Here is a 55154-nt window from a genome sequence, read left to right as displayed (position 1 = left end):
GAAGGGCGAGATGGTGCGCGGCTCCGGCGACGAGGGTGGCCGCTGCGAGTGCCGAGCGGGCGGCGTCGGTCAGCGGCGAACCGTCCCACCCGATCACGGTGACGCGGTCGGCCATGGTGGGTGTCTCCTGGCTGGTCTGTGCTCATCGCAGGTCGGGGCCCACTGAGCGTACCCCCTGCGGCGGCGTGTCAGCCCCGGCACCCGGGCAGCGCGGCGGTCAGTGCCGCTGGGGCCAGCCGGGGTAGGGCGCGTAGCCACCGGCTTCGGCCGACTGGTCGAAGGCGCCCTCGAAGGCACCGTCGAGGTCTTCGGGGAGCAGGCTCCAGACGATCAGGTCGGTACGGATGTCCGCCCAGCCTCCTTGGGCCTCGGTCCGGGAGGGGCCCCAGTTCTCGGTGCGGGTACGGGCTATCCACGCGTTGCGCAGCACGCCCTCACTGATGCAGCCGAGCTTCTGGGCGACCTGCTGCGCCGCGGTGTTGTCGGCCGCCGTGCGGATCTCCAGGCGCTCGAACTTCTGGTCCTGGAAGAGCCATTGGGCGACGGCCGTCAGCGACTCGGAGGCGTAGCCCTCGCCGCGGGCCCAGGAGGCGGTGGCGTACGCGACGTGGACGGAGAGCACCCGCCAGTCGGCGCCGTGCAGCTCGACCAGTCCGACCAGGCGCTCGGTGAGCATTTCGGTGACGGCGAAGACGATGCCGTCACCCGAGGTGCGCCGGGCCGGGGCGCGGCGGGCGACGAAGTTCCGGGCCTCGGCCTCGGTGTAGGGCACCGGCGCCGCCATCCAGGCGGTGATCTGGTCGTCGGCCATCATCTCGGTGAGCGCGGGGACGTCCGCTTCCTCGAACGGGCGCAGCACGAGCCGGTCCGTGCTGATCGAGATGTCCGGGAAGGTCGAGGTCATGCGCCGCTCCTACACGTCGGGGTGCACAGCATGCAGCATCGGCACCGGGATGTGCAGCGCCGGGCCCTCCCTCGCGGGTGCGGCCCGGCGCTGATCAGAGACTTGTCGACACGGGGACTTTCCCCGGATCAGGTCGTGGGTTTCACGATCCCACAGGACCGAAGACCGGCTCGATGGCCCCCTGGTATTTGTCCTCGATGAACTCCTTCACCTGCTCGGAGTTGAGGAGCTTGGCCAGCTTCTTGATCCGCGGGTCGTCCTGGTTGCCGTCCTTGACCGCGAGGAAGTTGGCGTAGGGGTTGCCCTCGGCCTCCTCCGCGACCAGGGCGTCCTTGGCCGGGTTGAGGCCGGCGTCGACGGCGTAGTTGCCGTTGACGACGGCGGCGTCCACGTCGTCGAGCGCGCGCGGCACCGCCGCGGCCTCCAACTCCTTGAACTTCAGGCCCTTGGTGTCGGCGATGTCGCCGAGGGTGGCCTCCTGACCGGCACCCGGCTTCAGCTCGATCAGGCCGTGCTCGTCCAGCAGGTGGAGGGAGCGGCCCTCGTTGGTGCTGTCGTTGGGGACGGCGACGGTGTCACCGGACCCGATGCCCTTGAGGCTCTTCTCCTTCTTGGAGTAGAGGCCCAGCGGCTCCAGCTCGACGTTGACGACCGGCTCGATGTGGGTGTGCTGCTTCTTGTTGAAGTCGTCGAGGTAGGGCTTGTGCTGGAAGAAGTTGGCGTCGACCTCGCCGCTCTCGGTGGCCGTGTTCGGCACCACGTAGTCGTTGAACTTGCGGATGTCGAGCTTGAGCCCCTCCTTCTCGGCGAGGTTCTTCTCGACGTACTCCAGGATCTCCGCGTGCGGGGTGGGCGAGGCGGCGATCGTGAGCGTCTGCTTGTCCTCGCCACCCTGCCCGATGCCGTAGCCGATCAGCGCCAGCGGGACGACGACAGCCGCGGCGACGCCGACGGTGCGGCCACGGCCCAGCCGGGCCGGCCACCTGCCCGCTGCTCCCTCGCCGCCCGCGCCGCCCCGGCCCGCGGTGAGCAGCCGTACGACGGCGTCACCGATCAGCTGCACGGCGGTGACGATGACGATCAGTGCGACGACCGTGGCGACCATGACGCTGGTCTCGAAGCGCTGGTAGCCGTACTGCACGGCCACCGATCCGAGACCGCCGCCACCGACGGTGCCGGCCATCGCCGAGTAGCCGATCAGCACGATCACGGTCGTGGTCAGTCCCGCCACCAGGGAGGGCAGCGCCTGTGGGAGCAGCGCCTTGAAGACGACGGTGGGGGTGCCGCCGCCCATCGCCTGCACGGCCTCGACCAGCCCCCGGTCGACCTCGCGGACCGCGGTCTCCACCAGCCGGGCGAAGAACGGGATGGCGCCGATGGCCAGCGGCACGATGGCGGCGGTCGAGCCGACGGACTGGCCGACGACCAGGCGGGTGAAGGGGATCAGCGCGATCAGCAGGATGATGAAGGGCAGCGACCTGCCGACGTTCACGACGGCGCCGACGACCTTGTTGACGGGGGCGTTGTGCAACATCCCGCCCTTGTCGGTCAGGACGAGCAGCACCCCGAGGGGCAGGCCGCCGAGCAGCGCGACGAGCGCGGACCAGCCGACCATGTAGAGGGTGTCCCAGAACCCCTGGGTCAGCAGCGGCTGTATTTCCGACCAGGTCACTTGGCGCCCTCCTTGACGAGACCGGCGGCGCTGTCGGCGGCGTCGGTTCCCCCGGTGTCCGGCGCGTCGTCCCGTGCGACGGCGGCCACGTCCACGGTCAGGCCCTGCTCGCGCAGGAAGCCGATCGGCACCACGTTGTCCTCGAAGCTGCCGGGCAGCTCGATCCGCATCCGGCCGACCTGCTTGCCCGCGACGGTGTCCATGGCGGCGCCCAGGATGGAGATGTCGACGTTGTAGGTCCGCGACAGCTTGGAGATCACCGGTTCGGTCGTCGTCTCCCCGTGGAAGGTGACGTCGACGACGGTGCGGCCGGGAGCCGAGGGCACCCCGCCGACCGGGAAGAGCTCGCGGGCCAGCTCGGAGCCGGGCGTGGCCAGCAGTTCGGGCACGGTGCCGGACTCGGTGATACGGCCGTTCTTCATCAGCGCGGCGGAGTCGCAGACGGCCTTGACCACGTCCATCTCGTGCGTGATCAGCAGCACGGTCAGCCCCAGCTGTTCCTTGAGGTCGCGCAGCAGCTGGAGGACGGAGCGGGTGGTCTCCGGGTCGAGCGCGGAGGTCGCCTCGTCGGAGAGCAGCACCTTCGGGTCGCCCGCGAGGGCCCGCGCGATGCCGACCCGCTGCTTCTGGCCGCCGGAGAGCTGCGCGGGGTACGCCTTGGCCTTGTCGGCGAGGCCGACCAGGTCGAGCAGTTCATGCGCCTTGCGGGTGCGCTCCTGGCCGGAGTGGCCGAGGATCTCCAGCGGCAGTTCGACGTTGCCGAGCACGGAGCGCGAGGACAGCAGGTTGAAGTGCTGGAAGACCATGCCGATCCGGCCGCGTGCCGCCCGCAGCTCCTTGCCCGCCCGCTTGCCGTTGCCGGCGAGGGCGGTGAGTTCCTGGCCGTCGACGGTGACGGTGCCGGAGGTGGGGCGCTCCAGGAGGTTGACGCAGCGGATGAGCGAGGACTTCCCGGCGCCGCTCTGGCCGACGACGCCGAAGACCTCGCCTTCATGGACGTGGAGGTCGACGCCGTCCAGTGCGGTGACCTCGCGGTCCCGCGTGCGGTAGACCTTTGTGAGGTCCTTTGTCGTGATCACAGAAACATCCGTGGTGTCGGTGGGATGAGCGCTTACGGTGCCGTCGAGGCAGGCGCGGCGCGTTCCGCGGCGGTGCGGGCAGAGTCGATCCACGGCTGCGGTGTTCGCTCACGCGTGGGTGCGTTCTCCCCCGGGTCCCTTGGGCATCCCCGGCCGAAGCCGGGGGCTGCGCCGGGAGGGCTCCAGCGGCGGAGGGGCTCTGTTCGCGGTGCTCGGTGCGCGGGCTCGTGACTCGCTTCGGGGCGCGAGTCGCCTCGGTCAGCTCAGGCGGGGGCCCTCAGCGGGCACACATTCGCCGCGCGGTCCGCGACGGCCAGGCGCGCACAGGCATACAACGAGCACCGGGCGTCCAGGTCGCCTCGGTCGCAAGCATGCGGCAGCTCGTCGTGTTCATGGGGCTCAGTAAATCAGATGAGGCGGACGGTACGGAGAACCCTGTCCGCATTCCGGACAGCGAAATGGACAGCACCGCGGCGCGCCACGGTCCGCTCAGTCCGCTGCGACGACCGTCACACCCGAGGCGTCGACCTGGGCCGTCACCGACCCCAGATGCTCCACCACCACATCGGCACGCAGCTGGTCGCGCCGATGGGTTGTGGCCAAGCCCACGGTGCGCATACCGGCGCTGCGGCCCGCCTCCAGTCCCGCGGGGGCGTCCTCGAAGACCACACACCGTGCCGGGTCGGCGCCCAGCTTCTCGGCCGCCAGCAGATACGGCTCCGGGCCGGGCTTGCCGCGGGTGATGTCGTCGGCGGCGATGACCAGCGGCGCCTCGATACCCACGGCACGCAGTCGGGCCTCGGCCAGCTCGCGGGTGGCCGAGGTCACCACGGCCCAGCTTCCCTCCGGGAGCGAGGCCAGCAGTTCGGCGGTACCGGGCAGCGGGACGACACCGCCCCGCGGCACGTCCTCGACCTCCAGCCGCTCGATCCGGGCCAGCGCCTCGGGTATCAGCTCGGCGGGCAGCAGGTCGCCGACGATGTCGGCGGCCGGCCGGCCGTGCAGCTCGACGGCGGCGAAGTCCTCGTCGCTGATCCCGTACTCCCGCGCCCACCTCGTCCAGCAGCTCAGCACGGAGTCCATGGAGGAGAGCAGGGTGCCGTCGTTGTCGAACAGCAAGGTCACGGGGGCTTCGAACTTCATGCCGGGCAGCGTACGTGGGCCCCCGGGGGCGCGCGTCGGCGGGCCCGGGCGCCCTTTTAGACTCCTTCACATGCTCACCCCGCTCACCGTCACGCTCGCCGTGGCCGCGCTCGTGCTGGCCGCGTGGTGCGGCTGGGCGGCCTACCGCGACCAGCCCACCAAGGACTGGCACTTCATCGGCATGGCCGTGGTGACCGTGCTGGCGCTGGCGCAGCTGGTGGTCGGCATCGTGCAGGCGGCCCGAGGCCAGACCGCGGCCGAGGGCTCACTGATCTTCTTCTCCTACCTGGTCGGCGTCGTCGCCTGCCTGCCGGTGGTGGGACTGATCTCACTGACGGAACGCACCAAGTGGGGCTCACTGACGGTGGTCGCCGGCGCCGTGGTGCTGGCCGTGCTCCAGGTGCGGCTCCACGACATCTGGGGAGGCGGCACGGGTGGCTGAGCCCACGCACTCGGAAACCGTCCCCGCGCCCCGGCGCGCGGGCATCAACACCGGCCCCGGCAAGCTCCTGGTGACGCTGTACGGGATCTTCACGGTGGGCGCGGCGTCGCGTTCCATCGTCCAGCTGTCCACCCGCTTCCACGAGGCGCCGCTGGCCTACATCCTCTCGGCGATCGCCGCGGTGGTGTACGCGTTCATCACGCTCTCGCTCGTCCGAGGCGGTGAGGGCGCTCGGAAGGCCGCCCTCACCTGCTGCGCGCTGGAGCTGTTCGGTGTCCTCACGGTGGGCACCTGGACCTTGGTCGAGCCCTCCGCCTTCCCGGACGCCACCGTCTGGTCGGACTACGGGATGGGCTACCTCTTCATCCCGGTCGCCCTGCCCCTGACCGGTCTGTGGTGGCTGCGGGCCAACCGCGCCCCGTAAGGGGCGCGGGTCTGTGCTGATATGCGGCTCCGCCGCATGGGCGCGACCAGCCTGGGGGCACCTCGGCCGAAGGCTGGGGGAACACCCGTAGCCTGCGACGCACAGCCAGGGGCAGCCCGGGAGCGGACCTAAGCGCTGGTCGCGTACTCGGTGGCGTCCTTGGCCAGCGCGACCAGGGTCACCCGGCGGTCGCGCTCGGTGCCCACGGGGGTGTAGCCCAGCCGCCGGTAGAGCCGCAGGTTGCCCTCGCTGCGGCTGCCGGTCACCAGGTGGTAGCGCTTGGGCGCGAACCGGTCGGCGAGACGGGACTCGACGGCGGCGAGCAGCCGGCCGCCCAGCCCGTGCCGCTGGAGGCGGGGGTGCACACACAGCCGGCCGATCCGCGCGGTGCCCTCGGCGTCGACCATGCCGCGCACGGTGCCGACGACCTCCTCGCCCAGCCGGGCCACGACCACGCAGCCCTCGGCCAGTTCGGTCCGCAGCTCGTCCAGCGTCTGGACGAGGGGCTCGATGCGGTAGTCGCCGTACAGCTCCGCCTCGCTCTGGAAGCAGAGGTACTGCAGCTTCAGTATCTGTTCGGCGTCGCGCTCGTCCGCCGCAGAGATGGTCACGCTCATGCCCATGTGCGCATGCCTCCCCAAATTGTGTGCGCACGGGCACGGGAGAGTGAGGGTGCCGTGTCCGTGCAGTCTGCCCTGGTGACGCCGGTTGCCTCTCGCACCCTTCCCCTGAGGCCGGGTGGTGGAACCTTTGCCGCGAGCATTCTGCGCAGGCATTCCAGACAGCGGGAACGCAGCGGGCCCAGCGCCCCCTGTGACATTCCCAACTCACGGGCGATTTGCGGGTATGTGGGCTCTTCCCGGGACAGCAGTGCCCGCAGCAGGGCGGGGCAGCGCCCCGGCAGCAGGGAGACGGCCGCGGCCAGTTCGCGGTGCCGCTCGGCGGCCAGCAGCGGCGCCTCGGTGTCGCTGGCCGGGTCACCGGTGCCGTCGGTCGCGGTGACCCGCCGCTGCCGGGGTACGCGGGGCGCGGGCTCCGTGGCCAGCGGCACCTCGCGCCGACTGCCGGCTGCCGCGCGGGCCTCGGCGCGTACGGCGGCGCCCAGCCAGGCGGCGGGCTCGGCGGGCGGTCCGCCGCCCTCCCCCAGCCGCTCCAGCCAGCGCAGCCAGACGCCCTGCCGCAGATCCTCGGCGTCCACCCCGCAGCGGGCGGCGGCCTCGGCGGCGCACTCGGCGTACAGCAGCGCCCGCAGGCCCGGATCCGCCAGGGAGGGTTCGTCCATACGCCACTGCACGCGCGCCGCCCGCCCGCGGTTGCGGTACGGGCGGCGCGTCACTCGTGCGGGGGGCGGCGGATATCGGTCAGCGGTCGTCGCGGAAGTCCGCCGCCGCCAGCAGCGCCGTGTCGCAGTTGTCCGAGAAGAGGCCGTCGATGCCCGTGGCGAAGTAGCGCTTGAAGGCGCCGAACGCGTCGCCGTACGCGTTCGGGTCGTCGCCCACGCGGAAGTCCGCGGGCAGGAAGGTGTTCTCGTTGCGCATGGTGTACGGGTGCAGCACCAGCTTCCGCGCATGCGCGTCCCGCACCAGGGTCGTCTCCTCACCGAGGGAGCCGTCCGGCTTCCGGGGGATGATCAGGTCGAGGGTGGGCCCGATGCCCTGCGCGAAGCCTGAGATCCACTTCAGCCCCTCGGGCTCGACCAGATCGGCGACGGTGCGCGGATCGCCCGCTTCCACGAAGTCCCACGGCCGCGAGGTGGGGCCGGACAGCAGGACGACGAGGGGGCAGTCCACCAGCTTGCTCAGCTTCTGGATGCTGCTGGGCTCGAAGGACTGCAGGAAATTGGGCGCGTGCGCCTTGTGCCGGCCGTACCGGCGCAGCAGCTTGGCCAGCGGCTTCTCCAGCCCGAGGCCCAGCTTGCGGAAGTAGGTGGGGTGTTTTGTCTCGATATGGAGCCATACCGGACGGCCTCGCCGCCTGCCCTGCTTCTCGGCCCACTCCAGGACCTCGGCGAAGCTGGGCACCTCCCAGCGGCCGTTGTAGAGGGTGTTGTGCTGACGCTGCTGCGGGATGCGCTCCTTGGCGCGCAGCGTCTTGAGCTCCTTGAGGGTGAAGTCCTCGGTGAACCAGCCGGTGAGCTTCTTGCCGTCCACCGCCTTGGTGGTCCTGCGGGACGCGAACTCGGGGTGGTCGGCCACGTCGGTGGTGGCGGTGATGTCGTTCTCGTGCCGGCACACGAGGTGGCCGTCCTTGGTGGGCACGAGGTCCTGCTCGATGATGTCGGCGCCCATGTCGAGGGCGAGCTGGTAGGAGCCCAGGGTGTGCTCGGGGCGGTAGCCGCTGGCCCCGCGGTGCGCGACGACGGCCGGCGTGGGCAGGCCCCGGTGACCCCTCCCGCGCCCGTCGGTGCGGACCGACGAGCGCTCCGCGGCCTGCGCGGTGCCCCCGCCGAGCGCGACCGCGCCCGTGCCCGCCGCGCCCAGCACCGCCGCCGCTCCGAGCACGGTTCTGCGGCCCGGCTGCTGCTCCTGTCCCATGCGCTCTCCCCTTCTCCGGTGGCGCCGAAGTCCGGCCCCTGCCACACGTCGGGCCGATCGTAGGACCGGCGGGGCGGCGCCGGGGAGACGTGCGTGCGAACACGGCGGAAACACGGGTGAGTCGACGACGAGGAACGGAGCAATACGGAGGTAAACCGCGTCAATTCCCCGTAACGGTGCAAGCAACCCGGTGTACCGGGTACCCGTAGCTGCGAGTATCGTCCTCATCTGCGCGTCCGTGCGCATCGACCGGGTGCACGGCCATATTCGACTTGGGCGGAGGGTCCGTTGTCCCGTTTCCGGCTGATCAAGGCAGTGCTCGGCCCGCTTCTTCGCGTGCTGTTCCGGCCGCAGGTCGAAGGGGCCGAACGTATCCCTGGCTCGGGTCCCGTGATCCTGGCGGGCAACCACCTCACCTTCATCGACTCGATGGTGCTGCCGCTGGTCACCACCCGGCAGGTCTTCTTCATCGGCAAGGACGAGTACGTCACCGGCAAGAGCCTCAAGGGCCGGCTGATGGCGTGGTTCTTCACCGGCGTCGGCATGATCCCCGTCGACCGGGACGGCGGACGCGGTGGCGTCGCCGCGCTGATGACCGGCCGCCGGGTGCTGGAGGAGGGCAACCTCTTCGCCATCTACCCCGAGGGCACCCGCTCCCCCGACGGCCGGCTCTACCGCGGCCGTACGGGCATCGCCCGGCTCGCCCTGATGACAGGCGCCCCGGTGGTGCCGTTCGCGATGATCGGCACGGACGAGGTGCAGCCGGGCGGCAAGGGGCTTCCCAGGATCGGTGGCGGCCGGCGGATCACGGTGCGCTTCGGCGAGCCGCTGGACTTCTCCCGGTACGAGGGCATGGACCGCGACCGCTATGTGCTCCGCGCGGTGACCGACGAGGTCATGAGCGATGTGATGCGCCTGTCCGGTCAGGAGTACGTGGACGTCTACGCCACGAAGGCGAAGGCGGCCTGAGGAACGCCGCGTCCGACGCCCCTACAGGCGCTGCCCGCGCAGCAGCCGCCAGGCCAGTGCCGCGGCGGCCAGCAGCACGAGGGCTCCGGCACCGGCGCCGTACCGCAGGCCCTCCGTGAAGCTGTCGCGCGCGGCGGCCAGCAACTCCCCGCCCGGCGCCGACGGCAGGGCGTGCGCCGTCTGCACGGCCTCGCCCAGCGACTGCCGGGCGTGCTCCGCGGAGCCCTCCGGAACGCCTGAGGGGGTCTCGAAGGAGCGGTAGAGGCCCGTCACGACCGACCCCAGCAGGGCGATGCCCAGCGCGGCCCCCAACTCGTAGGCGGTCTCCGAGACCGCGGAGGCGGCGCCGGCCTGCTCCTTCGGCACGGTCGAGAGGATCACATCGGCGGTCACCGTGAAGGCCAGTCCCGCACCCACGCCCACGACCAGCAGCACGCTGCCCAGCAGCAGATAGCTGGTCGTCGTCTGCAGCCACACGCAGGCGCCCAGGGCCAGCCCCACGGCGGCGAGCCCGCCGGAGACCGCGCCCCGCACGGAGGTGCGGCGGGCGACCCGCCCCGCGAGCAGTCCGGCGACGATCGAGCCGATCGCGGCGGGCAGTTCGGCGAGGCCGGCCTGCAACGGGGTGCGCTCCTGCACCATCTGGAGGAACTGGGAGAGGAAGAAGACCAGTCCGGACAGCCCGAGGATGGTCAGCAGGTCGGCGAGGACGGCGCCGCTGAAACCGCGATGGGCGAACAGCCGCATGTCCAGCAGTGGAGCGGGCAGCCGCAGTTGCCGCCGTACGAAGGCGTACAGCGCCGTCAGGCCGACGACGGCCGCCGCCGCGGCGTCCCAGCGGAAACCGTAGGCCGCGGCTTCCTTGACGGCGTAGACGACGGCGATGAGGCCGACCATCGACAGGCCGACGCTCGGCAGATCCCACGGGCCCGGCGCCGGGTTCTTGGACTCGGGCAGCAGCTTGCTGCCGAGCAGCACCAGCACGGCCATCACCGGAACGTTGATCAGGAAGACCGATCCCCACCAGTAGTGCTCCAGCAGGAACCCGCCGACGACGGGGCCGACGGCGGTGCCCGCGGCCGTCATGGCGCCCCAGACACCGACCGCCAGGCTGCGCTCCCGCGGGTCGGGGAAGATGTTGCGGATCAGCGCGAGGGTGGCGGGCATCAAGGTGGCGCCCGCCACGCCCATCAGTGCCCGCCACAGGATCATCGCCTCGGCGCTGTGCGCGTAGGCGGTCAGCACCGACAGGGCGCCGAACGCCGCCGAGCCGACCAGCAGCAGCTTCTTGCGGCCGATCCGGTCGCCGAGGCTGCCCATGGAGACCAGCAGCCCGGCGATGACGAAGGAGTAGACGTCGCCGATCCACAGCAGCTGGGTGCCGGAGGGCCGCAGGTCCTCGCTGAGGAAGGGCGCCGCCAGGCCGAGGACGGTGACGTCGATGCCGACCAGCAGCACGGCCAGCACCAGCACCCCGAGGGCGAGCCAGCGCAGCCGGGTGGGGGTGGGGGCGACGGTCTGGCTGCTCATTCCTCACTGCTCCGGCGTACGCCACCGAGCAGCAGCTCGGCGGTCATCCGTACCGAGTCGCGGGCCGCGACCCTGCCGTCCTGGACCGCCCAGGCCGATGCGGTGATCAGCGCGTAGAGGGCCTCGGTCAGCCAGGCCGGGGACAGGTCTATTCGAAAGGCGCCCTCGCGCTGGCCGCGCTGGAAGAGGGCGCTGATGCGCTCGTCGATCCGGGTCCAGCCCGGGTGCTGTTCGCCGGGTTCGAACAGCTGGTTCTCGGTGACGAGGAAGCCGAGGAAGCCGGCGAGCGGTTCGGTCTCGGTGATCAGGCGCCGAACCGCGTCGGCGGCGTCACCTTCCTGGGTGCGGGCCGCGTCCAGCGCCGCGTCGAGGTGGCGCAGGCCGAGCTGTTCGAGCGCGCGGACGAGCGCTTCACGGCCGGCGAAGTGCCGGTGCAGCGTCGCCCGGCTGATGCCCGCCGCCTTGGCGATGTCGTCCATCGAGGAGGTCGGCCGCCGCGTCAGCACATCGGCGGCGGTGCTCAGCAGCTCTTCCCGGTCCAGGCTCATGAGACAATCGTACCGCAGATGAGACATGCATGTCTCACGCGCGAGTAATGACGCCCCGCCGCACCGGGCGACGGGGCGCATCATCGAGGGGCCGGGCGGACGCTCAGCGCCAGGCGCAGCTCCCCTGCGTCGCACCGCGCTCCAGGGCGCGCTCGGCTTCGTCCTCCCGGAGCACACGGGTGCGCTTCTTCGTTCCCTGACCGGTGCACACCGCTGTACGGTCCGCGTAACCGGCCATGTCCAGCAGTATCTGGTCCCAGTGGCGGTACTGCACGTCGTGTCCGCTGTCGTCGTAGCTGCGCGTCACCGGCTTTTGGGGCAGCGCCTCCTTCCAGCGGGCCTGGGTCGCGGGCGACACCTCGGACGGCGGTGTCCTTCGTGCCGGTGTAGACGTAGGCGGGCGCCTTGACGTGTGACAGGTCGGGGCCGGGGCGCCGGCAGTACAGCTTCTGCTCGTGCACCTGTGCCGAGGGGTCGCCCAACTGGCCGCGCAGATAGTACGAGCGGGCCCCGTCCTCCTCCGCCGTGTCCGTGAAGCCGGGGATGCGACGCACGGGGCTGTCCTCAGGAAACGCCCACCACTTGCGCGGGTCGCGGATCTGCTCCCGGAAGTACGCCTTGAGCTCCTTGTCGCTCTTGCCGCAGTACGAGGGCTTGTCGCCGTAGGGCGGAAGCGCCGCCGCCAGGTGGAGGGAGGAGACCCGCTCGGGCGCGGCGGCGGCGAAGTGCGCGGCGTAGGGGCCGCCACCGGAGATCGCGACGACGGGCGCCTTGCGGACGCCGAGCTTGTCGAGGACGGCACGCACGTCCGAGGTGTAGTCCGCGAACCCCAGGCCCGGATCGAACTCGGTGTCACCGAACCCGTTGCGTTCGACGGAGACCAGCCGCAGCCCCAGCTTCTGCCGGGTCGTGCGCAGGAACTCCGTCATCCCCGAAACGCGGGCCGTGGTCCCCGTGCCGCCCAGGAAGAGGACGGGGGTGCCGCCCTTCTCACCGGTGTCGCTGTAGTGCACGGTGCGGCCCGCGTGCCGCAGTTGGTGCATCGGCGGGCCGAGCGGGTCGAACGCGTCCTGGACGACGGGCTTCGGCTTCTTGGTGGCTTCCGCCTGCGATGCTCCGGCGGTGAACCCGATCCCGCCCGCGACTGCTGCGACGGAAAGGGTGAGGGCCACTGCGGCTGTCGATACTTTTTTCACTTCTCGGTCTCCCGGGTCTCAATGTACGCAGGACCACCTGCCCCGGAACCGGTGGCTCATGCAACGAAATCCGCACCTCGGCCGACCCGCTGCCGTGGTGACCTGCTGCTTCACTCCCAGGGCAGCTCCGAGCGGCGCCGCCAGTACACGTCCGGCTCCTCCACCAGGTCGGACAGCAGGGCCAGTTGGGCCTCGTCCAGCTCGACCGCCGTGGCCAGCAGGTTGGCGTGCAGCGCCCCGACGGTGGCCGCGCCCGAAAGGACGACACCCGCCCAGGGCTGCCGCAGTACCGCGGCCAGCGCCACCGCGTCCGGCGTGGTGCCCGCCGCCTGCGCCACCAGGTGCAGATCGCGGGGCTCCTGACCCCCCGCCAGCCGTCCGTTGGCCATCGCCTCCTTGACGATCACCGTCAGTCCCGCCTCGTGCGCCTCGGCCAGCGCCCCGGCCGCCGAGGTCTCCAGCAGGTTGTAGGTGCTCTGCACGGTGCGGAAGAGCCGCTCGCCGTCCACGGTGACCGCCAGCGCCGCGCGGATGGCGTCGGCCTGTGCGGGGCCGCTGGTACTGAAGCCGACCGTGACGCCCTCGCCGGCCAGCCGGGCCAGCCGCTCGTGCAGCGCGCTGTCGGTCAGTGCGGGGCTGTCCGGGGTGACGGAGTGGATCTGGTAGAGGTCGAGCCGCTCACCGAGCAGTTCCCGGCTCTCGGCCAGCTGCCGCTCGAACGCCGCCAGGGAGTGGTCCTTGACCTCGTGCACCTCGGCGTCCGTGCGCCACTCCCCCACATAGGTGTAGCCCCACTTGCTGCCGACGACGACGTCGTCGATCTCGGGGTGCTCACTCAGCCAGGCCGCCAGGAACTCCTCGGCCCGCCCGTAGGAGCGCGCCACGTCGAAGTAGCGCACGCCCTGCGCGTAGGCGGCGTCCAGGAGTTCGTGCGTCCGGGTGCGCATCGCCTCGGGGGTGCGCTCGGTGGGCAGCTCCGCCTCCCTGCCGAGGGTGAGGTACGCGGGGCGGCCGACGGCGGCAAGCCCGAGACCGAGGTGGACCGTCGGCGTGGTGGCAGAAGCGAGACGGGTGAAAGGCATCGGCATCTCCCGGCCATGGTGCGTGCGGCGGTGCGGCTCTTGTGCCGCACCACCGTACTCGCCGGGCGCCACCTGGTACCCGTACCTCGGCGTGAGGGCCGGCGGTGTCGACCAGGCCCGGCGCCCCTGAGGGCGTGAGGGCCGGCGTCAGCGCTTGGCGTCCGCCCACTCGCGCTGCCGGTCCAGATCGGCGCGGAAGTCGGCCAGCTGCGCGGCCACGGCGGAGGGCGCTGTGCCGCCCTTGCCGTCCCGGGCCGCCAGCGCGCCCGGTACGTTCAGCACCTCGCGGACCTCCGGGGTGAGGTGCGGGGAGAGCGCGGCGAACTGCTCGTCGGTGAGCTGGTCCAGTTCGATGCCCGCACGCTCGCACTCCTGCACACAGGCACCCGCCACCTCGTGCGCGACCCGGAACGGAACCCCCCGCTTGACCAGCCACTCGGCCACATCGGTGGCCAGCGAGAAGCCGGCGGGCGCCAACTCGGCCATCCGGTCGCCGTGCACGGTCAGCGTCGCCATCATGCCGGTGAACGCGGGCAGCAGCAGTTCCAGTTGGTCGATGGAGTCGAAGACCGGCTCCTTGTCCTCCTGGAGGTCCCGGTTGTAGGCGAGCGGCAGCGCCTTGAGCGTCGCCATGAGCCCCGTCAGATTGCCGATCAGCCGGCCGGACTTGCCGCGTGCCAGCTCGGCGATGTCCGGGTTCTTCTTCTGCGGCATGATCGAGGAGCCGGTCGAGAAGGCGTCGTCCAGGGTGACGAAGGAGAACTCCTTCGTGTTCCAGATGATGACCTCCTCGGCGATCTTGGAGATGTCGACACCGATCATCGCGGTGACGAACGCGAACTCCGCGACGAAGTCGCGCGAGGCCGTCCCGTCGATGGAGTTGGCCGCGCTGCCGCCCTCGAAGCCCAGATCGGCGGCGACGGCCTCCGGGTCCAGGCCGAGCGACGACCCGGCCAGCGCTCCGGACCCGTAGGGGGAGACCGCCGTACGCGCGTCCCACTGCCGCAGCCGCTCCGCGTCCCGTGCCAGCGCCTGGGCGTGCGCCAGGACGTGGTGCGAGAACAGCACGGGCTGTGCGTGCTGGAGGTGGGTGCGGCCGGGCATCGCCACGTCGGAGTGCGCCTCGGCGAGGCCGACGAGCGCGCCCTGGAGGTCGGCCAGCAGCCCGCCGATGACGCGGGCGTGGTCCCGCAGATACATCCGGAAGAGGGTGGCCACCTGGTCGTTGCGGGACCTGCCCGCGCGCAGCTTGCCACCGAGGTCCTTGCCCAGCCGCTCCAGCAGGCCGCGCTCCAGCGCGGTGTGCACGTCCTCGTCGGCGATCGTGCCCTGGAAGTCACCGGAGGCGACGTCCCGCTCCAGGGCGTCGAGCCCGGCGATCATCTGCCGCAGCTCGTCCTCGGTGAGCAGACCCGCCTTGTGCAGGACCCGGGCGTGCGCTCGCGAGCCCGCGATGTCGTACGGCGCCAGGCGCCAGTCGAAGTGGACCGATGCGGAAAGCTTTTCGAGGGCCTCGGCCGGGCCGTCGGCGAAGCGTCCGCCCCACAGGCGGACGTCCCCGCTGTCACTGCTGTTGTGGCTGCTCACTGGATTGCGTGCCTGTTCGTCTGGTGGTGGAGATGCCCCTGCCACGTCCCGGACGCCGTCCGGTCGGAGTCGGGGGCCCGAGCCTACGTGTGCTGGTCGGCCTCGTCGGCATCTTCTTCCCCGTACGGGCATACACTGAATGGCATAAGTATGCGTTCGACTGCATGATTCGTCAATTCACCGAGCAGCCGGCCCTGCCCGGCAGTGCGCCCCTGCCACCCACCAGCGCTGTCGACATGGCGACGCGCCGGCGCCGGCCCTCCCCTACGAGGCGCGGCCCTCCAGCTCCTCGGCCAGCACCCGGGTGTGACCGATCGACGGGTCCTTGACGGCGGTCAGCAGGGTGAGCACCCCGGCGCCGGACGCGGCCCGCAAGAGGTCGTCGATCGCCTGCTCCCCCTCCCGGGTGGCGAGTTCGCCGCGGTAGCGCTCGGCGAACTCCTCGAAGCGTTCCGGGTCGTGCCCGTACCACTTGCGCAGCTCCGTGCTGGGCGCGACCTCCTTGCGCCAGGCGTCCAGCGCGGCGTCCTGCTTCGAGAGCCCGCGCGGCCAGACGCGGTCCACCAGGACGCGGGCACCGTCCGTGGCGGGGTCCGGGGCCTCGTAGACGCGCCGGACCCGAATACTGAGCTTCTTCTCGGCAGCCATGAGGCCAGCGTGCGGCCGGTGCCGCGACCTTCGCATGTTGACGGCGTTCACATTGCTCGTTAGCGTACCGCCATGGCCGACTTCCCGAGTCTCGCGCGGCAGACGTGGCACCAGTTGGAACCCGTCTACGCATCCGTCTACTTCTCCCCCGAGGTCACCGCCCAGGCCGACGCCCTCGGCTACGACACCACCGAGCGCTGGCCCGCCTACTTCGCCCTGCGCGCGGCTCCGCTCGGAGCGGCGACGGCCCAGTTGGTGACGGCGACCTTCTACAGCTTCAGCCCGCACGCGGTCGCCAAGCACGTTCCCGGCATCTGGCGGACCGCCTCGCCCCAGGCGGTCCTGGCCGCACGCACCCGGGGCGTGGACGCCACGCTGCGCGCCATGCTCGGCGACCGGATCGCGGACCCCCGTCTCGCCGAGGCCGCCGAACTGGCCCGCACCGCCGCCGAGGCCGCCGCTCTCGCCGGGCGCCCGCTGGCAGCCGCCAACGCCGCGCTGGACTGGCCCACCGAACCGCACCTGGTGCTGTGGCAGGCGGCCAACATCCTGCGGGAACACCGCGGTGACGGCCATCTGGTGGCCTTGCAGGCCGCCGGGCTGGACGGCTGCGAGGCGCTGGTGTCCTTCGCGGGAATCGGCGCGGCCCCGGTCGCGAACTTCGCCTCCCGCGGCTGGAGCGAGCAGGAGTGGGCGGCGGCCCACGACCGGCTGAGGGAACGCGGCCTGCTCGACGCCGAGGGCGGCGCCACCGAACGCGGGCTCGAGGTGCGGGACGAGGTGGAGCGCGTCACCGACGAACTGGCCGCGGCGCCGTACCGCGCCCTCGGCGAGGACGGCTGCGCCCGGCTGGCCGAGCTGAACCGTCCGGCGTTCACCGCCGTGATCGAATCCGGGCTGCTGCCCACGCAGTCCACGCTGGGCATCCTCACGGTGCGGGCCCCCGGACCCAGATGAGCGGGACCGCCGCACGCCGCCCCGGCGAGCGCCCGCCGGGGCGGCGTGCGGCGGCCACATCGCGAGACGGCCTTGCCAACCGGCCCTACCAGGGCGTTTTCTCTCCGGGTGCGAACCGAACACCAGAACACTTCGCCGGGCGCCCCCGACTCCCCGGGGGCCGCAGCCGAGCAGCGCGGAGCCCGCCGCGCGGTGACCCTCTTCCCCCTCCTGGTGCTGCTCGCGGGCGCGCTCGGACTGCTGAGCCCCGGCAGCTTCACGGGAGGGGCCGAAGCGGTGCCGTATCTGCTCGGCGTCGTGATGTTCTGCATGGGACTGACCATGACGGTGCCGGACTTCCGGGGCATCGTGCGGCGGCCCTGGGCGGTCGCGCTCGGGCTCGCTGCGCAGTACCTCGTGATGCCGTCACTGGGCTGGCTGATCGCCCAGGCGCTGGACCTCTCCCCGCAGCTGGCCGCCGGTGTGATCCTCGTCGGCTGCTCGCCGGGCGGCACGGCGTCGAACGTCGTCACCTATCTGGCCCGCGGTGACGTCGCCCTCTCGGTCTCCGTCACCTCGGTCTCCACGCTGGTCGCACCGCTGCTGACGCCGCCGCTCACGCTGTTCCTCGCGGGCGAGTTCCTGCCGGTGGACACCGGTTCGATGTTCGGCGACATCCTCAAGACGGTGCTGCTGCCGGTGCTGGGCGGACTGCTGGTGCGACTGGTCGCCGGGCGGCATGTGGAGCGGGCACTGCCGGTCCTGCCCTGGCTGTCCGCGGTCACCATCGCGGCCATCGTCACCATCGTGGTGGCCGGCAGCGCGGACACCATCAAGTCGGCGGCCGCCCTGGTCTTCCTGGCGGTGGCACTCCACAACGGCCTGGGTCTGGCGATCGGTTACACCGTGGGGCGGCTGACCCGGCTCGGCGAACCGGCCGGCCGCGCCATGGCATTCGAGGTCGGTATGCAGAACTCGGGTCTTGCCGCCTCCCTGGCCACGGCGCACTTCAGCCCGCTCGCGGCACTGCCCGCCGCCGTCTTCTCGGTGTGGCACAACGTCTCGGGAGCGATGGCCGCCGCGTGGTTCGGTCACCGCGACCGGGCCGCCGCCCCCGAGGACGCCGGTGGAACCGGGAGCCCGAAGGACTCCGGCGGCTAAGCGGCCGGGTCCAGCCGGTAGATCTCCCCGCTCAGCGCCAGCGCGTAGAGCTCCTGGTCACCGCCCTCGGCGAAGGAGACGACCTCCCCTCCGTCGACGCCGAGGTCGGTCTCGCCGGTGACCTTTCCGTCCTTCATCTCCAGGGCGCGGACAGCGCCTTCGCAGTAGTCGGAGAACAGGTACTTGCCCCGCAGGTCGGGGAGGGCGTCGCCGCGGTAGACGTGGCCCCCGGTCACCGAGCAGCGTGCCGGGCCGCGGTCGTACTCGAAGACCGGCGGCACATGGTTCGCCGGCTCCTGACCTGCCACCGGCAGCGTGCCCTCCATCCGGGCCCAGCCGTAGTTCTCGCCGCCCGCGCTGTCGGCGGGCGCCCAGTCGATCTCCTCGCGCCGGTTCTGGCCGACGTCGCCGATCAGCAGATCACCGGTGGCCGAGTCGAAGGAGAACCGCCACGGGTTGCGCAGCCCGTACGCCCAGATCTCGGGGCGCGCACCCGGCTTCCCGACGAACGGATTGTCCTCGGGCACGGCGTACGGGTCGCCCTTGCCCGGGTCGATGCGCAGCATCTTGCCGAGGAGCGTGTCGAGATTCTGCCCGTTGTCCTGCGGGTCGTTGGCGCTGCCGCCGTCGCCGAAGGCGACGTAGAGCATGCCGTCCGGTCCGAAGGCGATGTCGCCGCCGTTGTGGTTCGCGTACGGCTGCTCCTGCTGGAGAACGGTGCGGCGGCTGGCTTGCTGCACCTCGCCGTTCTCGACGGCGAACTCGTCGAGCCTGCTGTCGCCCCGCAGATCGGTGAACGAGAGGTACAGATGCTCGAAACCGGGGTCGAAGGCGATGCCGAGGAGGCCTCGCTCACCCTCCTCGGTGGTCTCCTCCGTGATGTCGACGACGGGGTCGCCGAGTCCCTTGTCGTCCAGGACCCGTACCGTGCCCGACCGTTCGGCGATCCAGACGGTGCCGTCGGGACCGGCCGTTCCGTCGATGGGGTTCTTGGCCTCGGCGACCTTCGTGAGGGACACGTCCGCCTGTCGCGGCGCGGTCCTGTCTTCGGCGGACGCCGTGGATAACGCGAGCGAGGCGGCCAGCACGAGCGTGCCGACCAGCGCCGGGCGTTTGCGAAATCTCACCCTGATCCTCCTGGAAGCAGCGGTCACGTCGTCACCCGGCTGCGAGGGGGCCGTGGGAGATGGGGGGCGCCCGCGCCAGCATGCAACCTGGGTGGGGGGTGGTGCCCTACTGGCTGTCCGTGAGGGTAGTGGCCGCCAACGGCGCGGGACAGGTCTTGTGCGCCCCTCGCGCGCGCTCAGCGTTCCTTCTGCGCCAGTGCCAGCAGATGGTCGGCCAGTGCCTGACCGCCGTCCGGCGCCCGGCTGATCAGCAGCAGCGTGTCGTCCCCCGCGATGGTGCCGATGATCTCGTGCACCCCCGCCTGGTCGATGGCCGAGGCGAGGAACTGGGCGGCGCCGGGCGGGGTACGCAGCACGACGAGGTTGGCGGACGCCTCGGCCGAGATGAGCAGCTCACCCGCGAGCCGCGCCATCCGGGCCTCGGTGGCGGACTCGCCCAGCGGCGCCCGGGGAGTGGGGTCCCCGCCCTCGGCGGGGACCGCGTAGATCAGCTCGCCCCCGGTGTTGCGGATCTTGACTGCGCCCAGTTCGTCGAGGTCCCGGGAGAGGGTGGCCTGGGTGACCGTGAGCCCGTCGTCGGCCAGGAGCTTGGCGAGCTGGCTCTGCGAGCGGACCGGCTGCCGGCTCAGGATGTCCACGATACGGCGATGACGGGCCGTCCGCGTCTGCGGGACGGCCTGTCCCCCGTGCTGCTCCTCGGTCATCGTGCGCGTACCCCTCTGGTTCATCTGCTTCGGCTCATCGCTGTCTGCCGGCCGTGGCGTCGGCCGCCGCCGCGTCGAGGACGGCGGGCAGCGCCCGCACGAGCGCGTCCGCGTCGGCCTCGCCGACGATCAACGGCGGAGCGAGCCGGAGGACGTCCCCGGCGACCGCGTTCACCAGGAACCCCGCGTCCTGCGCCGCCTGCTGCGCGCGCGGCGCGACCGGCTCGGTGAGCACGATACCCAGCAGCAGCCCCGCACCGCGGACCTGTGCGACCAAGGGGTGGTCCAGGCCCAGGATGCCCTCCCGCAGCCGGGCGCCGACGCGCTTGACGTGATCGAGCAGCCCGTCGGCCGCGATGGTCTCCAGTACCGCGAGGCCGGCGGCGCAGGCGACCGGGTTGCCGCCGAAGGTCGAGCCGTGCTGGCCCGGCTCCAGCAGCTCGGCGGCGGCGCCGAACGCCAGCGTGGCGCCCAGTGGCAGCCCGCCGCCCAACCCCTTGGCGAGCGTGATGACGTCGGGCTCGACGCCCTGCGCCTGGCACGCGAACCAGTGTCCCGTTCGGCCGATGCCGGTCTGGATCTCGTCCAGCACCAGCAGCGTGCCGGTGGCGGCGGTGATCTCCCGGGCCGCGGCCAGATAGCCCTCGGGCGGCACGACGACGCCGCTCTCGCCCTGGATCGGTTCGACGATCACGAAGGCCGTCTCCTCGGTGACCGCCGCGCGCAGCGCCTCGATGTCGCCGTACGGGACGTGGGTGACGTCGCCGGGCAGCGGACGGAACGGGTCCTGCTTGCCGGGCTGGCCGGTCAGCGCGAGGGCGCCCATGGTGCGGCCGTGGAAACCGCCCTGGGTGGCGACCATATGGCTGCGCCCGGTGCGCCGGCCGATCTTGAAGACGGCTTCGACGGCCTCCGCGCCGGAGTTGGCGAAATACACCCTCCCCGGGCGGCCCGCCACCTCGAGCAGCTTCTCGGCGAGCGCGACGGGCGGCTCGGCGATGAAGAGGTTGGAGACATGGCCGAGAGTGGCCACCTGGTCGGAGACGGCACGCACCACGGCCGGATGCGCGGTACCGAGCGCGTTGACGGCGATGCCGCCGACGAAGTCGGTGTACTCCTTGCCCTCGGCGTCCCACAGCCGGCTGCCCTCGCCGTGGGTCAGCGGGATGCGCGGGGTGCCGTAGTTGTTCATCAGCGCGCCCTGCCACCGTCCGGTGAGGGCGGAGTTGTCGTGCGCGATGGTCATGCGGGGCCCTCCGGGTTCCGTGGCGTGTGCTCGCCCGCGTCGCGAGGCGTGTTCCGGGGTGCGTCGCGTGGCTCGGGCACGGCGTCCGGCACGACCATCGTGCCGATGCCCTCGTCCGTGAAGATCTCCAGCAGGATGGAGTGCGGCACCCGCCCGTCCAGCACCCGGGCCGTGTGCACCCCGTTCCGTACGGCGTGCAAACAGCCCTCCATCTTGGGGACCATCCCGCTCGCCAGCTCGGGCAGCAGCTTCTCCAGCTCCGCCGCGGTCAGTTCGCTGATCACGTCGTCGCTGTTCGGCCAGTCCGCGTACAGGCCCTCCACATCGGTGAGGACCATCAGCGTCTCGGCCCCCAGCGAGGCGGCGAGCGCGGCCGCCGCGGTGTCGGCGTTGACGTTGTAGACCCCTCCCGCGCCGTCGGCGGCGTCCGCGCTGCGGGCGATGGAGGAGATGACCGGAATCCGCCCGTCGTCCAGCAGCGCCTCGATGGCACCGGTCTCCACGGAGCTGATCCGGCCCACCCGGCCCAGGTCGACGGCTTCCCCGTCCACCTCGGCCAGGTGCTTGGTGGCCGCCATGATGTGGGCGTCCTCGCCGGTCATGCCGACGGCGAGCGGGCCGTGCTGGTTGAGCAGATTGACCAGCTCGCGCTGTACCTGGCCCGCCAGCACCATCCGTACGACGTCCATCGTCTCGGGCGTGGTCACCCGCAGCCCGGCCCGGAACTCGGACTCCAGCCCCAGCCGGTCCAGCTGCTTGCTGATCTGGGGGCCGCCGCCGTGCACCACGACGGGGCGCAGCCCGGCGTGCCGCAGAAAGACGACGTCCTGGGCGAAGGCCGCCTTCAGCTCCTCGTCCACCATCGCGTTGCCGCCGAATTTGATGACCACGGTCCTGCCGTGGTGCCGGGTCAGCCAGGGCAGCGCCTCGACGAGGATCTGCGCCTTGGGCAGCGCGGTGTGTTTGCGGGTGCTGCGGGGCTGTCGGACGCTCATGACGAATACGCGCTGTTCTCGTGGACGTAGTCGGCCGTCAGGTCGTTGGTCCAGATGACGGCGGACGCGGAGCCCGCGTTCAGGTCCGCGGTGATGCGGACCTCGCGGAAGCGCATGTCGACCTTGTCGCGGTCCTCGCCGACGGAGCCGCCGCGGCAGACCTGCACGCCGTTGATGGCCACGTCCAGCCGGTCGGGGTCGAAGGTCGCGTCGGTGGTGCCGATGGCGGCGAGCACCCGGCCCCAGTTGGGGTCCTCGCCGTGCACGGCGCACTTGAGGAGGTTGTTGCGGGCGATGGTGCGGCCCACGGTGACGGCCTCGTCCTCGTCGGCCGCGCCCACCACCTCGATCCGGATGTCCTTGGAGGCGCCCTCGGCGTCCCGGACGAGCTGCTGCCCCAGGTCGGCGCAGACCGCGTGGACCGCCTCGGCGAACTCGGCCTGCTCCGGGCGGACTCCGCTCGCTCCGGAGGCCAGCAGCAGCACCGTGTCGTTGGTGGACATGGCACCGTCGGAGTCGATGCGGTCGAAGGTGGTGCGGGTGGCGGCGCGCAGCGCGCCGTCCAGCTCCCCTGCCGTCAGGTCGGCGTCGGTGGTCAGGACGACGAGCATGGTGGCCAGACCCGGGGCGAGCATGCCCGCGCCCTTGGCCATACCGCCCACGGTCCAGCCCGCGGCGCTGGTGACCACGGCCGTCTTGTGCACGGTGTCGGTCGTCTTGATGGCGAGGGCGGCCTTCTCACCCCCGTGCTCGGACAGCGCTGCGGTGGCCGTCTCGACGCCGGGCAGCAGCTTGTCCATCGGCAGCCGCAGCCCGATCAGCCCCGTGGAGGCGACCGCGACCTCCGCCGCGCTGTGCTCGGTGCCGGTGGCAGCCGTCAGCGCCTCGGCCGCCTTCTCCGCCGTCGCGTGGGTGTCCTGGAAGCCGGGAGCGCCCGTACAGGCGTTGGCGCCGCCGGAGTTGAGGACCACGGCGGAGACCCGGCCGCCCTTGAGGACCTGCTCGGACCAGAGCACGGGCGCCGCCTTGACGCGGTTGGAGGTGAAGACCCCCGCCGCCTCCTGGCGCGGCCCGTTGTTGACGACGAGCGCGAGGTCCGGCCCCCCGCTCTCCTTGATCCCGGCGGCGATACCCGCCGCCGTGAACCCGCCGGCCGCTGTGACGCTCATGGTGCGACTCCGATCGTGGAAAGTCCCAGTCCCTCGTCCAGGCCGAGGGCGATGTTCATGCTCTGCACGGCACCGCCCGCGGTGCCCTTGGTGAGGTTGTCGACGGCGCCGACGACGATGATCCGGTCCGCTTCCGGATCGTGGGCGACCTGCAGGTGCACGGAGTTGGAGCCGGCCACCGAGGCCGTCGCGGGCCACTGCCCCTCCGGGAGCAGGGTGACGAACGGCTCGTCCTGGTACGCCTTCTCGTACGCGGCCCGCAGTTGCTCGGCGGTCGTGCCCGGGGTGGCCTTGGCGCTGCAGGTGGCGAGGATGCCGCGCGGCATGGGGGCGAGGGTCGGGGTGAAGGAGACGCTGACCCGCTGCCCCGCGGCGGCCGAGAGGTTCTGGATCATCTCGGGGGTGTGCCGGTGCGTACCGCCGACCCCGTCGGGGCTCGTCGAGCCCAGGACCTCGCTGCCGAGCAGATGCGGCTTGAGGGCCTTGCCGGCGCCGGAGGTACCCGTCGCGGCGACGATCACGGCCTCGGGCTCGGCGAGGCCGCCCGCGTAGGCGGGCACCAGCGCGAGCGAGACGGCGGTGGGGAAGCAGCCGGGTACCGCGATCCGCTTCGTCCCGCGCAGCGCCTCGCGGGCGCCGGGCAACTCGGGGAGACCGTAGGGCCAGGTACCGGCGTGCGGGGTGCCGTAGAACCGCTCCCAGTCCGCCGCGTCGGCCAGCCGGAAGTCGGCGCCGCAGTCGATCACGAGGGGCCCGTCGTCGGGGGTGCCGAGCTGCTCGGCGACGGCCGCCGACTGCCCGTGCGGGAGGGCGAGGAAGATCACGTCGTGGCCCCGCAGCACCTCAACCGTGGTCTCCTCCAGCACGCGGTCCGCATACGGGACCAGGTGCGGCTGGAGCGTCCCGAATCGCTGCCCGGCGTTGCTGTTGCCGGTCAGCGCTCCGACCTCCACCTGTGGATGCCCGGCGAGCAGGCGCAGTACCTCACCCCCCGCGTATCCACTCGCTCCCGCCACCGCCGTGCGCACCGCCATGAGACCTCCTCCTCGGAGGCATGACTATACGCAGCGCAGCAGTTTTATGCAACGAATGATGCGATCACCCGGCTGCCGGGGGGCGACGGAAGCGTGCCTCGGCGTTCGCGTCGGCGCTCCGGCGCTCCGGTTGCCCCCTGAAGCGCTGCGATCGGCCCCTTCAGGCCCCGGACCGGCATACGCCCGGCAGGCACTCAGCATGCGCCTGGCACGCGCTCGGACCGGCTGCCCGCGTCTGGTGAGGTCGGGCTACTGGGCGGTGTAGCCACCGTCGACGGGCAGGGCGATGCCGGTGACATAGCCGGCGCCGGGGCTGGAGAGCCACAGGACGGCCTGGGCGATCTCGTCGGCATGAAGTGCACCAGGGAGGCGGTGACCCGGGAGGGGGCCGGAGCCGCGGCGACGGCGTCGATGTGGACGTCGCCGGTGAACCGGTCGGCGGGGCCCTTCACGGTGGCGATCGAGCTTCGGGTGATCTGCATGGTTCGTTCCTTGTCCGGAGTCCGGAGCGTCACGGGGCACGCCCGTGGAGGTCGGCTGGTCGGACGCGAGGGAGGGGTCAGGGCTTGAGGAGGGCCTTGATGGCGCGTCGTTCGTCCATCGCGCGGTAGCCCTCGGCAACCTGGTCCAGGGGCAGGGTGAGGTCGAAGACCTTGCCGGGGTCGATGCGGCCCGTCAGGACCCGGTCGACGAGGTCGGGCAGGTAGCGGCGTACGGGGGCGGGGCCGCCACGCAGGCCGACGTGGGAGAAGAACAGCTCCTGCCCGTCGACGGCGACCTCATGGGGGACGCCGACGAAGCCGACGTTACCGCCGGGACGGGTGGCTCGCAGGGCCTGGCGCATGGCCTGGGCGGTACCGACGCACTCCAGGACGGAGTCGGCGCCGATCCCGTCGGTGAGGTCCTTGATACGGGCGACGCCCTCCTCACCACGCTCGGTGACGATGTCGGTGGCGCCGAACTCCCGGGCGAGCTTCTGCCGGGGCTCGTGGCGCGACATGGCGATGATCCGCTCCGCGCCGAACTCCTTCGCGGCGATCACGCCGCACAGGCCGACCGCGCCGTCGCCGACGACCACGGCGGTCGAGCCGGGCCGCACCTCGGCGGCCTCGGCGGCCCACCAGCCGGTGCCCAGCACGTCGGAGACGGCCAGCAGGCCGGGCCAGAACTCCTCGCCCGGCACCCCGTCGGTGGCCACCAGGGTGCCCTGGGCGTTGGGTATGCGTACGTACTCGGCCTGGCAGGTGCTCATGAACTCGACGTTCAGGCAGCTCGACGGGAAGCCGTTGCGGCAGTTCGCACAGGTGTTGTCCGAGGTGGCGAAGGAGCCGACGACGAACTGGCCCGGCTTGACGCCCGTGACCTCGGAGCCGACCTCCTCGACGAAGCCGACGTACTCGTGGCCCATCGGGTGCGCCTGCCCGGTCGGCTCCGCGCCCCGGTAGGGCCACAGGTCCGAGCCGCACACACAGGTCACCGCCGTGCGGATGACCGCGTCGGTCGGCTTGAGGATCCGGGCGTCGTCCACGGTCTCGAAACGGACGTCGCCGGGAGCGTGGATCACTGCTCCGCGCATGAGAGGGAGTTCCTTACGTACGGGGGTTCGGCGGCCGGCGCCCGAGGCGTACCGGTGTCCGCCGGATGCGATTCCGGCCCGGGCCCCCGGCAGCACACGCTGCCCGCAGGTCCAGGCCCGGCGCCCTGCCCGCACCGGGACCCGGGGCAGGCGTCCGGCGCCGCGTCACCCAGGAAACCTCCCTCTCAGGCGGGTAGCGAGTCACCAGTGAGAGGTGTACTGGCAGTACATCCCTCCCGCGCCGCCCCAGTCGTACCGTCGAGGGTGTGGACAACCGCCAAGAGGTCCGCGAGTTCCTCACCTCGCGGCGAGCGAAGATCAGGCCCGAGCGGGCCGGGCTGCCCGCCGGGCCCCGGCGCCGCGTACCGGGCCTGCGCAGGAGCGAGGTCGCCGCGCTGGCCGATGTGAGCGTGGAGTACTACGCCAAGCTGGAGCGCGGCAACCTCGCCGGGGTCTCTCCCGCCGTCCTGGAATCCGTCGCCCGCGCACTGCAGCTCGATGACGCCGAGCGGGCCCATCTGCTGCATCTGGCCCGGGCCGCCGACGGCTCCGACGCCCTCACCCGCCCCCGCCGCCGCACCACCACCCGGCAGTGGACCCCGCACCGCAGCCTCCAGTGGACCCTCGACGCGATCACCGCCGGGCCCGCCTTCGTCCGCAACGGCCGCATGGACATCCTCGCCGCCAACCCGCTCGCCCACGCCTTCTACGCCGACGTGTACGCCACCCCGGAGAACCAGGCCAACCTGGCACGCTTCCAGTTCCTCGACCCCGCCTCCCGGCGCCTCTACCCCGACTGGGAGCTCTTCGCCGACATGGCCGTCGCGATCCTCCGCACCGAGGCGGGCCGCGCGCCCCACGACAAGGATCTCCACGACCTGGTCGGCGAACTGTCCACCCGCAGCCAGGAGTTCCGCACCCGCTGGGGCGCCCACAACGTCCGCCACCACGGAACCGGCACCAAACGCTTCCACCACTCCCTCGTCGGCGACCTCACCCTCGCCTTCGAGGGCCTGGAGATGGCAGCCGAACCCGGCCTCACCCTCACCGTCTACACCGCCGAACCCGGCTCCCCCTCCGAAGAAGGACTGCGTCTGCTCGCATCCTGGGCCGCCGCTCAGTCGGGCCGGCCCTCAAGCGCTCGGTCACCCGGGGCCGGTTTCGGAGAAGCCTGAGTGGACGTCACCACCTACCGGAGCTGACGTCAGCGCCTGCCGGGTCCGAGGCGCCCGGGCCCGGCAGGCGGCACCGGGGGCGGGTGAGGCGGGGCCGAGGTGCGGAAAAGCTGTCGCCCGGGGGTGGCACCGGCCGTGATACTCGCCCCCATGCTTGATTTCTCCGACTTCGACACGCGTGGCTACCGCACCGTGGACGTCGCCACCGGCTACGGCCAGTGGGTCACCACTTACGAGGACACCGTCGAGGACGTGATGGACCTCGCGCTGCTGGACGAGTTGACCGTGCCCCCGTGGCGCGAGGTACGGCGCGCGGCCGACCTGGGGTGCGGCACCGGTCGGACCGGCGCGTGGCTGCGGCGGCGAGGGGTCACCGGCACGCTCGACGGGGTGGACCTGACGCCCGGGATGCTGCGAGAGGCCCGCACCAAGGGGGTCCACGACCGGCTCCTGGAGGGCGACGTCCGCGCCACCGAGCTGGAGTCGGGCGCCTACGACCTGGTGATCTCCTCACTCATCGACGAGCATCTGCCCGACCTGCGGCCGTTCTACCGGGAGGCCTGGCGGCTGGCGGCGCCGGGTGCGCACTGCGTCGTGGTCGCCTTCCATCCGCACTTCATCATGGCCTCCGGGATGCCCACCCACTTCACCGACGCCTCGGGGGAGCACGTCGCCATCAGAACCCACGTCCATCTGCTCAGCGACCATGTGAGCGCGGGGCTGGGTGCCGGATGGCGCCTCGCCGAGATGCGGGAGGGAGTCATCGACGACCGCTGGCTGGAGCGCAAACCGAAGTGGGAGAAGTACCGCCACCACCCGATCTCGGCAGCGCTGGTGTGGCACCGGGAGGGCGACTGAGTTCGGCGGCGACAGCGGTGCGGCGGCGGTTCGAGGGCGGCGGACTGTGAAGGGGGTTCACGAAGCGCGCCGGTTCGCGACGCGGGTTCGCGAAGCCCGTTCATGAAGCCCATTCGTGAAACCGGTTCGCGAAGTGCGTTTGCGTTGGAGCGCGCTCCAAGGCCTAGCGTCAACGACCAGATCGCACCAAACGGCGCCCGGCCCGAAACCGCTGGTCCGGGCGCCCCGGCACAGGAGGTACCGCATGACCGCCCTTCCCACCCGCCACCTCGGGGAGCTCGCCGTCTCCGCACAGGGGCTCGGCTGCATGGGTATGAGCCACGGCTACGGCTCCTCCGACGACGAGACGTCCGTCGCCACCCTTCACCGGGCACTCGACCTGGGCGTGAACCTCCTGGACACCTCCGACTTCTACGGTGCGGGCACCAACGAGGAACTCATCGGACGGGCCATCGCCGACCGCCGCGAACAGGTGGTGCTGGCCACCAAGTTCGGCTTCGCCAACAAGCTCGGCGAGCCCACGGTGATCCGGGGCGACGCCGCCTACGTACGCCAGGCGTGCGAGGCGTCGCTGCGCCGGCTGGGCACCGACCACATCGACCTGTACTACCAGCACCGTGTCGACCCCCAGGTGCCCATCGAGGAGACGGTCGGGGCGATGGCGGAGCTGGTGGCCGAGGGCAAGGTCCGCCACCTGGGACTGTCCGAGGCGGGCGCCGAGACCATCCGGCGCGCCCACGCGGTGCACCCGATCAGCGCGCTGCAGAGCGAGTGGTCGCTGTGGACCCGCGATCTGGAGGACGAGATCGCCCCGGTCTGCCGCGAACTGGGCATCGGCGTGGTGCCGTTCTCCCCGCTGGGCCGCGGCTTCCTGACGGGGCGCTACACCTCGCCCGACGCCATGGAGGAGGGTGACGCCCGGCGCTCCATGCCGCGCTGGGCCGGGGACAACTTCGACCGGAACCTGGCGATCGTCGAGCGGTTGAACGAGCTCGCCGAACGGCGCGGGGTCACGGCGGGCCAGCTCGCCCTGGCATGGGTGCAGCACCGGGGCGACAACGTGGTGCCGATCCCGGGCACCCGGCGGGAGAAGTACCTGGAGGAGAACGTGGCGGCGCTCTCGATCTCCCTCACGTCCGAGGAGCTGGCGGACATCGAGGCGGCGGCTCCCCGCGACCGGATCGCCGGGGCCCGCTACGACGACGGTGCCCTGGCCTTCGTCAACCGCTGAGCGGTATCCGGCCGTCGGCCTGCTCACGGCCCTGCGGGGTGGCGCTGTCGGTCCCCGGGGCCATACTCGTCACCATGGCTGAAGGCAGGGAGCGGGCCGCGGAGGCGGAGCGGGACCACGCGGCGCCGCCGAGCGGGCCCGAGCAGTCACCGGTGGAGAGCGGGAAGGCGCCCGCGGCCGCGGTGCCGCGGGCGGTGGAGGACTCACCGCTGCTGGCCGAGGAGCCCTTCCGGTCGTTCCTCACCGACCTCGGGCCGGGTGCCGTGGCGGAGATGGAGCGCTACGGCGCGGAGTTGGCCGCGCGGCACCACGGTCTGGCCGACGACCCGCTGTGCACCTTCGCACTGGCGGTACTGGACGGCTGCGGTCCTCCCGAGGGCCGCAGCGGGTTGCGGGCCCACCTCGCGGCCCGTGCCGCCGGGGGCGGCGCCCGGCCGGAGGCTGGAGGAGGGGCCGACGACTCGGCGGAGGGCGGCGAACCGGGGTACGAGAGCGCGGCGGCGCGCCGGGCTGCGGTGTGGCGGACGCTCGGCGATCTGCTGGCCCGCGAGGAGGGCGCTCCTGTCGACGGGCCACCACCCATGTTCCAGTTGTCCCGCGCCATGGCCGACGGCCGCCAGAGCCCCGAGTCGGACCGCTTCCGGCTCCTGCACGCCCTGCACGCTGCTGCTGCCCGCAGCTGATCACCGCAGCTCCAGCCGCCAGTCACCCGTGAGCCCGGTGAGCGTGAGGGTGGCGAGCGGCTGGACGTCCAGGTGCCAGTAGGTGTGCGGTGGTGCTTTGAGCACGTAGCAGAGCGCCGCCCGCACTATGGAGGGTTCGGTGACGGCGACCGCCCACTCGCCCGCCGCCACCGGCCGGGTGTCCAGCCAGCCGCCGATCCGGCGGATGAAGGTCAGCAGGGACTCCCCGCCGTGCGGGGCCGATCGCGGGTCGGTGCGCCACCGGTGCACGGCCTCCGGCTCGCGCACGGTCACCTCGGTGAGGGTGGCGCCGCGCCAGCGGCCCATGTCCCAGTCGAGCAGAGCCGGTTGGGCGAGCGGGCTGAGGCCGAGCACGGCCCCTGTCTCGCGGCAGCGGGCCGAGGGTGAGCAGTAGCGCAGCTGGGCCGCGGCCAGGTGGGAGAGCGTGGGAGCCCTCCGGACGGCCTCCTCCCACCCGGCGGCGTCCAGCGACCGGTCGTCGTCGAAGCGCACGTCCGCTCCGATGGAGCTGCGGCCGGCGGCGAGCAGCGTCATACGCACGTGCATGCGGTGAGAGTAGAGCCGCACGGCCGGGTGTTCGAGAGTCGTACACCCGGATGTTTTCCGGGAGTTGACCGCACGCGCCCGCTCGACGGGCGCCCGCGCGCGCGTGTCAGCCCTCCGGCAGCACTTCGGCGCAGGCCGTACGGAGACGGCGCACCCCCTCCACGATGTCGCCCTCGGCCGCAGCGGGCGCGAAGGCGAGCCGCAGATAGGGGGCCGGAGGCTCGGCGGCGAAGTAGGGGCGGCCGGGCGCGACCGCGACTCCGGCGCGCAACGCGGCCGCGTTCAGCGCGTGTTCGTCCGTCCCGTCGGGGAGCCGCAGCCACAGGTGGTAGCCGCCGCGCGGGGCGTGGGCGAGGTCCAGTGCGGGCAGTTCGGCGGCGAGCGCGGTGAGCATCAGTTCGCGGCGGGTACGCAGCTCGGCGGCGACGGTCCGCAGATGGCGGGGCCAGGCCGGGGCGCCCACGAGTTCGAGCGCCGCTTCCTGGAGCGGCCGGGGCACGAAGAAGCTGTCGACGATCTGGATGGCGCGCAGCCGCTCCAGTACGGGTCCCCGTGCGGCCAGTGCGCCGACCCGCAGGTTCGGCGAGGTGACCTTGGTCAGCGAGCAGACGTGGACGACCACGCCGTCCGGGTCCTCGGCGCGCAGCGTGGCCGGGAGCGGCCCGGCGTCCTCGTGCGCGAGGTGCCGGGCGAAGTCGTCCTCGATCACGAAGGCTCCCGCCTGCCTCGCCACCCGCAGCACCTCGCGGCGGCGGTCGGGTGCGAGCACGGCGCCGGTCGGGTTCTGGAACAGCGGCTGGCAGACGAAGACCCGGGCGCCGCTGGCCCGGAAGGCGTCCGCCAGCAGTTCGGGCCGCACTCCCCGGGTGTCGACCGGCACCGGGACGGGGCGCAGCCCCGAGGCGCGGGCGGCGGCGAGCATGCCGGGGTAGGTGGGGGACTCCACGAGCACGGCGGCGCCCGGGGGCGCCAGCGCCCGCAGCGCGGTGGTCAGCGCCGCCTGTCCGCCCGCGGTGACCAGCACGTCCCCGGCGGAGACCGGGCCCGCCGGTCCGCCGATCTCCCGGGCGAACCAGCCGCGCAGCTCCTCCACGCCTTCGAGGGGCGGCCGCCGCCATGCTCCCGGGCGGCGTCCGGCCCGGGCGAGCGCGGCGGCGAGGGCTTTCTCCGGCTGGAGGCCGGACGGCAGATAGCCGCCGCCCAGTTCGAGTACGCCGGGCGGCGGTGCGTCGAGCGTCGTCGTCACCCCGCTCGCGTCGACGCTGCGGGGCACCTGGTCGGGGGAGGCGTCGGCGCTCAGGGCCACCTCCTGCCAGGAGGTGTCGCCCCGCCCGCGGAGCTCGCTGTGCGGCTGCCGCGGCTCGGCGCGGAAGGCCCCGGCCCCGGGGCGGGTGACCACCAGCCCCTCGGCCGCCAGCACGGCCAGCGCCCGGGACACGGTGACCGGGCTGGCCCGGAACCGTTCGACCAGGGCCCGACTGGAAGGGAGCTTCGCGCCCGGGGAGTAGCGATCCAGCTCTTCCCGCAGCCAAGCGGCCAGTTCGGCAACACTGCTACGCTCAACCATGAGAGAACACGATAGCACTATCCGACATTCGGAGATAGCGGATCCGGCCACGGGAGGGCCCGCAGGGACCGCACTCAGGGGCCCGGCCACCGGCCCGGCACCGGCCCGCTCCCCCACCGCTCCGCCCCAGCCGGCAGCCCACCCGCCACCGTCCGTCCCCGGCACCGTCCCCGTCGGGCCCGCCACGGAACGGCGCCCGGCCGCGCCCACCGCCCCGGCCGCGCGCCCCGGTGTCGTGTTCGCCGCCCTCGGGGTCGTGCTCTTCTCGCTGACGTTTCCCGCGACCAGCTGGGCGCTGGAGGGGTTCGGTCCATGGACGTCGACGGCGGTGCGCGGCGTTCTCGCGGGACTCTTCGCCGGTGCCGTGCTCGCGGTGCGGCGGGTACCGGCTCCGGCGCGGCGGCACTGGGTCGGGCTCGCGCTCGCCGCCTCCGGGGTCGTGATCGGGTTCCCGCTGCTGACCACACTCGCCCTGCAGACCTCCACCACCTCGCACGCCGCGGTGGTCGTGGGCCTGCTCCCGCTGACGACGGCCCTCTACTCGTCGGTGCGCACCGGGTCCCGGCCCGCCCCGCTGTTCTGGGTGGCGGCGCTCGCGGGCGCCGCCGTGGTGGTCGCGTTCGCGCTGTACCAGAGCGGCGGCGCCCCCGGCATCGGTGACCTCTATCTGTGCGGGGCGCTGCTGATCTGTGCCGCCGGGTACGCGGAGGGCGGCAGGCTGGCGCGGGAGCTGCCCGCGCTGGAGGTGATCGGGTGGGCGCTGGTGGGCTGTCTTCCGGTGGCCGCGGTCGGCGCCGCTCTCGCTCTGGCGTACGAGCCGGTCACGCTGACCGCTCACTCGGTGCCGGGCCTGGTGTGGAGCGCGGTGTGCTCCCAGTTCGTGGGGCTGCTGTTCTGGTACCGCGCCATGGGACTGGCCGGAGTGGCCCGAACCAGCCAGGTGCAACTTGCGCAGCCGCTGCTTACGCTGGTGTGGGCGGTGCTCCTACTCGGTGAGCGGCTGTCTCCCGCCGCGCCGGCGGCGGCGCTCGCCGTGCTGGTGTGCATCGTGGTCGTACAGCGCAGCCGCGCCTGACCACCGCCGAACAGGAGGGCATGTGTCATGCGAGCGAACACAGGCGACCAACTGCTGATGCACGGAAGGACCGTGGGGCAGCACGACCGTACGGCGGAGATCGTCGAGGTCATGGGTACCAGGGGTGAGCCCCCGTACCGCGTGCGCTACGACGACGGTCACGAGGCCGTGGTCTCCCCCGGCCCCGACTCCGTCGTCCGGGGGCGTCCGGAGAAGCAGGGCGAGAAGGGCTGAGCCTCCCGGCGAAGCGCCGGCCTCGGGGCCGGCCGGCACGGGACCCGCTCCCTTCCGGCCCGGCCCTTCGACCGCCGTCGGTCCCTCGATCCCCGTAACCTCCGTGGCCCCTTCCGCTGCGGCGCCCGCACACGGTGCGGGCGCCGTTCTGGTACTCCGCGCGGCAGCGAGCACGCCTTCCGTACATAAAGGACCTTTCGTCCCCGCCCGCCTCCTGTCGTTCCCGCACAGGTAACGTCGGGCGGCGAGGCGGCGCGTCCCGGCGCCCTCAGACTCCGGGACGGGTTCGCCACGGACCGTGAAATTCAGCGAAAGGCACGAGGTGACGGAGTCTGTAGCCGGCGTGGAACGCGTCGGAGTGGTGGGCTGTGGCCAGATGGGTGCGGGGATCGCGGAGGTGTGCGCGCGGTCCGGCCTGGAGGTGATGGTCGCGGAGACCACCGGTGAGGCCCTGGAGCTCGGCCGCACCCGGCTGGTCAACTCGCTCGGCAAGGCCGCGGACCGCGGCAAGATCAGCCGGCAGGAGTGCGACGCCGCGCTGGAACGACTGTCCTTCACCACCGACCTGGGCGACTTCGCCGACCGGGACCTGGTCGTCGAGGCCGTGATCGAGAACGAGCAGGTCAAGACGGAGATCTTCCAGGTACTGGACCAGGTGGTGACCCGCTCCGACGCCATCCTGGCCTCGAACACCTCCTCGATCCCGCTGGTGAAGCTCGCCGTCGCGACCTCGCGCCCCGACCAGGTCATCGGCATCCACTTCTTCAACCCGGCACCGGTGCAGCAGCTCGTCGAGCTCATCCCGGCGCTGACCACCGGGGAGGAGACCGTCAAACGCGCCGAGACCGTGGTGGGTCAGGTGCTGGGCAAGCACACTATCCGCGCGCAGGACCGCTCCGGCTTCGTCGTCAACGCGCTGCTGATCCCGTACCTGCTCTCCGCCATCCGGATGTTCGAGTCGGGCATCGCCAGCCGCGAGGACATCGACAACGGCATGGAACTCGGCTGCGCCCACCCCATGGGTCCCCTCAAGCTGACCGACCTCATCGGTCTCGACACCGTCGCCTCGGTCGCCGACTCGATGTACGCCGAGTTCAAGGAACCGCTCTACGCCGCTCCCCCGCTTCTGCAGCGCATGGTCGACGCCGGCCGGCTGGGCCGCAAGGCGGGCGCCGGCTTCTACGCCTACTCCTGAGCAGCGGACAACTCCGCTCGGTCCGTCAGGTCGTCGCCGCGCAACCGCGCCACGAGGGCCGCTGCCCCAAGTCCGGGAAGGGGGAAGCGGCCCTCGAAGGCCGAAGGGGCCTGCGGAGTTTCCCAGCGAGGATCAGGTGCGGTCGATGACTTCCGAACTCATCCGCCTCGCACGACCATGACCCGGCGCCCGCGGGTGTGACCGGCTTGGCTGTCGGTGTGCGCCGCCGCGGCCTCGGCGAGCGGGTACGACTTCTCGACCGGGATGTGCAGCTTCCCCCGCGAGATGAGGTCGGCGGCCTCGGTGAGCGCTTCCGGCACGCTCCCGGCCACGCCGGAGAATCGCACACCGAGCTTCGGCGCATCGAGATCGGCGATGGAGATCACCTTCAGTGGATCCCCGGTCAGCTCGACGAGTTCGCGGATCACGCCCGAGCCGGCCAGATCGAGAGCCGCGTCCACCTGGCCGAGCCGCCGCACCCGCTCGACCCACCCCTCGCCGTATGTCGTGGCGAGGGCCCCCAGACCCCGCAGATAGTCCTGGTTCGCGGCCCCGGCCGTGCCGATCACCGTGATGCCGCGAGCGCGGGCGATCTGCAGCACCGCCGAGCCGACTCCCCCGGACGCACCGCTGACCAGCAGCGTCTGCCCGGACCGCACACCGACCTCGCGGATGATGCGCAGCGCGGTCTCCACCACGGAGGGGTACCCGGCCGCCTCCTGGAACGTCAGGCCCTCGGGCATCCGCGCCCAGGCCGACAGCACGGCGAACTCGGCATAGGTGCTTGAGCCTTCGCCGAACACCTGGTCGCCGATCTGGACCCCTTCGACTCCCTCGCCGACCTCGTCCACCACCCCGGCGGCGTCGAGCCCCACACCTGCGGGCAGTTCGATCGGATCGTGCGCCGTACGGCGGTCCTTCTGGAACTGGCCTTCACGGATCCTCCAGTCGACGGGGTTCACACCCGCCGCCCGTACGGCGATGCGTATCCGACCGGGGCCGGCGTGGGGCTCATCGGCGTCCACGAGTTGCAGCACGTCCGGACCGCCGAACTCGGCGAAGCTCACTTTCTTCATGCGGTCGACCGTAGCACTAACGGTTAGCTTTAAAAAACGGTTCCACTTTTGCATTTGGTAGCGTCAGGGCATGAACGTGCCGTCCGGACGCCGTGAGCGCAAGAAGGCCGCGACCCGCCAGAAGATCGCCGACACCGCCCTGGAGCTCTTCCTGGAACGCGGGTACGACGCGGTGGGCATCCGAGACGTGGCCGCCGAGGCCGACGTGGCCGTCACCACGCTCTTCTCCCACTTCGCCTCGAAAGAGGCTCTGGTGTTCGAGCAGGACGAGGACTTCGAGCAGCGCCTCACCCAGGCGGTTACCGACCGGACGCCGCACGAGCCGCTCATCCCGGCACTGCGCCGCGAGATCCTGGCCCTGGTACGGCACTGCACGGCGGACAGCGCCGCCCCGATCCGGCGCATGATCGACGAATCGCCCGCCCTGCGGAAGTACGAGGAGTCGATGCGGCTGCGCCACGCCGAGTCGCTGGCGACGGCCATCGCCGCCGATCCCGGTCTGTCGCAGACCACAACGGCCTGCCGGACGATCGCCAGATTCGTGATCGACGCCTATGCACTGGCGCGGGAGTCGGCCGATCCCGAGGCTGCGGTGGACGAGATCTTCCGGATGATCGAGGCGGCCTGGGAGGCCGGCCTGCCTTCACGGCGTACGTGAACCGGTCCTCCGGGCAGGCCGGCGACCCGTAGGACAGGGCCGGTAGGACAGGGGACGGAAAGGTGGGGCGCCCCCGCCTCAGACCGCGGGGGTGTCGGCGCGTGGCTCGTCGCCGGGCTGGTCCGGATCGTCTCCCGATTTCCCGACCGCCTCGTCACCGGGCTGGACCGGATCGTCTCCCGGCTTCTTGAGTTTCTTGACCGTACGGCGCCGGGCCGCGCCGACCGAGGTCCGCACCACCGAGAGCGGCTTGGCGACCGACTCCAGGGACTTGCGTTCGGCGTCCACCCCGAGGAACGTCTCCGCCAGTCCGCCGACGACCATGATGACGGCGCCCATCAGGAAGCCGATGTAGAGCCTGCCGCGCTCGGTACCGTCGCCGATGAGCCAGCCGTAGAAGTACGGTCCGGTGGCTCCGGCGCACTGCCCGATGGCGAAGAAGAGCGCGATGGCCTTGCCCCGGACCTCCAGCGGGAAGATCTCCCCCGCGGTCAGATAGCCGGATGAGGCACCGGCCGAGGCGAAGAAGAAGATGACGCACCAGGCGATCGTCTGGGTGGTCGCGGTCAGTACGTCGGTGACGAACAGCGTCGCGGTGACCGCCAGCGCGCATCCGGAGAACAGGTAGGTCCCCGCGATCAGCCAGCGGCGGCCCACGATGTCGAAGAGCGGCCCCAGGATGATCGGGCCGGCGAGGTTGCCCGCGGCGAACGCCAGCAGGTACATCGGCGCGTCCTTGTCGGAGACGCCGTAGAACTTCGTCAGCACCAGGGTGTAGGTGAAGAAGATCGCGTTGTACAGGAAGGACTGCGTGATCATCAGCGTCGAGGCGAGCACCGCCCTCTTCGGGTACTCCCTGAAGAGCACCCGCAGCAGCGTGACGTAGGTGGCGTGCTCCGACTCGGTGATCTCGATGGCGTCCTTCTCGTCGACCGGCGGCAGCTTCTTGCCGTGTCCGCGTACGGCGGACTCGATCCGGGCGATGGCGGCCTCGGCCTCGGCCTCCCGGCCGTTCATGATCAGCCAGCGGGGACTCTCCGGCAGATGGCGGCGGACGAACAGCACCGAGAAGCCCAGCACCGGGCCCAGCAGAAAGCCGATCCGCCAGGCGACCGACTCGTCGAAGGTGCTGAGGATCATCAGCTCGGCGACGGTGCCGACCATGGCACCCGCCCAGTAGGTGCCGTTGACCAGCAGGTCGACCCGGCCCCGGAAGCGGGCGGGCATCATCTCCTGGATCGCGGAGTTGATCGCCGCGTACTCACCGCCGATCCCGGTCCCCGCGATGAAGCGGGTCATATACAGATAGGCGTCCCAGCCCGGCCCCTGGCCGTAGGTGAGCGCGGTCAGCCCGCTGCCGAACAGATAGACGCCGAACGTGAGCAGGAAGAGCTTCCGGCGCCCGAAGCGGTCGGCCATCCGCCCGAAGAAGAGCGCACCCGTCACCTGGCCGATCAGATAGACGGTCGCGATCAGCCCCGCCTCGCTGGAGGAGAGCCCCAGTGTCTCCGAGCGGGTGAGGACCGAGGTGACCGAGCTGGCGACCGTGATCTCCAGGCCGTCCAGGATCCACGCACAGCCCAGCGCCGCGATCATTTTCGTGTGGAAGCCGGACCAGGGCATCCGATCGATACGTGCAGGGATCAGGCTGCGGAGCGGTGAGTCCGCCGGACGGGATGATGAGTTCGCTGCTGCCACGCCGTCACCCGTAACCGCAGCCGACCGTCCGTCAGAAGATCGTCCGGGCTTCTCACCCGAAAAGATGAGGGGACATCCGCCAGTGACGGATGTCCCCTCGAACGTCGGGGCGAGCCTCGCTCAGGCGCCCCGCAGCACCGCGCCCGTTCGCTCGACGGCCTCGGCGACGGCCGCGTCACGCGCGGCGGACGCCTCCTCGGCCTTGAGCGTGCGGTCCGGGGCCCGGAAACGCAGTGCGTAGGCCAGCGACTTGCGGCCCGCGCCCAGCTGCTCACCGGTGAAGACGTCGAACAGCCGCAGCGACTCCAGCAGCTCGCCCGCGCCCGCCCGCAGCGCGCTCTCCACCTCGGCGGCCGGGACCGACGCGTCCACGACGAGGGCCACGTCCTGGGTGGCCACCGGGAACGTGGACACGTGCGGGCCCTGCACCTGGCCGGTGGCGGCCCGCTCGACCAGGTCGAGGTCGAGCTCCATCGCGCAGCTCCGCTCCGGCAGCCCCAGCGCCTTGAGCACCCGCGGGTGCAACTCGCCGGCGTGCCCGACCAGTACCCGGCTGCCCTCCAGCTGGACGTGGAGCGCCGCGCACCGCCCGGGGTGCCAGGGCGCGAAGCTCGCGCTCTCCACGGTCAGCTCCACACCCGCCTCGGCGGCCACGGTGCGGGCTGCCTCGATGGCGTCGGCCCAGTCGGCGGGGCGGCCCTTGCCCCACCAGCCGGCCCGCTCGCGGGCGCCCGCGAGGACCACCGCCACGTGCCGGGGCTGTTCGGGCAGCGCCGCGTCCAGCCCGGCCAGCTGCTCGTCGGTGGGCCGCTGGGCGACGGGCAGCCGCTCGGCCGCGGTCTCGGAGCCGGTCGGCAGGAAGACCAGGCCGGTCTCGAACAGCGCCAGGTCGTGGCTGCCGCGTCCGTCGTTGCGGCGCAGCGTGGCCAGCAGCCCGGGCAGCAGGGTGGTACGCAGCCCCGGCTCCTCGTCCGAGAGCGGGTTGACGAGCTGCACCGTACGGCGGCGCGGGTCGCCCGCCTCCAGGCCCAGCGCGTCGAAGGCGGCCTCGCCCACGAACGGGTAGGACGGCGCCTCGACATAGCCGGCGCCCGCCAGCGCACGGCCGACGCGGCGGTGCAGCCGCTGCCGCTCGGTCAGCCCGCGCCCGGGCAGCGGCCTGGGCAGGGTGGAGGGCAGGTTCTCGTAGCCCTCCAGCCGGACGACCTCCTCGGCCAGGTCGTTGGGGTCGGTCAGGTCGGGCCGCCAGGACGGCACGGTGACCGTCAGCTGCTCGTCCTGCCCGGCATCCCCGTAGACGTCGCAGCCGACCTGCTGGAGGCGGCGGACGACCGTCTCGCGCCCGTAGGAGACGCCCGCGACCCGGTCCGGGTGGTCGGCCGGGATCCGGAGCGTCCGGGGCCCCGACGGCGTGGTGATCTCGGTGACGCCCGGTTCGGCGGTGCCGCCGGCGAGCAGCACCAGCAGATCGACGGTGCGCTGCGCGGCCGCTGCCGCCGCCTCCGGGTCGACGCCCCGCTCGAAGCGGCGCGACGCCTCGGAGGAGAGCTTGTGCCGGCGCGCGGTGCGGGCGACGGAGACCGAGTCGAAGTGCGCGGCCTCGATCACCACGTCCGTCGTGCCGCTCACCGGGCCGTCGGCGGCCTCGGCCGAGGCGTCGGCGATCTCGGTGTTGGCGCCGCCCATCACACCGGCCAGGCCGATCGGCCCCCGGTCGTCGGTGATGACCAGGTCCCCGGCGTCCAGGACGCGCTTGGTGCCGTCGAGCGTGACCAGCTTCTCGCCGCTCTCTGCGCGCCGCACCCCGATGGGCCCCTCGATACGGGACCTGTCGTAGGCGTGCAGCGGCTGGCCCAGCTCCAGCATCACGTAGTTGGTGATGTCGACGGGCAGCGAGACCGGGCGCATCCCGGCCTTCTGCAGCCTGCGCTTGAGCCAGATCGGCGACTGCGCCTCGGGCCGCAGCCCGCTGACGGTGCGCGCGGTGAACCGGTCGCAGCCCAGCGGCTCGGTGACCTTCACCGGGTAGCCGTGCGCGTTGGGAACGGGCACGTCCAGCAGCGCCGGGTCACGCAGCGGCACCCCGTAGGCGGTGGCCGTCTCGCGGGCGAGGCCCCGCATCGACAGGCAGTAGCCGCGGTCGGGAGTCACCGCGATGTCCAGGACCTCGTCGACCAGCTCCAGCAGCTCGATCGCGTCGGTGCCGACCTCGTGCTCGGGCGGCAGCACCATGATCCCGCCATGGTCCTCGCCCATGCCCAGCTCGCGCTCGGAGCAGATCATGCCCTCGGAGACGCGGCCGTAGGTCTTACGGGCGCTGATCTCGAATCCGCCGGGCAGCACGGCGCCCGGCAGGACGACGACGACCTTGTCGCCGACGGCGAAGTTGGTGGCACCGCAGATGAGGTTCTGCGGGTCGTCGGCGCCCCGGCCGACGTCCACCTGGCAGTAGCGGATCGGCTTCTTGAATTCCGTCAGCTCCTCGATGGCGAGGACCTGGCCGACCACCAGCGGGCCCTTGAGCCCGGCACCGGTCTGCTCGACCGTCTCGACCTCAAGACCGGCCGCGATCAGCCTGGCCGCGACGTCCCGGCCGGTCTCCGAAGCCGGCAGGTCGACGTACTCCCGGAGCCACGAAAGCGGCGCCCGCATCAGATCTCCATCCCGAACGGCCGGGTGAAGCGCACATCACCCTCGACCATGTCTCGCATGTCCTCGACGTTGTGGCGGAACATCAGCATCCGCTCGATGCCGAACCCGAAGGCGAATCCGCTGTACTTCTCCGGATCGACACCGCAGGCGGTCAGCACCCGCGGGTTGACCATGCCGCAGCCGCCCAGCTCGATCCAGCCCTCGCTGCTGCACGTACGGCAGGGGTTGTCCGGATCGCCGACGGACGCGCCCCGGCACACGAAGCAGACCATGTCCATCTCGGCGGACGGCTCGGTGAAGGGGAAGTAGGACGGGCGCAGCCGGGTGCCGAGGCCCTCGCCGAAGAGCGCCGAGACCATGTGGTCCAAGGTGCCCTTGAGGTCGGCCATGGTCAGCCCCTCGTCGATGGCCAGCAGCTCGACCTGGCCGAAGACGGGAGTATGCGTGGCGTCCAGCTCGTCGGTGCGGTAGACCCGGCCCGGGCAGATGACGTAGACGGGCAGCGCGCGCCCCAGCAGCGAGCGGATCTGCACCGGCGAGGTGTGGGTCCGCAGCACGACGCCGGAGTCCTCCGCGCCGTCCGGGCCCCGCACGAAGAAGGTGTCCTGCATGGTGCGCGCCGGGTGGTCGGGGCCGAGGTTGAGAGCGTCGAAGTTGAACCACTCGGCCTCGACCTCGGGGCCCTCGGCGACCTCGTAGCCCATCGCCACGAAGACGTCCTCGATGCGCTCCGAGAGCGTGGTCAGCGGGTGCCGGGCGCCTGCCGGGCGGCGGTCGTAGGGCAGCGTGACATCCACGGCCTCCTCGACCAGCACGCGCTCGTCGCGCTCGCGCTCCAGCTCCTCCTGTCGGGCCTTGAGGGCCTTGTTGACCGCCCCCCTGGCCTGACCGACACGCTTGCCCGCCTCCGCCTTCGCGTGCGGGGGCAGTGCGCCGATCTCGCGGTTGGCCAGCGCCAACGGGGCACGGTCGCCCGCGTGTGCTGCCTTGACCTCGCGCAGCGCCTCCAGATCCCCGGCGGCGGCGACGGCGGCGAGCGCCTCGTCCCTGGCCCGGTCGATCGCTTCCGGTTTCAGTGCCTCGACCTCGACAGGGTCGTACGACTTGTTGGGTGCCGACATCTCTTCCCGTGTTTCCGATTGTCCCCCAGCTGTCGCTGGGAGGTGCCCCCTGGCTGCGTCCCGCCCTTGTCTGCTGACTGCGTGCCGGGGCCCGAGTCTAAAGGGGGCCGCCTGGTGGCGGATACGCGGAGGCCAGGGGCCTTGGCTGCTGGTCTGCCGGGTCGGCCCGGGTGCGCCGCGTGACCCTGCGGGTCAGGCCAGAAAGGCCGGGGCGCCCACGGGCAGGATAAATCGGAACCGGGCGCCGCCCGCCGGCGCCCTCTCGACAGTGATGGCGCCGCCGTGCGCTTCCACGATGCCCTTGACGATGTAGAGCCCCAGGCCCGTGCCGCCGCGCCTGCTGCCACGCCAGAAGCGGGTGAACACGCGGCTCATGGACTCCTCCGGGATACCTGGGCCCTCGTCGCTGACCGTGACGGCAGTGCCGGTGCCGCCCGGCTCGCGGGGGGACGAGGTGGGCTGGACCTCGATGGTGACAGTTCCCTCGCCGTGCCGCACCGCGTTTTCCAGCAGGTTGGCCAGCACCTGGTCGACCTTGTCGGGGTCCGCCCACAGGTCGGGCAGCTCGTCGGCGATCTCGGTCCTGAACCGGGAGGCCGGCCGGCCCGCCGCCACGTGGGCCTCCACATGGCGCTGCACCACCGCCGCCATGTCCAGCCGCTGGCGGCGCACCTCCAGCCGTCCCGAGTCGATCCGGGAGATGTCCAGCAGTTCGGCGATCAGCCGGGTGACGCGGTTGGCGTCCGCGTTGACGGTCTCCAGCATCAGCCGCTTCTGGTCGTCGGTGAACCGCTCCCACTTGGCCAGCAGCGTGGCCGTGAATCCCTTGACGGAGGTGAGCGGCGAGCGCAGTTCGTGGGCGACGGTGGCGATCAGCTCCGCGTGGCTGCGCTCGGTGCGCCGTCTGGCCTCGGTGCCCCGCAGCGTGACCACGACGCGCTCGACGGGCCCTCGCGGGCGCTGCCGTACATAGCGCGCGGCGACCAGCACCTCGTGGCCGCCGGGCAGCAGCAGGTTCCGCTCGGGCTGCCCGTCGCGGATGGCCAGGCCGTTGTACGGGTCGGTGAGCTGCCACCAGCGGCGCCCGTCCAGGTCCTCCAGCGGGAGCGCGGTGTGCAGCGGGCTGCCCAGCGCCTCCTCGCGCGCCCGCCCGGTGATCCGGACGGCCGCGGCGTTGAAGCAGACGACGCGTCCCGCTCCATCGGCGATGACGAGCCCGTCGGGCAGGTCGTCGGGCCGCACGTCCATCCCGTTCCGCTCCTCCTCCGGCACCCTCGCTCCCCGGCACCCTACTAGCTCTGGGTGACCGCTTGGCACCCTCGGTGTGCCCGCTGGGCGCGGGCCGAGGCATAGAGGCAGACGGCTGCGGCGGTCGCCAGGTTGAGGCTCTCGGCACGACCGTGGATGGGCACCCGTACGACGGAGTCCGCCAGGGCCCGGGTCTCCTCCGGCAGCCCCCACGCCTCGTTGCCGAACACCCAGGCGGTGGGACCGGCCATCGCACCGGCGTCCAGTTCCTCATCCAGGTCCCGCTCCCCGGCGCCGTCGGCCGCCAGCACCCGCACCCCGGCCCCGGCGAGCCCGCGCGCCGCCTCCTGGACGGGCACATCGACGGCGACCGGCAGATGGAAGAGCGACCCGGCCGAGGCGCGCACCGCCTTGGGGTTGTAGAGGTCAACGGAGGCGTCGGTCAGCACCACGGCGTCGGCTCCGGCGGCATCGGCGCAGCGCAGCACGGTGCCGGCGTTGCCGGGGTCGCGTACGTGCGCGAGGACGGCGACCAGCCGGGGCCGCGCCGCCACGATCTGTTCGAACGGCCGGTCCAGGAAGCGGCACAGCCCCACGATCCCCTGCGGCGTGACCGTGTCGGCCATCGCCCCGATCACCTCGTCAGAGGCCGTGAGCACGGGAACCCCCGCCGTACGGGCCGCGTCCAGCAACTCCGTGTGCCGCGCGGCGGCCTCCGGCGTCACATACACCTCGACCAGGTGCTCCACCGCCTCCCGCACGGCCTGCGGCCCCTCGGCGAGGAACCGCCGCTCCTTGCCCCGGAAACTCCGTTTGGCGAGCTTGCGCGCTGTGCTGACGCGGGGAGACCGCACAGAGGTCAGATCGGGTGACATGACAAGCCAGTTGCTCACTTTCGGATAAAAATTTCTCGCCGCCGTGGGGGCACCCCCGTGCGGAGCATGGGGGAGAGAAACCACGACGGCGAGAGTGCGGCGACAGGGCCGACGGCGTCAGCCACGACGCCCGGTCAACGGCGAAGCGGCAGCGCTCAGGCGGCCTTCGGGGCGTTCACATCGCTGGGCAGCGCCTTCTGCGCGACCTCGACCAGCGCGGTGAAGGCGGCGGCGTCGTTGACCGCCAGCTCGGCCAGCATCTTGCGGTCGACCTCGATGGAGGCGGCCTTCAGACCCTGGATGAAGCGGTTGTAGGTGATGCCGTTGGCGCGGGCCGCGGCGTTGATCCGCTGGATCCACAGCTGCCGGAAGTCGCCCTTGCGGCGCTTGCGGTCGTTGTAGTTGTAGACGTAGGAGTGGGTGACCTGCTCCTTCGCCTTGCGGTACAGGCGGGAACGCTGGCCGCGGTAGCCGCTGGCCTGCTCCAGGATCGCCCGGCGCTTCTTCTGAGCGTTTACTGCCCGCTTGACGCGTGCCACGTGATTACTCCTTGTTGGCGGGGCCGGGAGGGGACTTCACTGCTCCGGCCCAGGTCGATGGGGTCCCGGTCGTGCGGGGACTTACTTGCCGAGAAGCTTCTTGAGCTTCTTGGCGTCGGCCGGGGCCGCTTCGGTCTTACCGGCAAGGCGGCGCGTCAGCGTGGACGGCTTGTGCTCGAGGTAGTGGCGGCGACCGGCGCGCTGGCGCATCACCTTGCCGGAGCCGGTGAGCTTGACGCGCTTGCGGGTGCCACTGTGAGTCTTGTTCTTCGGCATGTCGCCGTTTCACTCCTCGTCGGTGACGCCTCCGCTGTCATCCAGGCAGGCGGAAGCGCCAGTTGTTCGTACAGGTTCCAGGGGCGGGTGCCCCGGGAGGGCTCACGCCTCGGCAGGCTCCTCGGCGGACTCCTCAACGGGAGCGGACCCCTGCTGGCGCTCCGCCTTGCGGGCGGCCTGCGCCTCACGGGCCTCGGCCATCGCCTCGGTCTTCTTCTTGTGCGGACCGAGAACCATGATCATGTTGCGGCCGTCCTGCTTCGGGTTGGACTCCACGAAGCCCAGGTCCGACACGTCGTCCGCGAGCCGCTGCAGCAGTCGGAAGCCCAGCTCGGGGCGGGACTGCTCACGACCGCGGAACATGATCGTGATCTTGACCTTGTCGCCCTGCTTGAGGAACCGGACGACGTGACCCTTCTTGGTGTCGTAGTCGTGCGGGTCGATCTTCGGCCGGAGCTTCATCTCCTTGATGACCGTGTGCGCCTGGTTCTTACGCGCTTCACGGGCCTTCATGGCCGACTCGTACTTGAACTTGCCGTAGTCCATGAGCTTGCACACCGGCGGACGGGCGTTCGCCGCGACCTCGACCAGATCGAGGTCGTATTCCTGGGCGAGCTCCAGGGCCTTGGCAAGCGGCACGATGCCGACCTGCTCGCCGCTGGGACCGACGAGTCGCACCTCGGGGACGCGAATGCGGTCGTTGATGCGGGGCTCGGCGCTGATGGGGCCTCCTCGGGTACACCGCGCGAGCGTCTGGCGGACGGCCGCGCATGAGTTACGTCATCAATGGGTGACCACCGCTCGCGAGCGCGAAAAACGCCCCGGACGGGTCACAGGCGGGGCTCCTCACAGACCGGGAGCACCGCCGCGGAACTCCGCGGGGCGCAGCCTGACCGTTGACCCGCGGCCCGCAGGGCCACCAGGTGGGAGAGTCGGAGCCTCCACTTGCGGGCTGGAGCCCGTCCCTGTCGCTCTCTGACGATGGCGGCGGGAACAGTCTTCAGCCGGTCGATATCCCAGCATAGCAGCAGGGCGTACCAAGCGCCGCGCGGCACCTGCCGCGGGGCGGGCCGGACGGCGGGAAGGGCCGGGCCGTGCCGTGCACGGCCCGGCCCGTACGACAATACGGAAGCGGCGGGGCTTAGGGTGATCCGCATGAGCGACGCCGCAGCCGCCGGGCAGCCCTCCGGTCAGAACCCCGACTTCGACAGCCTGACCCGCGACATCGCGGATGTCCCGGCGGTCGAGGTGATCACCACCGTGGCGGTGCACCTGATGAGCTCTGCCGCCGTCAATCTCGGTCTCGCCGAGGAGGGCGAGCAGCACAAGGATTTGGACGAGGCCCGCAAGCTGATCCACGCCCTGGCCGGCCTGGTCACCGCGAGCGCCACCGAGATCGGCTCCTACCACGCGGCGCCGCTGCGCGACGGACTCAAGTCGCTGCAGCTGGCCTTCCGCGAGGCGTCCACCGTCCCCGACGAGCCCGGGCAGGGGCCCGGCGAGAAGTTCACCGGTCCCGTCCACGGCTGAGCCGCCGGGGAGCGCGCCCCTCAGCTGACCCTCATCTCGCGCCGCGGCCGACGGTTCGGCTGCGGGTGCGTGAGCATGTGCACATACGCGGCGACGGCCGCTCCCACCAGGGGCGCCACGATGAACAGCCACAGCTGGGTGAGCGCCGAGCCACCGGCGAAGACGGCCGGGCCCAGGCTCCGGGCCGGGTTGACCGAGGTACCGGTCAGCGGGATGCCGACCAGATGGACGACGGCCAGCGCGATACCGATGGGCAGCCCGTCGAAGCCGACGACCGCCACCTTGTGGGTCACCGCGAGCACCGTGTAGACGAACAGGAAGGTCATGATCAGCTCGGCGACGAAGGCTCCGCCGGTGTTGATGTGCACCGCCGAGCGGTCGCCGAAGCCGTTGCTGCCGAAGCTGCCGCTCGTCTCCAGGCCCGGAACCTGCTTGGCGACCAGGAACAGCAGCGCGGCACCCGCGATACCGCCGACGAGCTGGGCGATCCAGTACTTCACCGCCAGCTCCAGGTCCAGCCGTCCGGCCAGGAACATCCCGAGCGTCACCGCCGGGTTCACATGGGAACCGGAGATCGGCCCGATCGCGTAGGCGAGGGCGAGCATCACGAAGCCGAACGTGAGCGCGATGCCCAGCGAGCCGACGTACTCGGCGGCCAGCACCGCGGCGCCGACGCCGAAGAACACCAGCAGCAGCGTGCCCAGGAACTCCGCGGCGATCGGCTGTGGCTTGTCTTCCAGGTCCTTGAGCTGCTCGGGGCTCGCCTGGAGCGACTTGACCTGCATGTCGACCTCCCGTGGGGGTCGTAGGAGGCAGCCGGGGGTCGGTCTTTCCCCGCACTCCCCCTGAGTGTCCGACGCCCGTCGGCGGCTCGCACCTCGGGAGCGGTCAGGCCCGGTAGAAGGCCGACTCGGGCAGCGGGCTGCCCGCGGGGAGAAGTGCCAGGTCCAGGCCGCGGACCAGCCGGGCGCGCAGCGTCTCGTCGGCGGCCAGCGCTCCGGCCACCCGCTGGGCGACGGCCTGCACTTCGGCGTCCGGCACGAGCGCGAGGGCGAGGGTGCCGTCCCCCGAGGCGTCGCCGGGCGTCAGATGGGCGCCGGCGACCGCGGGCTCGGCCGCGAGCACGGCCCGCAGCGCCTCGGCGACGGCGGGGTCCGCCAGCGCGGAGGTGTGGACGCGGCCCTCGGCGAGCGCATGGAGCGCCGGCCCGGTCAGCTCGTAGGGCACCGGTCCGGCCAGGTCGAGGAGCAGCGTGTCCGCCTGCTCGTGCGCCGCCGCCTGGAGCGCCTGGTGCAGCGGTACGGCGACGGGGCGCGCGTCCGGGCGCCAGCGGGCCAGCGCCTCGGTGGAGGTGAAGGCGGGCAGGGCACGGCGGCCACCTGGCGCGTTGAGCGTGGGGACGGCCATCTCGCTGGTCTTGTCACGGCGCAGCCCGTCCTCCCCCGTCTCGGCCTCGGTCAGGACGGCGACGACGGGAACGAGCAGCCGGGCCCCGCGCAGAGCCGACAGAACGCGGGCCTCGGCCCCCGGTACCCGGCGGTCGGCCCGCCAGGCCGCGAGCGCGTCGGCGAGTTCGGCATCGGCGGTGCCGTCGTCGCTGGAGAAGGCCGGCTGAGGGATGTTCTTGAGCGCCACGCACCGAGCGTATCGGGTGGCCGAGACCGCTGGGGCGCCGGAGGGCGGGCGCCGATAGCGTCGGTGGGATGAACACACGCAGCGATGCCGGCAACGGGCCGCCGGCGCGGCTGGCCGTGGCCGCGCAGTCGCTGGAGGGCGAGCCGGCGGCGGCCCTGGTGCACGGCGAGGCAGGAGCGTTCGTGGCGGCCAGCGTGATGAAGGTGCACATTCTCGTGGCGCTGCTGCTGCGGGCGCAGGGCAGCCTCGGCGGCCCGGCACAGGCGGTGACCGCACAGGAGAGGACGTGGGCCGCCGCCATGATCCAGCACAGCGACAACGACGCGGCGAACGCGCTGTGGCGGGCCGCCGGGGGTGCGGAGGGTCTCACGGCCGCGGGCCGACTGCTGGGGCTGGTCGGCACCCGGCCCGCCGAGGACGGGCGCTGGGGCCTGAGTACGACGACGGCCGCCGACCAGCTGGCGCTGCTGCGCGCCGTGCACGGGCGCGGCCCCGGGCCGCGGGTGCCGGCGCCTGGAGCGCGGCAGTGGGTGCGCGAGCTGATGCGCGGTGTCGTCGACTCCCAGCGCTGGGGCGTGACGGCGGCCGGGGACGGGCGTCCGGCGGCGTCCCGGCCGCCGCACGAGGCGTCACAGCCGCCGCCTCACGAGGTGAAGAACGGTTGGCTCCCCCGCACGGCGACCGGTCTGTGGGTGATCAACAGTGTGGGCCGGGTGACCGCCGCGGGCCGCCCCTGGCTGCTGGCCGTACTCTCGGACGGGCACGCCACGGCCGAGGAGGGCATCGCCGCGGTGGAGGAGGCCGCCCGCGCGGCGGTACACGCGCTCATGGACCACCGGGTGGCGCCGGACCCCCTCCCGGGCCGCCGCCCGGCCGGACGGGGCGGATCCGCAGCCGGGGCGGGAGCCACGGGGTGAAACCGCGGTGGACGGCGAGGGCCACCCCGATCAGTACGGCACCCAGCACGGCCGCCAGGATCGCGAACCAGCCGGGGCCGCCCTCGTCCCCCGGGCGCCCCGACCCGAAGTACTCCTTGCCGTACTCGCCGACGGCAGGCTGCTGCTTGCGCGGCTCGATGTGGGAGCCCATCTCGATGGCCGCCGCCGGATCCACCACCCCGGTGCCGACCGCGTCGCTGCGCCCGCCCTCCGGGGTGTGGCCGGCGGTGTCCGAGATCAGCTTCTTGATCTGGGTGGGGCTCAGATCCGGGTGGGCGGCGCGGACCAGCGCCACGGCGCCCGAGGTGAAGGCCGCGGCGGCGCTGGTGCCCCAGCCCTGGTAGTAGCCGCGGTCGGGGTCGGCGATGAGGATGTCCTTGCCTGGCGCCGCCACGGTCGCGTACCAGCGCCGGGTGGAGAAGGCCGCCCGCGCGCCGTTGCGGTCGACGGCGGCCACCGCGATGACGCCCGGGTAGGCGGCGGGATAGGAGACGTGGTCGCCGTCCTCACCGCCGTTGCCCGCCGAGGCCACGACGACGGCCCCCTTGCGCAGCGCGTAGCGGACCGCGGCGTCCTCACGGGCGTCGGGGTGCGCGGCGTCGCTGTCGTCGCCCAGGGAGAGGTTGATGACATCGGCGCCGTGGTCGGCGGCCCAGCGGATGCCGTCGGCGAGGGCGGTCTTGCGCTGGTCGCGGGCCTTGCCGCGCTGCGGGTCCTTCTCCTCCAGCAGCACCCGCACCGGCAGGATGCGGGCCTCGGGCGCGATGCCGAGCACCCCGTCCTTGCCGTCCTTGCCATGGCCGTGCCCGGCGATGATCCCGGCCATGGCGGTGCCGTGCCGGGCCCAGTGGCGGTCGCCCTTCTCGGCGCCGATACCGACCACGTCCTTGCCGTCGAGCACGTTCTTGTGCAGGTCGGGGTGGCTGCCGTCGACGCCGGTGTCCAGCACGGCGACGGTGACGCCCCGGCCCTTGGTGGTCTTCCACGCCTCCTTGGCGTGCAGGGCTTTGAGCGCCCACTCCTGCCGCTGCAGCCCCTCGCCCTGCGCATGTGCCGTACCGGCGGTGACGGGTGCGAGGGCGAGCAGGGCACACACGAGGGCGGTCAGGGTGCGCCGGGCACGCCGGGTGCGCAGTGGGCGCAGCACACGCTTCATCGGTTCTCGTCGCCTTCCGCCTCGCCGTCCTTGCCCTTGTCCGCCTTGTGCGCGCCGCCGCCGGAGCCGGACTCCCGCTGGGTGGTGGCCTCGCGCAGCCGGCGCTCGATGCGGTCGGCGACGCCCTGGGCGTCATGGCCGAGTCCGGCCTGGGCGGCGGCCGAGGTCTCGCCCTTGCGAGTGGCGTCGTTCGCCGGCTGGGGGTCGGTGACCACCCGGCCGTCGGCGAAGCCGGAGACGGAGTAGACGACCACGGGCACGTCCCGCAGCACCCGGACGGTCCAGCTCGCCCGCTGCGCGTCGCCGAACTCGGCGGCGACCGTACCGCGCGCGGCGTACGGACGCGGCATCAGATCGGCGCGGTCGGCGAAGTTCTGGGACGCGAACCGCTCCCGCAGATCGCGCATGGCGGCCGGGTCGGCCTTGGTGAACATCAGCCCGACGGTGATGACGCTGGTGGAGGTCTCATCGACGTAGGTGGCCCGCACCAGCCGGCCACAGCCCACCGGGGCCAGCGCTTTGGCCAGCGTCGGGTCGAAGGCGTGCGCACAGTTGCTGTCGGGCGCCACCGCGACCCGGGACCAGCGCCGGTCGGCGCCGCCGGGCCCGGCGTCCTCGCCCTTGAGGGTGCGGGGGAAGAGTTCGTCGACGGGGATCTCGTGCCAGGCCGCGCGGGCGCCGTCGAATCCGGCCGCCACCGCGGGCCGTTGGTCGACGTCTCCGGACAGCAGCACCCCGGCGCCTGCGCCGCCCAGCAGGCCGACGCCCAGGACGAGGCAGACGGCGGCGAGGACCGACCGGACGGTGGGCGGGGCATGCCCACGGGAACCGGCGGCCGAGGCCGGGCCGAACCGGGCGGTGACGCGCGGCGGTGGCGGCGGGATCGTGGGGGCCGGCGGCGGTACGGGCGCGGCCGGTGCGGTGCCGGTCCCCGGGGAGGGATCGGCAGCGCGGTCCGAGGTGCGGGACCCGGGCGGCGCTCCGGCGGTGCCCTTGGCCTCGGGGGCTTCCGGCTCGCTGTACGGGCGGCCGTTCTGCGGGCGCCCGTTGCGCAGGGCCGGGACGCGAGGGCCGGTGAGGGGTTCGCCGGTGGGGGGCGCGGGTTGCGGAAGGTGTGCGGGAGCGGGGGGACGGAGGGCGTGCGCGGGATCGCGGGGGGCAGGGACGGACGCGCGCTCGGAGCGCTCCGCCGCTGCCTCTTCCCTCTCCCTGGAATGTGGCATCTGTGGGCTGGACTCGTCTTCCGGGGTCGGCTCCGCCTCCTGCGCGCGCCCCGTCTCCTCATCCATGTCGGCCTGGCCGGCCGTGCCATCGGCGGCCGTGCCGTCGGCAACGGCGCTCGCCGGTCCGGCGGCGGACGGTGGTGGGGAGACGGGACGTGGGGGGACGCTGGGACGCGGAGGGACAGCGGGGCGGGGTGGTGCTGCCGGTGGCGCGGGGATGGACGTGGCGAGCGAGGGCGGCGGCGCCGCGGGCCGGGGCGGGGTGGCGGGGCGCTCGGGGACAGCGGCACGGTCGGCGTCAGTGCCCATGTGCGCCCCCCTTCGCGCGATACCGCCCCGCACGAACGCCAGGCTGAGCAGGCATGTTCGTCGTGGCCACAGTGAACTGTTCGCCGCGTGCCGTCCCGTCACGGCGTGCGGCGTCACTCTACGGTGCGAACCGGGAGGGACGGCAACCCGGCCAAAGGGGGTGACGACCCCGGCGAGGTGGGCGAACGCGCCCCGGCGGGAACGGTCGCGGAAGGTGTCCGGCGTTCCGGGGCTGTGCGGCGCCCGGCGCCCGTGGCAAGCTGCCAGGGTGTTCGATTCGACTGCCGATCCCGCCACCGTCCGCGCCCGGTACGACCGTGCGACCGCCCAGCTGGACGCGCCGCTCGCGCTGGTGGACCTGGCGGCGTTCGACGCCAACGCCGACGACCTGCTGCGGCGCGCCGGGGGCAAGCCGGTACGGGTGGCCAGCAAGTCGGTGCGCTGCCGCACGCTGTTGGAGCGGGTGCTGGCCAAGGACGGTTTCAGCGGGGTGATGAGCTACACCCTCGCCGAGTCGCTGTGGCTGGCCAGATCGGGCATCACGGATGTGCTGCTGGCGTACCCGTCGGCCGATCGCGCCGGGTACGCGGAACTGGCCGGCGATCCCAAGCTGGCCGCGGCGGTGACCGTGATGGTGGACGACCCGGCGCAGCTCGCGTTGATCGACGCGGCACGCGACGGGGGCGGCGAGCGGATCCGGGTCTGCATCGAACTGGACACCTCGCTGCGGCTGCTGGGCGGCCGGATCCACATCGGCAGCCGCCGCTCGCCGCTGCACTCCCCCGCCGAGCTGGCCGATCTCGCCCGTGCCGTGCAGCGGCGCCCGGGCTTCCAGCTGGTGGGGGTGATGGCGTACGAGGGCCATGTGGCGGGGGTGGGGGACGCCGTGGCCGGTGCGCCCGTGCTCTCACGCGGGATCCGACTGATGCAGTCGGCGGCCCGGCGCGAACTGGCGGGGCGGCGCGCCGCGGCGGTGCGGGCCGTCCGCGCGGTGGCGCCGGACCTGGAGTTCGTCAACGGCGGTGGTACGGGAAGTGTCCAGCACACCGCGGCCGAGGAGGCGGTGACGGAGATCGCGGCCGGCTCGGGGCTGTATGTGCCCCGGCTGTTCGACAACTACACCTCGTTCACCGGCCGTCCCGCCGCGCTGTTCGCCATGCCGGTGGTGCGCAGGCCCGGCGTGGGTATGGTCACGGTGCTGGGCGGCGGCTATCCGGCCTCCGGTGCCGCCGGCCCCGACCGGCTGCCCGAGCCCTGTCTGCCCACCGGGCTCCGCTACGCCCCGCAGGAGGGGCCCGGCGAGGTGCAGACCCCGCTGCTGGGCCGGCCCGCCGACGACCTGCTCATCGGGGACAAGGTCTGGTTCCGGCACGCGAAGGCAGGTGAGCTGTGCGAGCGGTTCGACACGCTGCACCTGGTGGAGGGCGACCGGGTGACGGGGTCGGTGCCCACCTACCGGGGCGAGGGCATGACCTTCCTGTGACCGGGCCGGTGCCGGCGCTGCCACCGGCGCCGGTCAGACCGCCTCGGTGTTGCCGTCGTCCTGCCGGCCGAGCTCGGTCTGGACGAGCCCCTTGCGGAGCTCGTCCAGATCGGCGGCGGACGGCCCGCCGTCGGAGACGTCGACGCTGCTCCACATGACCAGGATGTCCTGGCGGTCGTGCGGGGAGCGGAAGACGACCGCCTCCACGTCGGCGTCCGGTTCGAGCTTGTTCTCCACCCGCCAGCGGATGCGGTACCCCGGCCGTCCGGCGACTGTGACCTCACCCGACTCGGTGACCTTGTGCGAGGTGATACCGCCGTACGCCTTCTTCCCGTACGACTCCTTGGCGTTCTTGGCCACCTCGGCCTCGGCGATCTGCTTGAGCGAGTCCTTCTCCCACACACCGGGGAAGCGGTGCAGCGCGGCGCCACCGCGCACGCAGGGCGTGGGCTGCGGCTTGGGACACGGGTAGCTGCCGCGGTAGCTGAGGAAGGACGAGTCGGGGTTCTTGAGCTCCCACCCCTGGGGCACGGTCATCCCGACGCCGAAGCGGGGGATGGACACCACCTCTCCCGGGGAGATGTGCGGCGCCGGCTTGTCGTCGTCCGGCCCAGGTTTCTCCGCTTCCGGGCTCTCGGAGGGCTTCGAGGAGGAGGAAGAGGCCGCCTTGGGCTCCTTGTCGTCCGAGCCGTCGCTGCCGCCCAGCAGCAGCACCCCGCCCACCGCCAGCGCGGCGGCCAGCACGATCGAGCCCACGATGCCCGCGACGAGCGGACCGCGCCCTGCCCCGCCGCCCCGGCCCGGCAGCGGGGCGGCAACCCCGGTGCCGGGCCGGGTGTGGCTGGTCCAGGTGCTGCCGTCCCACCAGCGCTCCTGCGGCGGGAGTTGGGGCGTCTGCCCGGGATCGGGATACCAGCCGGGCGGGGTCGTCATGCTCACTGTCGCACCCTATGGCACATACGTACGACGATGGAGGGCGGCCCGGAGGACGGCGAGGAGAACGGCGAGGAGACCGGCCTCACGCCCCCTCGCCGTAGGCGAGGTCTTCCTGGTCGGGGACGATCGAACCGTTGCTCCTGCGAACCGGCCCGAGGGAGCCGTCAGGGTTGGTACGGCCCTCGGTGGCGCACGGATACGGCGTCTCCTTGCGCGGCAGCGGCTCGATGAACATCGGATTCACCGCCCAACGCCCATCGGCGTCGTCGTACCCCCGGCACATGATCTCCGGCTTGTTGCGGTTGAGTACGAGATGGGTGCCCGTCGCATCCCCGACGAAGGTGACATCGGTGTCGGCGTCACCGCCGCCGATGGCGATGCGGTGCCCCCGGTCCTGCTTCTGCCAGGCACGGGCGCCCTCGATACCGAAGATCTCCTGGTTGATGACGCAGCGCTTGCCGTCGATGTAAGGGATCATCTCGCCCTTGCTGCGGGGCATGTCACCGCAGCCCTCGGTCCAGGCCGTGATCCTGCCGTGCTCGACGACGCTGCGGATCGCGAGGGTGTGCTTGCGGTCGATACCGACCCCGCTCGCCCACTCCTCCGCCACCGGCTCGGAGCCCGCCGAGACGACGTAGACCTCGAACCCGGCCCTCCTGAGCGTACGGAGCAGATCCTTCTGCTGCGCGTAGTAGCGGCTGTAGGCGGGCACGGTGTGGGTGCCGACCCGCTGCTCACTGCCGATGGGCGCCGCCAGCGCCTCGTCCCGCGCCGCCCGCGCGTAGGAGCGGAGCTCGGCGACCGTGTGCCCCGCGAACAGCTGCGGGACCCAGGCGTACTGGGGAACGGTACGGCGGTGGTTCCACCCGCCTGCGAACGCCTGCCGGCCGCTCATCGTCTCGGCCTCGCCCCGGACCTGGAGGATCTCGTCGGCGCACGCGGCGTTGCTCGACGTGGGGAGGGGCTTCCCGACCGGAACGTCGGTGCCGCACGCCTCGGTGAGGGCCCGGTCGGCGGCCGGAGTCAGCCACTTGCTGGTGTCCGCCCAGTCCTGAGGACGGAGGATCTTGTCGTGCCGGAGGGCCCAGGCGATGGTGGCGTCGGTCGCGTCGTTCTTGACGATGGTGTTGTCCCAGTCGAACGCGGCGACCGGACGGTGCCCGTGCCCGCCACCGCGCCACTTCGCGGAGCAAGTGCCGCGCTCGTCGATGGTGCGCTGGAGCTTGGCGCGGTTGTCGCCGAACCACTTGAGCTTTTTCGAGAGCTGGGGGCAATGGCGTGCGCCGCCCGTGTGGTGGGCGCCGTGCGCCTGGGCGGGGGTGGAGGTGAGGGTTGCGGCGAGGGCCGCGGCCATGGTGAGGGCCGACAGGACGGATCTGCTGCGCATGCTGGGCGCCCCTCCTGGGAGATCAACAGTGTCTCTGTGTACGCTACATCCAATTCCCCGTCACCATTGCTTGAGGGGGCCCACTTGGGCCCCCTCCCTGGTGTTGGGGGCTCCGCGGGTGGG

The 55154-nt window shown here is 72.2% G+C and carries 54 protein-coding genes and 3 pseudogenes (1 of these 57 running past the window's edge); 16 read left to right on the top strand and 41 right to left on the bottom strand.

The window, feature by feature from the left end; genetic code table 11:
• From cbiE to KBY19_RS18360, 6 genes and pseudogenes are all read right to left on the bottom strand, one after another.
• Window positions 1-115 carry the start of a precorrin-6y C5,15-methyltransferase (decarboxylating) subunit CbiE gene (gene cbiE, locus KBY19_RS18380; RefSeq protein WP_210966196.1) on the bottom strand. The gene continues 1130 nt to the left of window position 1, outside the view, so 115 of the gene's 1245 nt are visible here — the first part of the coding sequence; it begins with the start codon at window positions 113-115; the stop codon falls past the left edge of the window.
• Window positions 116-217: 102 nt separating this feature from the next.
• The gene (locus KBY19_RS18375) at window positions 218-904 is read right to left on the bottom strand and encodes a GNAT family N-acetyltransferase (RefSeq protein WP_210966195.1); all 687 of its coding nucleotides are present in this window, start codon (window positions 902-904) and stop codon (window positions 218-220) included.
• A 142-nt stretch (window positions 905-1046) separates the two neighbouring features.
• Window positions 1047-1826 (bottom strand): MetQ/NlpA family ABC transporter substrate-binding protein, encoded by a 780-nt coding sequence (locus KBY19_RS36580; RefSeq protein ID WP_247691126.1) that lies wholly within the window; start codon window positions 1824-1826, stop codon window positions 1047-1049.
• Between the two features lie 90 nt (window positions 1827-1916).
• Window positions 1917-2576, bottom strand: a pseudogene (locus KBY19_RS36575) (methionine ABC transporter permease); the annotation flags it as partial.
• Window positions 2573-3655, bottom strand: coding sequence for a methionine ABC transporter ATP-binding protein (locus KBY19_RS18365; RefSeq protein ID WP_099878774.1), 1083 nt, complete (start codon window positions 3653-3655; stop codon window positions 2573-2575). The gene KBY19_RS18365 and the pseudogene KBY19_RS36575, both read right to left, overlap by 4 nt.
• 489 nt (window positions 3656-4144) lie before the next feature.
• The gene (locus KBY19_RS18360; protein WP_210966193.1) at window positions 4145-4798 is read right to left on the bottom strand and encodes an HAD family hydrolase; all 654 of its coding nucleotides are present in this window, start codon (window positions 4796-4798) and stop codon (window positions 4145-4147) included.
• Between the two features lie 70 nt (window positions 4799-4868).
• Here KBY19_RS18360 and KBY19_RS18355 point away from each other — a divergent pair, with 70 nt between their 5' ends.
• Both KBY19_RS18355 and KBY19_RS18350 read left to right on the top strand, forming a co-directional pair.
• Window positions 4869-5240, top strand: a complete 372-nt coding sequence (locus tag KBY19_RS18355) for a hypothetical protein (RefSeq protein WP_099878778.1) — start codon at window positions 4869-4871, stop codon at window positions 5238-5240.
• A complete protein-coding gene (locus KBY19_RS18350) occupies window positions 5233-5664 on the top strand; it encodes a hypothetical protein (protein WP_099878780.1) in 432 nt (143 codons plus the stop codon). The genes KBY19_RS18355 and KBY19_RS18350 overlap by 8 nt, the downstream gene beginning before the upstream one ends.
• Before the next feature lie 128 nt (window positions 5665-5792).
• Here the strand turns inward: KBY19_RS18350 and KBY19_RS18345 are convergent, their stop codons facing one another.
• From KBY19_RS18345 to KBY19_RS18335, 3 genes are all read right to left on the bottom strand, one after another.
• On the bottom strand, window positions 5793-6287 hold the full coding sequence (locus tag KBY19_RS18345; protein ID WP_099878782.1) for a GNAT family N-acetyltransferase: 495 nt from the start codon (window positions 6285-6287) through the stop codon (window positions 5793-5795).
• Window positions 6278-6946 (bottom strand): sigma-70 family RNA polymerase sigma factor, encoded by a 669-nt coding sequence (locus KBY19_RS18340; RefSeq protein WP_307842550.1) that lies wholly within the window; start codon window positions 6944-6946, stop codon window positions 6278-6280. The genes KBY19_RS18345 and KBY19_RS18340 overlap by 10 nt, the downstream gene beginning before the upstream one ends.
• Before the next feature lie 79 nt (window positions 6947-7025).
• A complete protein-coding gene (locus KBY19_RS18335) occupies window positions 7026-8198 on the bottom strand; it encodes a glycerophosphodiester phosphodiesterase (protein ID WP_099878784.1) in 1173 nt (390 codons plus the stop codon).
• Between the two features lie 288 nt (window positions 8199-8486).
• On the opposite strand from KBY19_RS18335, the gene KBY19_RS18330 reads away from it, so the two are divergent.
• Window positions 8487-9167, top strand: a complete 681-nt coding sequence (locus tag KBY19_RS18330) for a 1-acyl-sn-glycerol-3-phosphate acyltransferase (protein WP_099878786.1) — start codon at window positions 8487-8489, stop codon at window positions 9165-9167.
• Between the two features lie 21 nt (window positions 9168-9188).
• On the opposite strand, the gene KBY19_RS18325 is transcribed toward KBY19_RS18330, so the two are convergent.
• The 6 genes from KBY19_RS18325 to KBY19_RS18300 form a co-directional block, all read right to left on the bottom strand.
• A complete protein-coding gene (locus tag KBY19_RS18325; protein WP_210966192.1) occupies window positions 9189-10697 on the bottom strand; it encodes an MFS transporter in 1509 nt (502 codons plus the stop codon).
• On the bottom strand, window positions 10694-11245 hold the full coding sequence (locus tag KBY19_RS18320; RefSeq protein ID WP_180289565.1) for a TetR/AcrR family transcriptional regulator: 552 nt from the start codon (window positions 11243-11245) through the stop codon (window positions 10694-10696). Before KBY19_RS18320 ends, KBY19_RS18325 begins: the two co-directional genes overlap by 4 nt.
• 80 nt (window positions 11246-11325) lie before the next feature.
• On the bottom strand, window positions 11326-12441 hold the full coding sequence (locus tag KBY19_RS18315) for an alpha/beta hydrolase (protein WP_307843548.1): 1116 nt from the start codon (window positions 12439-12441) through the stop codon (window positions 11326-11328).
• A 110-nt stretch (window positions 12442-12551) separates the two neighbouring features.
• Entirely contained in the window at window positions 12552-13523 is a 972-nt protein-coding gene (locus KBY19_RS18310; RefSeq protein WP_210966191.1) for an aldo/keto reductase, read from the bottom strand.
• A gap of 147 nt (window positions 13524-13670) precedes the next feature.
• Window positions 13671-15110 carry an argininosuccinate lyase gene (gene argH / locus KBY19_RS18305; protein WP_210956354.1) on the bottom strand — a complete coding sequence of 480 codons (1440 nt, stop codon included), beginning with the start codon at window positions 15108-15110 and terminating at the stop codon, window positions 13671-13673.
• A 264-nt stretch (window positions 15111-15374) separates the two neighbouring features.
• Window positions 15375-15758: a DUF488 domain-containing protein gene (locus tag KBY19_RS18300; RefSeq protein ID WP_099886327.1), complete on the bottom strand. Its 384-nt coding sequence runs from the start codon at window positions 15756-15758 to the stop codon at window positions 15375-15377.
• 72 nt (window positions 15759-15830) lie between these two features.
• Here KBY19_RS18300 and KBY19_RS18295 point away from each other — a divergent pair, with 72 nt between their 5' ends.
• Both KBY19_RS18295 and KBY19_RS18290 read left to right on the top strand, forming a co-directional pair.
• A complete protein-coding gene (locus KBY19_RS18295) occupies window positions 15831-16715 on the top strand; it encodes a hypothetical protein (protein ID WP_210966190.1) in 885 nt (294 codons plus the stop codon).
• A 108-nt stretch (window positions 16716-16823) separates the two neighbouring features.
• Window positions 16824-17855, top strand: coding sequence for a bile acid:sodium symporter family protein (locus KBY19_RS18290; RefSeq protein ID WP_210956356.1), 1032 nt, complete (start codon window positions 16824-16826; stop codon window positions 17853-17855).
• Here KBY19_RS18290 and KBY19_RS18285 read toward each other — a convergent pair.
• The 9 genes and pseudogenes from KBY19_RS18285 to KBY19_RS18250 all read right to left on the bottom strand — a co-directional run bounded on the left by KBY19_RS18285 (window position 17852) and on the right by KBY19_RS18250 (window position 25706).
• Window positions 17852-18982, bottom strand: a complete 1131-nt coding sequence (locus KBY19_RS18285) for a sorbosone dehydrogenase family protein (protein ID WP_210966189.1) — start codon at window positions 18980-18982, stop codon at window positions 17852-17854. The two genes, KBY19_RS18290 and KBY19_RS18285, sit on opposite strands and share 4 nt — an antisense overlap.
• A 176-nt stretch (window positions 18983-19158) precedes the next feature.
• Complete coding sequence (locus KBY19_RS18280) at window positions 19159-19686, bottom strand: arginine repressor (protein WP_099886328.1); 528 nt, start codon at window positions 19684-19686, stop codon at window positions 19159-19161.
• 34 nt (window positions 19687-19720) lie between these two features.
• The gene (locus KBY19_RS18275; RefSeq protein ID WP_099878805.1) at window positions 19721-20932 is read right to left on the bottom strand and encodes an acetylornithine transaminase; all 1212 of its coding nucleotides are present in this window, start codon (window positions 20930-20932) and stop codon (window positions 19721-19723) included.
• Window positions 20929-21927: an acetylglutamate kinase gene (gene argB, locus KBY19_RS18270; protein ID WP_185016327.1), complete on the bottom strand. Its 999-nt coding sequence runs from the start codon at window positions 21925-21927 to the stop codon at window positions 20929-20931. Before argB ends, KBY19_RS18275 begins: the two co-directional genes overlap by 4 nt.
• Window positions 21924-23096 (bottom strand): bifunctional glutamate N-acetyltransferase/amino-acid acetyltransferase ArgJ, encoded by a 1173-nt coding sequence (gene argJ / locus KBY19_RS18265; protein ID WP_185016328.1) that lies wholly within the window; start codon window positions 23094-23096, stop codon window positions 21924-21926. The genes argB and argJ overlap by 4 nt, the downstream gene beginning before the upstream one ends.
• A complete protein-coding gene (gene argC / locus KBY19_RS18260; RefSeq protein WP_210966188.1) occupies window positions 23093-24130 on the bottom strand; it encodes an N-acetyl-gamma-glutamyl-phosphate reductase in 1038 nt (345 codons plus the stop codon). Before argC ends, argJ begins: the two co-directional genes overlap by 4 nt.
• A gap of 249 nt (window positions 24131-24379) precedes the next feature.
• Window positions 24380-24481, bottom strand: a pseudogene (locus KBY19_RS18255) (SDR family oxidoreductase); the annotation flags it as partial.
• A pseudogene (locus tag KBY19_RS37535) lies at window positions 24478-24612 on the bottom strand (cupin domain-containing protein); the annotation flags it as partial. The pseudogenes KBY19_RS18255 and KBY19_RS37535, both read right to left, overlap by 4 nt.
• A 77-nt stretch (window positions 24613-24689) precedes the next feature.
• Window positions 24690-25706 (bottom strand): zinc-dependent alcohol dehydrogenase family protein, encoded by a 1017-nt coding sequence (locus KBY19_RS18250; RefSeq protein WP_099878819.1) that lies wholly within the window; start codon window positions 25704-25706, stop codon window positions 24690-24692.
• 266 nt (window positions 25707-25972) lie between these two features.
• On the opposite strand from KBY19_RS18250, the gene KBY19_RS18245 reads away from it, so the two are divergent.
• The 4 genes from KBY19_RS18245 to KBY19_RS18230 all read left to right on the top strand — a co-directional run bounded on the left by KBY19_RS18245 (window position 25973) and on the right by KBY19_RS18230 (window position 29653).
• Window positions 25973-26881 carry a helix-turn-helix transcriptional regulator gene (locus tag KBY19_RS18245; RefSeq protein WP_099878821.1) on the top strand — a complete coding sequence of 303 codons (909 nt, stop codon included), beginning with the start codon at window positions 25973-25975 and terminating at the stop codon, window positions 26879-26881.
• Between the two features lie 150 nt (window positions 26882-27031).
• On the top strand, window positions 27032-27739 hold the full coding sequence (locus KBY19_RS18240) for a class I SAM-dependent methyltransferase (protein ID WP_210966187.1): 708 nt from the start codon (window positions 27032-27034) through the stop codon (window positions 27737-27739).
• Window positions 27740-27983: 244 nt separating this feature from the next.
• Window positions 27984-28970, top strand: a complete 987-nt coding sequence (locus tag KBY19_RS18235) for an aldo/keto reductase (RefSeq protein ID WP_210956360.1) — start codon at window positions 27984-27986, stop codon at window positions 28968-28970.
• A 74-nt stretch (window positions 28971-29044) separates the two neighbouring features.
• On the top strand, window positions 29045-29653 hold the full coding sequence (locus KBY19_RS18230; protein WP_143674848.1) for a hypothetical protein: 609 nt from the start codon (window positions 29045-29047) through the stop codon (window positions 29651-29653).
• Here the strand turns inward: KBY19_RS18230 and KBY19_RS18225 are convergent, their stop codons facing one another.
• Window positions 29654-30220, bottom strand: coding sequence for a histidine phosphatase family protein (locus KBY19_RS18225; RefSeq protein WP_185016334.1), 567 nt, complete (start codon window positions 30218-30220; stop codon window positions 29654-29656).
• A gap of 106 nt (window positions 30221-30326) precedes the next feature.
• Window positions 30327-31787, bottom strand: coding sequence for a PLP-dependent aminotransferase family protein (locus tag KBY19_RS18220; RefSeq protein ID WP_099878827.1), 1461 nt, complete (start codon window positions 31785-31787; stop codon window positions 30327-30329).
• On the opposite strand from KBY19_RS18220, the gene KBY19_RS18215 reads away from it, so the two are divergent.
• From KBY19_RS18215 to KBY19_RS18205, 3 genes are all read left to right on the top strand, one after another.
• A complete protein-coding gene (locus tag KBY19_RS18215) occupies window positions 31786-32862 on the top strand; it encodes a DMT family transporter (protein WP_210966186.1) in 1077 nt (358 codons plus the stop codon). The genes KBY19_RS18220 and KBY19_RS18215 overlap by 2 nt on opposite strands.
• 27 nt (window positions 32863-32889) lie before the next feature.
• Entirely contained in the window at window positions 32890-33096 is a 207-nt protein-coding gene (locus KBY19_RS18210) for a DUF1918 domain-containing protein (protein ID WP_099878831.1), read from the top strand.
• Window positions 33097-33418: 322 nt separating this feature from the next.
• A complete protein-coding gene (locus KBY19_RS18205) occupies window positions 33419-34291 on the top strand; it encodes a 3-hydroxybutyryl-CoA dehydrogenase (protein ID WP_180289566.1) in 873 nt (290 codons plus the stop codon).
• Window positions 34292-34449: 158 nt separating this feature from the next.
• On the opposite strand, the gene KBY19_RS18200 is transcribed toward KBY19_RS18205, so the two are convergent.
• Window positions 34450-35367: an NADP-dependent oxidoreductase gene (locus tag KBY19_RS18200; protein ID WP_210966185.1), complete on the bottom strand. Its 918-nt coding sequence runs from the start codon at window positions 35365-35367 to the stop codon at window positions 34450-34452.
• Between the two features lie 70 nt (window positions 35368-35437).
• Between KBY19_RS18200 and KBY19_RS18195 the strand changes: the two genes are divergently transcribed.
• A complete protein-coding gene (locus tag KBY19_RS18195) occupies window positions 35438-36025 on the top strand; it encodes a TetR/AcrR family transcriptional regulator (RefSeq protein WP_210966184.1) in 588 nt (195 codons plus the stop codon).
• A gap of 78 nt (window positions 36026-36103) precedes the next feature.
• Here the strand turns inward: KBY19_RS18195 and KBY19_RS18190 are convergent, their stop codons facing one another.
• The 8 genes from KBY19_RS18190 to infC form a co-directional block, all read right to left on the bottom strand.
• Entirely contained in the window at window positions 36104-37621 is a 1518-nt protein-coding gene (locus KBY19_RS18190; protein WP_247691119.1) for an MFS transporter, read from the bottom strand.
• A 222-nt stretch (window positions 37622-37843) separates the two neighbouring features.
• Window positions 37844-40375, bottom strand: a complete 2532-nt coding sequence (gene pheT, locus KBY19_RS18185) for a phenylalanine--tRNA ligase subunit beta (protein ID WP_210966183.1) — start codon at window positions 40373-40375, stop codon at window positions 37844-37846.
• Entirely contained in the window at window positions 40375-41496 is a 1122-nt protein-coding gene (pheS, locus tag KBY19_RS18180) for a phenylalanine--tRNA ligase subunit alpha (protein WP_099878840.1), read from the bottom strand. The genes pheT and pheS overlap by 1 nt, the downstream gene beginning before the upstream one ends.
• 192 nt (window positions 41497-41688) lie before the next feature.
• Window positions 41689-42744, bottom strand: coding sequence for an ATP-binding protein (locus tag KBY19_RS18175; RefSeq protein WP_099878842.1), 1056 nt, complete (start codon window positions 42742-42744; stop codon window positions 41689-41691).
• Between the two features lie 44 nt (window positions 42745-42788).
• The gene (locus KBY19_RS18170) at window positions 42789-43619 is read right to left on the bottom strand and encodes an RNA methyltransferase (protein WP_099878843.1); all 831 of its coding nucleotides are present in this window, start codon (window positions 43617-43619) and stop codon (window positions 42789-42791) included.
• A 155-nt stretch (window positions 43620-43774) separates the two neighbouring features.
• Window positions 43775-44158 carry a 50S ribosomal protein L20 gene (gene rplT / locus KBY19_RS18165; protein ID WP_099878845.1) on the bottom strand — a complete coding sequence of 128 codons (384 nt, stop codon included), beginning with the start codon at window positions 44156-44158 and terminating at the stop codon, window positions 43775-43777.
• 81 nt (window positions 44159-44239) lie between these two features.
• On the bottom strand, window positions 44240-44434 hold the full coding sequence (gene rpmI / locus KBY19_RS18160; RefSeq protein WP_099878846.1) for a 50S ribosomal protein L35: 195 nt from the start codon (window positions 44432-44434) through the stop codon (window positions 44240-44242).
• A 102-nt stretch (window positions 44435-44536) separates the two neighbouring features.
• The gene (gene infC / locus KBY19_RS18155; protein ID WP_099878848.1) at window positions 44537-45157 is read right to left on the bottom strand and encodes a translation initiation factor IF-3; all 621 of its coding nucleotides are present in this window, start codon (window positions 45155-45157) and stop codon (window positions 44537-44539) included.
• Between the two features lie 432 nt (window positions 45158-45589).
• On the opposite strand from infC, the gene KBY19_RS18150 reads away from it, so the two are divergent.
• Window positions 45590-45964 carry a DUF1844 domain-containing protein gene (locus tag KBY19_RS18150; protein WP_099878849.1) on the top strand — a complete coding sequence of 125 codons (375 nt, stop codon included), beginning with the start codon at window positions 45590-45592 and terminating at the stop codon, window positions 45962-45964.
• 20 nt (window positions 45965-45984) lie between these two features.
• Here the strand turns inward: KBY19_RS18150 and KBY19_RS18145 are convergent, their stop codons facing one another.
• The gene (locus KBY19_RS18145) at window positions 45985-46749 is read right to left on the bottom strand and encodes an MIP family channel protein (RefSeq protein ID WP_099878851.1); all 765 of its coding nucleotides are present in this window, start codon (window positions 46747-46749) and stop codon (window positions 45985-45987) included.
• 103 nt (window positions 46750-46852) lie between these two features.
• Entirely contained in the window at window positions 46853-47599 is a 747-nt protein-coding gene (locus KBY19_RS18140) for an SseB family protein (RefSeq protein ID WP_185016339.1), read from the bottom strand.
• A 68-nt stretch (window positions 47600-47667) separates the two neighbouring features.
• On the opposite strand from KBY19_RS18140, the gene KBY19_RS18135 reads away from it, so the two are divergent.
• A complete protein-coding gene (locus KBY19_RS18135) occupies window positions 47668-48516 on the top strand; it encodes a serine hydrolase (RefSeq protein WP_210966182.1) in 849 nt (282 codons plus the stop codon).
• Here KBY19_RS18135 and mycP read toward each other — a convergent pair.
• Window positions 48425-49693, bottom strand: coding sequence for a type VII secretion-associated serine protease mycosin (mycP, locus tag KBY19_RS18130; RefSeq protein WP_185016341.1), 1269 nt, complete (start codon window positions 49691-49693; stop codon window positions 48425-48427). The two genes, KBY19_RS18135 and mycP, sit on opposite strands and share 92 nt — an antisense overlap.
• Window positions 49690-51225, bottom strand: coding sequence for a hypothetical protein (locus KBY19_RS18125; protein WP_210966181.1), 1536 nt, complete (start codon window positions 51223-51225; stop codon window positions 49690-49692). The genes mycP and KBY19_RS18125 overlap by 4 nt, the downstream gene beginning before the upstream one ends.
• Window positions 51226-51493: 268 nt before the next feature.
• Here KBY19_RS18125 and KBY19_RS18120 point away from each other — a divergent pair, with 268 nt between their 5' ends.
• Entirely contained in the window at window positions 51494-52708 is a 1215-nt protein-coding gene (locus KBY19_RS18120; protein ID WP_185016343.1) for an amino acid deaminase/aldolase, read from the top strand.
• A gap of 33 nt (window positions 52709-52741) precedes the next feature.
• On the opposite strand, the gene KBY19_RS18115 is transcribed toward KBY19_RS18120, so the two are convergent.
• A complete protein-coding gene (locus tag KBY19_RS18115; protein WP_247691121.1) occupies window positions 52742-53641 on the bottom strand; it encodes a DUF2510 domain-containing protein in 900 nt (299 codons plus the stop codon).
• Between the two features lie 85 nt (window positions 53642-53726).
• Window positions 53727-55031 (bottom strand): HAD family hydrolase, encoded by a 1305-nt coding sequence (locus KBY19_RS18110; protein WP_185016344.1) that lies wholly within the window; start codon window positions 55029-55031, stop codon window positions 53727-53729.
• Window positions 55032-55154 lie beyond the last annotated feature (123 nt).

Source organism: Streptomyces sp. B15 (assembly GCF_018070605.1).
In the GTDB taxonomy this organism is placed as follows: domain Bacteria; phylum Actinomycetota; class Actinomycetes; order Streptomycetales; family Streptomycetaceae; genus Streptomyces; species Streptomyces smyrnaeus.
Note: the sequence above shows the minus strand (reverse complement) of the source record. Positions and strands in the feature narration are given on the sequence as shown.

What these genes read in the sequence shown, in the direction of transcription:
- pheT (WP_210966183.1), bottom strand. Translation starts at nt 40,375, where the DNA reads ATGCGGGCGCCGCTTTCGTGGCTCCGGGAGTACGTCGACCTGCCGGCT.
- KBY19_RS18335 (WP_099878784.1), bottom strand. Translation starts at nt 8,198, where the DNA reads ATGGGACAGGAGCAGCAGCCGGGCCGCAGAACCGTGCTCGGAGCGGCG.
- KBY19_RS18325 (WP_210966192.1), bottom strand. Translation starts at nt 10,697, where the DNA reads ATGAGCAGCCAGACCGTCGCCCCCACCCCCACCCGGCTGCGCTGGCTC.
- KBY19_RS18200 (WP_210966185.1), bottom strand. Translation starts at nt 35,367, where the DNA reads ATGAAGAAAGTGAGCTTCGCCGAGTTCGGCGGTCCGGACGTGCTGCAA.
- argB (WP_185016327.1), bottom strand. Translation starts at nt 21,927, where the DNA reads ATGAGCGTCCGACAGCCCCGCAGCACCCGCAAACACACCGCGCTGCCC.
- KBY19_RS18135 (WP_210966182.1), top strand. Translation starts at nt 47,668, where the DNA reads ATGAACACACGCAGCGATGCCGGCAACGGGCCGCCGGCGCGGCTGGCC.
- KBY19_RS18235 (WP_210956360.1), top strand. Translation starts at nt 27,984, where the DNA reads ATGACCGCCCTTCCCACCCGCCACCTCGGGGAGCTCGCCGTCTCCGCA.
- pheS (WP_099878840.1), bottom strand. Translation starts at nt 41,496, where the DNA reads ATGTCGGCACCCAACAAGTCGTACGACCCTGTCGAGGTCGAGGCACTG.
- KBY19_RS18230 (WP_143674848.1), top strand. Translation starts at nt 29,045, where the DNA reads ATGGCTGAAGGCAGGGAGCGGGCCGCGGAGGCGGAGCGGGACCACGCG.
- KBY19_RS18110 (WP_185016344.1), bottom strand. Translation starts at nt 55,031, where the DNA reads ATGCGCAGCAGATCCGTCCTGTCGGCCCTCACCATGGCCGCGGCCCTC.
- KBY19_RS18300 (WP_099886327.1), bottom strand. Translation starts at nt 15,758, where the DNA reads ATGGCTGCCGAGAAGAAGCTCAGTATTCGGGTCCGGCGCGTCTACGAG.
- KBY19_RS18320 (WP_180289565.1), bottom strand. Translation starts at nt 11,245, where the DNA reads ATGAGCCTGGACCGGGAAGAGCTGCTGAGCACCGCCGCCGATGTGCTG.
- KBY19_RS18280 (WP_099886328.1), bottom strand. Translation starts at nt 19,686, where the DNA reads ATGACCGAGGAGCAGCACGGGGGACAGGCCGTCCCGCAGACGCGGACG.
- KBY19_RS18190 (WP_247691119.1), bottom strand. Translation starts at nt 37,621, where the DNA reads ATGATCGCGGCGCTGGGCTGTGCGTGGATCCTGGACGGCCTGGAGATC.
- KBY19_RS18215 (WP_210966186.1), top strand. Translation starts at nt 31,786, where the DNA reads ATGAGAGAACACGATAGCACTATCCGACATTCGGAGATAGCGGATCCG.
- KBY19_RS18375 (WP_210966195.1), bottom strand. Translation starts at nt 904, where the DNA reads ATGACCTCGACCTTCCCGGACATCTCGATCAGCACGGACCGGCTCGTG.
- mycP (WP_185016341.1), bottom strand. Translation starts at nt 49,693, where the DNA reads ATGAAGCGTGTGCTGCGCCCACTGCGCACCCGGCGTGCCCGGCGCACC.
- KBY19_RS18225 (WP_185016334.1), bottom strand. Translation starts at nt 30,220, where the DNA reads ATGCACGTGCGTATGACGCTGCTCGCCGCCGGCCGCAGCTCCATCGGA.
- KBY19_RS18175 (WP_099878842.1), bottom strand. Translation starts at nt 42,744, where the DNA reads ATGGACGTGCGGCCCGACGACCTGCCCGACGGGCTCGTCATCGCCGAT.
- KBY19_RS18195 (WP_210966184.1), top strand. Translation starts at nt 35,438, where the DNA reads ATGAACGTGCCGTCCGGACGCCGTGAGCGCAAGAAGGCCGCGACCCGC.
- KBY19_RS18355 (WP_099878778.1), top strand. Translation starts at nt 4,869, where the DNA reads ATGCTCACCCCGCTCACCGTCACGCTCGCCGTGGCCGCGCTCGTGCTG.
- rpmI (WP_099878846.1), bottom strand. Translation starts at nt 44,434, where the DNA reads ATGCCGAAGAACAAGACTCACAGTGGCACCCGCAAGCGCGTCAAGCTC.
- KBY19_RS18170 (WP_099878843.1), bottom strand. Translation starts at nt 43,619, where the DNA reads ATGTCACCCGATCTGACCTCTGTGCGGTCTCCCCGCGTCAGCACAGCG.
- KBY19_RS18210 (WP_099878831.1), top strand. Translation starts at nt 32,890, where the DNA reads ATGCGAGCGAACACAGGCGACCAACTGCTGATGCACGGAAGGACCGTG.
- KBY19_RS18125 (WP_210966181.1), bottom strand. Translation starts at nt 51,225, where the DNA reads ATGGGCACTGACGCCGACCGTGCCGCTGTCCCCGAGCGCCCCGCCACC.
- argJ (WP_185016328.1), bottom strand. Translation starts at nt 23,096, where the DNA reads ATGAGCGTCACAGCGGCCGGCGGGTTCACGGCGGCGGGTATCGCCGCC.
- KBY19_RS18295 (WP_210966190.1), top strand. Translation starts at nt 15,831, where the DNA reads ATGGCCGACTTCCCGAGTCTCGCGCGGCAGACGTGGCACCAGTTGGAA.
- KBY19_RS18360 (WP_210966193.1), bottom strand. Translation starts at nt 4,798, where the DNA reads ATGAAGTTCGAAGCCCCCGTGACCTTGCTGTTCGACAACGACGGCACC.
- KBY19_RS18240 (WP_210966187.1), top strand. Translation starts at nt 27,032, where the DNA reads ATGCTTGATTTCTCCGACTTCGACACGCGTGGCTACCGCACCGTGGAC.
- KBY19_RS18150 (WP_099878849.1), top strand. Translation starts at nt 45,590, where the DNA reads ATGAGCGACGCCGCAGCCGCCGGGCAGCCCTCCGGTCAGAACCCCGAC.
- argC (WP_210966188.1), bottom strand. Translation starts at nt 24,130, where the DNA reads ATGGCGGTGCGCACGGCGGTGGCGGGAGCGAGTGGATACGCGGGGGGT.
- KBY19_RS18275 (WP_099878805.1), bottom strand. Translation starts at nt 20,932, where the DNA reads ATGACCATCGCGCACGACAACTCCGCCCTCACCGGACGGTGGCAGGGC.
- KBY19_RS18310 (WP_210966191.1), bottom strand. Translation starts at nt 13,523, where the DNA reads ATGCCTTTCACCCGTCTCGCTTCTGCCACCACGCCGACGGTCCACCTC.
- KBY19_RS18340 (WP_307842550.1), bottom strand. Translation starts at nt 6,946, where the DNA reads ATGGACGAACCCTCCCTGGCGGATCCGGGCCTGCGGGCGCTGCTGTAC.
- KBY19_RS18250 (WP_099878819.1), bottom strand. Translation starts at nt 25,706, where the DNA reads ATGCGCGGAGCAGTGATCCACGCTCCCGGCGACGTCCGTTTCGAGACC.
- KBY19_RS18345 (WP_099878782.1), bottom strand. Translation starts at nt 6,287, where the DNA reads ATGGGCATGAGCGTGACCATCTCTGCGGCGGACGAGCGCGACGCCGAA.
- KBY19_RS18220 (WP_099878827.1), bottom strand. Translation starts at nt 31,787, where the DNA reads ATGGTTGAGCGTAGCAGTGTTGCCGAACTGGCCGCTTGGCTGCGGGAA.
- KBY19_RS18145 (WP_099878851.1), bottom strand. Translation starts at nt 46,749, where the DNA reads ATGCAGGTCAAGTCGCTCCAGGCGAGCCCCGAGCAGCTCAAGGACCTG.
- KBY19_RS18115 (WP_247691121.1), bottom strand. Translation starts at nt 53,641, where the DNA reads ATGACGACCCCGCCCGGCTGGTATCCCGATCCCGGGCAGACGCCCCAA.